This is a genomic window from Stutzerimonas sp. LR2 (genome assembly GCF_055755175.1).
The window spans coordinates 1,236,309-1,292,200 of the sequence record NZ_JBVTRR010000001.1 but is presented as its reverse complement, the minus strand read 5'-3'; the positions used below and the strand labels follow the sequence as shown (position 1 = coordinate 1,292,200).

Genomic DNA, 55,892 nt, shown 5'->3' with positions numbered 1-55,892 from the left:
AGGCATCGCCTATGTGCCGCAGGGGCGCGAGATCTTCGGCCGCCTGACCGTCGAGGAAAACCTGCTGATGGGCCTGTCCCGTTTCAGCGCCAGGGAAGCCAAGGAAGTACCCGAGTTCATCTACGAGCTGTTCCCGGTTTTGCAGGAAATGAAGCACCGCCGCGGCGGCGACCTCTCCGGCGGCCAGCAACAGCAGCTCGCCATCGGCCGCGCGCTGGCGAGCAAGCCGCGCCTGTTGATCCTCGACGAACCCACCGAAGGCATCCAGCCCTCGGTGATCAAGGAGATCGGCGCGGTGATCAAGAAGCTCGCGGCCCGCGGCGACATGGCGATCCTCCTGGTGGAGCAGTTCTACGACTTCGCCGCCGAACTGGCCGACCAGTACCTGGTGATGAGCCGCGGCGAGATCATCCAGCAGGGTCGCGGCGAAAACATGGCCGCCGAGGGTGTGCAACGCCTGGTGGCGATCTAGCCTTGCTGCAGCGCCCCCACGGGGGCGCCTGATCGGTGTCAATGTCCGGCTCTCCCGCCGGGCCGATGATTGACAGCGTTGGCTCCAGCAGGGGGTGCACGGCATGCACGATGCGTTCGACTCTTCCGCCCCGACCGAACATGCCAGGCCGCTGATCTGGCTGTCCTGGCTGTTGGGCGCGGCTATGCTCGGCGCGCTGGTGGTCGGCGTCCTGCAGCTGGCCGACGCCAGCCACTTCGCCCTGGTTCTCAGCCAGGCCGAGCCGGCCTGGCTGCTGGTCGCCATCGCGCTGCAGGGGCTGACTTACGTCGTCCAGGGTCAACTGTATCGCCAGGTACTGACGGCCGCGGGCACGTCGCTGCCGTTGTGGGACGCCACCAAACTCAGCCTGACCAAGCTGTTCATCGACCAGGCCCTGCCTTCCTCCGGATTCAGCGGCGCGGTGGCAGTGGTCGCCCTGCTGCAACGCCGCGGCATCGCTGCGTCTCAGGTTTCCAGCTGCTTCATCGTCAGCGTGTCGGCCTATTTCGTGGCCTACCTGCTGGCGCTCGGCGCCGCCCTCTTCATCGCAATCGACAGCGGCCATGGCAGTCTCGCCGTGATCGCCACCAGCGCAGCCTTCATGCTGTTCTGCGGCCTCATGGCGATCGCCGCGCCGCTGATCGCCGGGCTGCCGCAGGGCGCCCTGGCCAGGCGTCTGCAACACGTGCGCTGGATGCAGCGCCTGCTGGCGATGGTGTTCGCGGCCGAGCCCCGACTGACGCGCAATCCGCGCCTGCTGAGCTGGGCCAGCGGCTATTCCCTGCTGATCGTCCTGCTTGACGCCCTGACCCTCTGGGCGCTGCTTCACGCAGTCGGCCACGCGGCGCCCTTCGCCGGCATCTTCGCCAGCTTCATGCTGGCCAGCGTGTTGCGCAGTGTCGGCATCGTGCCGGGTGGGCTCGGTGCGTTCGAGGCCGCCGCGGTGGCGACCCTCAGCTGGGCCGGCGTGCCGCTGGCGGCCGGCCTGTCGGCAACGCTGCTGTTTCGCGTGTTGAGCTTCTGGCTGCCGATGCTGCCCGGCTTCTGGCTCTCCCGGGACGCCTTGCGGGCCGGGGCCGCAAACCACCACGAGACGGTCACGCCGGACTACTGGAGCCAGCCGCTGGATGAGCTCTATGCCAGCCTGAAGAGCGGCCCGAACGGGCTCGCCAGCGACGCTGCCGCCGCGCGACAGCCGTCGGTCAGGCGTACGTACCGGCCGAACCTGGCGCGGCAGGTCGGCGCCTCGCTGCTGCGCCAGCTGTCCAGCCCGCTGGTGCTGATCCTGTTGATCGGCGCGCTGGTGGCGCTGATCGCCCATGACTGGCTGGATGCCCTGATCGTGCTGGCCATCGTCATCGCCAGCGCGCTGGTCGGCAGCCTGCACGAGGTCCGTTCCAACCGCGCGATTGCACGCCTGCGCGAACAGGTGGCCAGCCGCGCCGATGTCTGGCGCGACGGGCGCCTGCAGAGCCTGGCCGCAGATGAAGTGGTGCCCGGCGATATCGTCGAGCTCTCGGCCGGCAGCCTGATTCCGGCCGATGGCCGGCTGGTCGAGGCGCGCGACTGCTTCGTCAACCAGGCCCTGCTGACCGGCGAGACCTTTCCGGTGCAGAAGCAGGCGAGCCGGATCGCCAGCGACGCCGCCCTGGCGCAGCGCGACAACTGCCTGTTCCGCGGCACCTCGCTGCGCAGCGGCACGGCGCGCCTGCTGGCCGTGCGCTGCGGCCTGCATACCGAGCTCGGCCATATCGAGCGCTCGCTGGTGCTGCGCCCGCCGGAAACCGAGTTCGAGCGCGGCCTGCGCCAGTTCGGCGGTCTGCTGCTGCGGGTGATGCTGGTGATGGTCACCGCGGTGCTCGGGCTCAACCTGTTCCTCGACCGACCGCCGCTGGACACCCTGATGTTCGCCATCGCCCTGGCCGTCGGGCTGTCGCCGGAGCTGTTGCCGGCGATCCTCAGCGCGACCCTTTCGGCCGGCGCGCGACGCATGGCGGGGCGCGGCGTGATCGTGCGCCATCTCAACGCCATCGAGAATCTCGGCGCGATGGACACCCTCTGCACCGACAAGACCGGCACCCTGACCCGCGGCGTAGTGGCCCTCGACGGGGCGCTGGACGCCGACGGCCAGCCCAGCACCACGGTGCTGCGCATGGCCTGGCTCAACGCGTCGCTGCAGACCGGCCTGCGCAACCCGCTGGACGAGGCGATCGGCGACTACGCCCGCGACAAGGCGCCGGCCATGACTGGCGCCGACAAGCTCGATGAAATTCCCTACGACTTCGTCCGCAAGCGCCTGAGCGTGCTGCTGCGCGACGCTAGCGAGCCCACGCCACGGCTGATCTGCAAGGGTGCGCTGGATAACGTGCTGCAGGTGTCGGCGTTCGTGCAGCAGGGCGATGCCGTGTTGCCGTTGACCGCCGAGCGGCGTGAGGCGCTGGCGGCCCGCTTCGCTGCCTGGAGCGCCGCCGGCTATCGGGTGCTCGGCCTTGCCTGGCGCTCCATGGAAGGCGAGCGCTGCACCGTCGATGATGAGCAGGCGCTGGTCTTCACCGGCTTCCTGCTGTTCTTCGACCCACCCGAGCCCGGTGTGCGCGAGGAGCTGGCGGCGCTGCGCGAGCTGGGCGTGGCGGTGAAGATCATCAGCGGCGACAACCGCCTGATCGCGCGGCAGGTGGCCGAGAGCGTCGGCATCGATGTCGAGCGCGTCATCACGGGCGCCGAGATCGGGCAGATGCGCGACGAGGCGCTGATCAACCTGGCGCCGCGGGTCAGCCTGTTCGCCGAGGTCGATCCCAACCAGAAGGAGCGCATCATCCGCGCGCTGCAGAAGACCGGCCACGTGGTGGGCTTTCTCGGCGACGGCATCAACGACGCGCCGGCACTGCATGCCGCGGACGTCGGCATCTCGGTGGACAACGCGGTGGACGTGGCCAAGGAGGCGGCCGATTTCGTCCTGCTGCGCCACGAACTGGGCCTGGTCCGTCAGGGCATCGACGAAGGCCGGCGTACCTTCGCCAACACGCTGAAGTACATCTACCTGACCACCAGCGCCAACTTCGGCAACATGATCAGCATGGCCGTGGCCTCGTTCTTCCTGCCCTTCCTGCCGCTGCTGGCCAAGCAGATCCTGCTCAACAACTTCCTCTCCGACATTCCGGCCATCGGCATCGCCGGTGACCGCGTCGATGCCGACTGGTCACGCACGCCGCATCGCTGGGACATCGGCGAGGTGCGTCGCTTCATGATCCTGTTCGGCCTGATCAGCTCGGCCTTCGATCTGCTCACCTTCGGCGTGCTGCTGTACCTGGTGGGCGAGCAACCGGAGCTGTTTCGCAGCGGCTGGTTCGTCGAATCGCTGATCACCGAACTCGCCATCATCTTCGTGGTGCGCACGCACAAGCCGTTCTACCGCAGCCGGCCGGGGCGCTTCCTGCTGGTCAGTTCACTGCTCATCGCGCTGCTGACCGTGCTGCTGCCCTACACGCCGGTGGGCGGCTGGTTCGCCCTGCAGCCACTGCCGGCCACGGTGCTCGGGGCGGTTCTGCTGATCACACTGCTCTATGCGGCCTGTTCGGAATGGACCAAGCAACGCTTCTTTGCCCGGCTCGGCGCATCCCGTCAGCCCTGAGCAAGAGCGCAGCAGGCGCACCACGAAAGGGCGTAGCGAACCGGGCGGCAGCAGATCGCACCGTAACGGTGCATATCCCCACAGGTCTCGTCGTCGACGAGGCCTCGCACGCCCCGAAGCTGCGCATACCGTCGGGTGGAGGCACGACTATTGCTGTCTGCCCAGTCAACTACCACCGGCAGCCGCGCATGACCGTTCTGACTCACCCCTTCACCCCGCACTGGCAGGCCGAACTCGAGCTCGGCTATACCCGCATCGGCGACGCGACGCGCCCGGTGCTGCGCCGCCATAGCGGACCGTTACGGGTGCAGAAGCATCTGTATCCCGAAGGGCCGGAAGTCTGCCAGCACATCATTGTCCACCCCCCGGGCGGCATCGCCGGCGGGGATCGGCTGGACATCAGCGTCACGCTCGGCCCCGGCGCCTGGGCGCAGCTGACCAGCCCTGGTGCAGCCAAGTGGTATCGCGCCGCCAGCCCCGCCTTTCAGGACCTGCAGCTGCGCGTCGAGGCCGGTGCCACGCTGGAATGGCTGCCGCAGGAGACAATCGTCTATTCCGCGGCTCAGGCCGAGCTGAACACTCGCATCGAGCTGCACGGCGACGCCCGGCTGTTCTACTGGGACATCGTCGCCCTCGGCCGGCCGGCAGCAGGCGAGCGCTTCGACGCCGGGCATTTCCAGGCGCGCCTGGATATCCGTCGCGACGACCGGCTGATCTGGCACGAGCGCCAGCGCATCGCCGGCGCCGATGCGTTGCTCGACTCACCGATAGGCCTCGACGGGCGTTCGGTGTTCGCGACCCTCATCGCCAGCGGCGAGCTCGACGCGGACCTGCTGGAACGCTGCCGTGAACTGCCCAGCCGCGTGCGCGGTGACCTGACGCAACTGCCGGGGCTCATCGTGGCGCGCTGTCTGGCCGACGAGGCGCTGCACGCCCGCGCCTGGCTGATCGACCTGTGGCGGCTGTTGCGCCCCGAACTGCTGGGCCGCGAAGCGGTACCGCCGAGAATCTGGAGTACCTGAATGATCGGTGGGCACGGCTGCGCCGCTGCCCTCCCTACGCCGGCGCGCCTGCGTGCACGTCGCCCTGAACAACGCTGCGTGGTCTCGACCACCGGCCGGTGGATACGAAGAGCGACATCCACCCTACGACTGGAGCGGTTATGGATCTGTCACCAAGAGAGAAGGACAAGCTGCTGATCTTCACCGCCGGCCTGGTGGCCGAGCGCCGGCTGGCCCGCGGTGTGAAGCTCAACTACCCGGAGGCCATGGCCTACATCTCCGCCGCGCTGCTCGAAGGCGCGCGCGACGGCCAGACGGTCGCCGAGCTGATGCACTACGGCACCACCCTGCTCAGCCGCGAGCAGGTGATGGAAGGCGTGCCCGAGATGATTCCGGAAATCCAGGTCGAGGCGACCTTCCCGGACGGCACCAAGCTGGTCACGGTGCATCAACCAATCGCCTGAAATATCGGTCAATGTCTACTGCCCACGACCTTGAACCGTTCTTGAAGGAAACCAACGTGCAGATACGCGACGCCCTGGACACCGACCTCGAAGGCATCCTGCAGATCTACAACGACGCGGTGCAGAACAGCACGGCGATCTGGAACGACCACTGCGTCGACCTCGCCAACCGCCAGGCCTGGCTGGCCGAGCGTCACGCGCAGGGCTACCCCGTGCTGGTCGCAATCGACGAGCTGGGCCGCGTGGCCGGCTATGCCTCCTTCGGCCCCTGGCGCCCCCACGACGGCTTTCGTCATACCGTGGAGAACTCGGTCTACGTCAGCCCCGACCATCGCGGCAGCGGCATCGGCCGCAGCCTGATGAAGGCACTGATCGAGCGCGCCCGCATGCTCGAGAAGCATGTGATGGTCGCCTTCATCGAAAGCGAGAACCGCGCCTCGGTGCATATGCACCAGCAACTGGGCTTCATCCATGTCGGCCAGATGCGCCAGGTCGGCTGCAAGTTCGGCCGCTGGCTGGACCTGACCATGATGCAACTGACCCTGAATAGGACCTCGAAACCATGATTCCCGGCGAATACCAGATCCAGGACGGCGACATCGAGCTCAACGCCGGCCGCCGCACCCTGACCCTCTGCGTGGCCAACAGCGGCGACCGGCCGATTCAGGTCGGTTCGCACTACCACTTTTTCGAAACCAACGACGCGCTCACCTTCGATCGCGCCGCCTCGCGCGGCATGCGCCTGAACATCCCGGCCGGCACCGCGGTGCGCTTCGAACCGGGCCAGAGCCGCGAGGTGGAGCTGGTCGAGCTGGCCGGCGAGCGCCGGGTGTTCGGCTTCGCCGGGCGGGTAATGGGCGCGCTCTAGGGCACAGCGCTTTTCGTAGGGTGGAGAACGCCGAAGGCTTTTCCACCGTGAACAGGATCGGTGGATGGCTTCGGCCATCCACCCTACGCGAGACGATACGGATGAAGATTTCCCGCCAAGCCTATGCCGACATGTTCGGCCCCACCGTTGGCGACAAGGTGCGCCTGGCCGACACCGACCTGTGGATCGAAATCGAAAAAGACTTCACCACCTATGGCGAAGAGGTGAAGTTCGGCGGCGGCAAGGTGATCCGCGACGGCATGGGCCAAAGCCAGCTGTGCGCCGCCGAGGTGGTCGATACCCTGATCACCAACGCGCTGATCCTCGACCACTGGGGCATCGTCAAGGCCGACGTGGGCCTCAAGGACGGCCGCATCGCCGCCATAGGCAAGGCCGGCAACCCGGACATTCAGCCCGACGTGACCATCGCCATCGGCGCCAGCACCGAAGTCATCGCTGGCGAAGGGATGATCCTCACCGCCGGCGGCATCGACTCGCACATCCACTTCATCTGCCCGCAGCAGATCGAAGAGGCGCTGATGAGCGGCGTGACCACCATGATCGGTGGCGGCACCGGGCCTGCTACCGGCACCAACGCCACCACGGTGACGCCCGGCCCCTGGCACATGGCGATGATGCTCAAGGCCGCCGACGCCTTCCCGATGAACATCGGTTTTACCGGCAAGGGCAACGCCTCGCTGCCCGAACCGCTGATCGAGCAGGTCAAAGCCGGTGCCATCGGCCTCAAGCTGCACGAGGACTGGGGCACCACCCCGGCGGCCATCGACAACTGCCTTTCCGTGGCCGACCAGTACGATGTGCAGGTGGCGATCCACACCGACACCCTGAACGAGTCCGGCTTCGTCGAGACAACCTTGGGCGCCTTCAAGGGCCGCACCATCCACACCTACCACACCGAGGGGGCCGGCGGCGGTCATGCGCCGGACATCATCAAGGCCTGCGGCTTCCCCAACGTGCTGCCCTCCTCGACCAACCCGACCCGGCCCTTCACCCGCAACACCATCGACGAGCACCTGGACATGCTCATGGTCTGCCATCACCTCGACCCGAGCATCGCCGAGGACGTGGCCTTCGCCGAAAGCCGTATTCGCCGCGAGACCATCGCCGCCGAGGACATCCTGCATGACCTCGGCGCCTTTTCCATGATCAGCTCCGACAGCCAGGCCATGGGCCGCGTCGGCGAGGTGATCACGCGCACCTGGCAGACCGCCGACAAGATGAAGAAACAGCGCGGCGCCCTGCCCGAGGACGCCCCCGGCAACGACAACTTCCGCGCCAAACGCTACATCGCCAAGTACACCATCAACCCGGCCATCACCCACGGCATCAGCCACGAGGTGGGCTCGATCGAAGTCGGCAAATGGGCGGATCTGGTGCTCTGGCGCCCGGCCTTCTTCGGCGTCAAACCAACGCTGATCCTCAAGGGCGGCGCGATTGCCGCCAGCCTGATGGGCGATGCCAACGCCTCCATCCCGACACCGCAGCCGGTGCACTACCGACCGATGTTCGCCAGTTACGGCGGTTCGCTGCACGCGTCGAGCTTCACCTTCATCAGCCAGGCCGCCTTCGAAGCCGGCGTGCCGGAACAGCTGGGGCTGAAGAAGAAAATCGGCGTGGTCCGGGGTTGCCGCCAGGTGCAGAAAAAGGACCTGATCCACAACGACTACACGCCGGACATCCAGGTCGACCCGCAGAACTATCAGGTGCGCGCCGATGGCCAGCTGCTCTGGTGCGAGCCGGCCGAAGTGCTGCCGATGGCGCAGCGCTACTTTCTGTTCTGATCTTCACGGAAAGCGCGGCAGCTGACAGGCCGCAGCGCCAACGAAAAGCCCAGGCTTGTCCGCAAGCCTGGGCTTTTCATATCCGTACCCCCGCTCCCGGCCGACACTGATGGCACCACCTTGGTGCGCTACATCTTTTGAGTGCATACCCGCGATGCATCCGCAAAGTCGAACGGCAATGAATTTCTGATCTGAAATTCGCATCAATCTTGTATACAAATTATCCTGCACGATGCCTCGGAGCGCCTAGACTCGAGGCATCGGGCGCAACCGCCTCAGTGATCGTCGCCTGATAATTCGCGAGCTCTGTCGTACGCGGAACAAGAACTGCATACAAAAATCCACAGTCTTGCTCAGAGCGCATCCCATGAATCACGACGACTTTCAGATCAAGCAGATCGACCCCAGTCTCTATAACGCGGATCTCGCGCCGCTCCCCCCGGCTGAACGCAAATGGGGCTGGTTCGAGATCTTCAACGTGTGGTCCAACGACATACAGAGTCTGTTCGGCTACACGCTGGCCGCCACGCTTTTCATCAGCTACGGGCTCAATGGCTGGGCGGTTCTGACGGGTATCGTCCTGGCCGGCTTTATCGTGATGGGGCTGGTGCACCTCACCGGAAAACCGAGTGTGAAGTACGGCATTCCGTTCCCCGTCATGGCGCGGGCGAGCATGGGCGTACGCGGTGCTAACTTCCCGGCGGTCGTCCGCGGCATCGTCGCGATCTTCTGGTATGGCGTGCAGACCTACTTTGCCTCGACTGCCGTTGCGCTGCTGCTCCGGGCCTTCATGGGCACCGATCCGCAGGCGGCGACGCTGCTCGGCCTGACTGCCATCGACTGGGCCGCCTACGTGATGGTCTGCGTGTTTCAGGTAGCGCTGTTCGTTCGCGGCGTCGACTGGGTAACGCGCTTTCTCAACTGGGCCGGCCCGCTGGTCTACCTGGTGATGATCGTGTTGATGATCGCCATCTGGTATCAGGCCGGCCCGAGCCTGCTGGGTGCCCTTGGCGACATTTTCAGCGGCAGCGGCGAACATGCCGGCGGTCCGATTGCAGCATTCGCGGCAGTGGTCGGCACCATGGTCGCCTACTTTGCCGCGGTGGTAATCAACTACGGCGATTTCGCCCGCTTCGTGAAAGACGAGCGGCAGATGCGCATCGGTAATTTCTTCGGCCTGCCTGTGAGCCTGGCGGTTTTCTCGATGATCGCGCTGGTGATCACCGCCGGCACCGTGGTCGTATTCGGAGAGACGCTGACCAACCCGACCGACATCGTGGCACGCATCGACAATGTCACCCTGACGGTGGTCGCCGCGATCACCTTCTTCGCCGCTACGGTGGGCATCAACCTGGTCGCCAACTTCATCCCTCCGGCCTACGACATCGCCAACCTGGCCCCCGCCAGGATCAGCGCCCGGACCGGTGGCTTCATCACTGCCGCCATCGCCTTTTTCATCGGCGCGCTGTGGGTGGCCTTCATCAGCGAAGTGGGCATCGCCGCCTTTGTCGATACGCTGGGCGCGGCGCTGGCGCCGCTGTACGGCATCATCGTGGCGGACTACTACCTGGTCTGGCGTCAGCGTCTGGATGTACAGCAGCTGTTCTGCGCCGAACGTACCGGCATTTACCACTTCAACGCTGGCTGGAACCGCAAGGCAATGATCGCGTTCGGCGTGAGCGCCGTGTTCTCCGTGGCCTCGGTATGGACGCCCGGACTGGAGAGCCTGTCCGGTTTCGCCTGGCTGCTGGGCGCACTGTTTGGCGGCACGCTGCACTATGTGCTGATGCGCAAGCAGCCCCTTCTTGTCACCCCGGTACAACCCGCGCCGCTGGGGTGAGCGTCGCTGCAAACGAGGCCGGGCATGCTAGAGTGTCCGGCCTTTTTCATCGCTCAGGGCCTTGCGATGGTGCGAACCCTCCTCGACGACCTGCTCACGGTGCAGCGTATCAGTGCCGTGCCGGCCATCCTGCAGGTCCTCAGCGAAACGACCGGCCTGCGCTTCGCTGCAGTTGCCCGCGTTACCGAGACGAACTGGACCGCCTGTGCCGTGTTCGATCGTATCGAGTTCGGTCTGAAGGTCGGCGGGGAACTCGACGTGACCACCACCCTGTGCAGCGAGATTCACGCCTCCCATCAGCCGATCATCATCAGCCAGGTCAGCGCCGATCCGGACTACTGCCACCATCACACGCCGCAGATCTATGGGTTCGAAAGCTACATCTCGGTCCCGGTGCTGCGCGCCGATGGCAGTTTCTTCGGCACGCTCTGCGCGCTGGACCCGCTACCCCGCGACCTGTCCAGCCCGGCGACGCGCGCAATGTTCGAATCCTTCGCCCGTCTGCTGACCCTGCAGCTCGATGCCGAGGAGCAGCAGCAGCGCACGCGCGCCGCGCTGGCCGACGAGCGCCTCACCGGCCACCAGCGCGAACAGTTCATCGCCCTGCTCGGCCACGACCTGCGTACCCCGCTGGCCTCGATCCAGGCGGCCAGCGACCTGCTGCTGCGACGCTCGACGGAAGTCGGCACCCAGCAACTGGCCGAGCACGTGCGCACCGCCAGCCAGCGTGCCTCGCGCATGGTGGATGACCTGCTGGATTTCGCCCGCGGTCAGCTGGGCAACGGCATTCCGCTGAACTGGACGACGCCACCGGAGCTCAATCGCACCCTGCGCCAGGTGACCGACGAGCTGCGCAATGCGCATCCGCGACGGGTTCTGCTCGAGCGGCTGTCGCCGCTGGAGATGTTCGAGTGCGATCCGGACCGCATCGCGCAGCTGCTCGCCAACCTGATCACCAACGCCCTGCATCACGGCGCCAGCACCGGCCCGGTGATCGTGACGGCGCAGACCGACGACGGGCATTTCGAACTCGCCGTACACAACCGCGGCACGCCGATTGCGGCCGAACACCTCGAGCGGCTGTTCCAGCCCTACTGGCAGGACCAGGGAGGCTCCAGCCGAGGAGGTCTGGGGCTCGGCCTGTACATCGTCGACCAGATCGCCCGTGCCCACGGCGGCAGCATGCGTGTCAGTTCCAGTGCCGAAGCGGGCACCACCTTCACCTTCTCGATGCCGATCCGCCGCGATTGATCAACGCAGCTGGCTGTCCTTGCTACCGCGACGGTTGTAGCCGCTGAACCTGGCATCTTCCTTGTCCTGCGCCGCCTGGCACTTGATGCACAGGCGTACACCCGGCACCGCCTGGCGGCGCGCCTCGGGAATCCTCTCTCCGCATTCTTCGCAGTGCTTCAGGCTTTCGCCCCGAGCGAGTCGGCTGCGGGCGCGCTGTACGGCATCTTCGACGGTGCTGTCGATCTGCTCCTGTACCGCGCCATCTCCTGCCCAACCGGTGGCCATCGCAACCTCCTCGGCCCGCCGGGCCAGTTCTTGGGTGTGCCTGCATTGGAACGGTATTCGCGCCGGGGGTTTCCAAAAAGCCGCGCCGTGAACCGCCGGATTTCCGTTAGGCCACGCACCGGCGCCGCCTGTCGATCCGCTGGCGCCAAATCGACGAGCGGGGCTCGCTGACCGACCAGCTTGACTATCCTCGGCCCGGTTCAGGCAAGCCGTGGCAGCCAGCAGCGCTCCGGTCCGGTCTTGCCGCAGGTGGTCGTCACCGGTCGGCCGTTCAGTCTTCTCACCAGTGAAGCAGCATATGCACAGACGATATCTGCTCGCGCTGACCATCGCGCTCGGCGGCTGCGCCAGCCAACCTGAAGTGGTGGAACGCGAGGTCGGCCAGTTCGACCTCAAGCTCGGCACCGCACCGACTCGCAGCATGGCCCAGGGGCTGGTGCAGCCCACCACGGCCGGCACCTTTCGTGGGGGCCTCGATCTGACCCACGCCAGTGGCGTCTACCTCGGCCAGTGGTCGCCCAGCGTCGGACTGCTCGACGGCAGTCAGCTGGAGCTCAACAGCTATGTCGGTTACGCCCAGCCACGGCTCGACGACTCGCTGGGTTACGAGCTCGGCGTGATCCGCTATAGCTTTCCCGAGCTGCAGGCCAAGAACCGCGAGGAGTACTACGCCGGCGTCAACCTGGGCAGCAGCCGGCTGGGTGGCGCGCTGAGCAGTTCGCTGGGGCGGACCGACAGCACGCTGTTTCTCGACCTGGGTGCGCTGCGGCCGTTCGATGTCGGGGTACGCCTGAAGTACGCCAGCCACACCCTGGACAGCCCGCTGTACTACCCCGGCGGCAGCGTGCGGGTGTTCAACGACTGGTCTCTGAACCTGTCGCGGCGCCTGCTCGGCATGCAGCTGGATCTGTCCTACACCGATACCAGCCTGCGCGGCGCGCAATGTGGCGTCTATTCGGGGCAGAACACCTATTGCGAAGGGTTCATGATGTTCAAGGCCGAACGCTCGTTCTTCTAGCGTCGCCGACGTCTGCCGGCGCTATCCCCATCGAAAACGCAGCTGCGCATTGCCGACCGCCAGCAGGAAGGCCGCTGCGGCGAAGCCGTAGAGCAGCCCGAGGTTGCCATCCTGAAACAGCCAGGAGCCCAGCACCGGCCCGGTGGCCATGCCCATGAAGCGGAAGAAGTTGTAGCTGCCCACAGCGGTGGCGCGGTTGTGCTGGTACAGGTCCATCAGCAGACTGGTCTGCACCGGCAGCGACAGCCCGAGAAACAGCCCGAACGCCGTTACCGCCACCACCAGCGCGACCAGCGACAGAGGCGCCACCGCCACAAACAGCAGCAGGCTGAGCGCATTGAGCAGCGCCGTGACCAGCAGCATCGGCCGCGGTCGCCAATGCCCGAGCAGCCGACCGCCGACGTAGCTGCCGATCACCACGGCCACCGACAGCGGCAGAAACACCAGCCCTTTTTCGCTGGCGCTCAGGCCGTAGACCGCATCCAGCACCCGCGGCATGAACACCAGGTAGTTGTAGAAGGCGTAGTACTGCACGAAGCTCAGCAGCATGATCGCCAGCCCCTGGCGGTTGCCCAGTACCTCCAGGTACTGCGCCGGATGAAAGGCGCGCGGCTCCCCGGCCGGCCGGATTTCCCGCAGCCAGATGGCGTTGCTCAGCAGCGCGGCCGCACCGACGATGGCCAGCAGCAGGAACACGTAGTGGAAGTCCAGATGCTCGCCGACGAAACCGCCCACCACCGGGCCGACCACCGGCCCCAGCGCCACCATCATCTGGAACGAACCCATCGCCCGGCCGCGCGCGGCGCCTTCGAAGCGATCGCCGATCACCGTGACCGCCACCACCGCTCCGGCGGCGATGCCGACCGCCTGCAGCGCGCGGAACGCCAGCAGTGTCTCGATGCGATCGGCCAGGAAACAGCCCAGCGAAGCGACGATATAGATTGCCAAGCCGGCCAGCAGGGTGCGCTTGCGCCCACTGCGATCCACCAGCGGCCCGTAGACGATCTGCATGAAGGCCAGCACCAGCGTGAAGATCGAGATGCTGAGGTTGATCAGAAACGGCGTGGTGTGCAGCGCACCACCGAGCTCCGGCAGGATCGGCGCATACACGGTCTGAGTGAACGGCCCGAGAAAGGCGGCGAAGGCGACCATGAAGGTCAACAGGGGTGGGCTCATCCAGGCTCCAGTGGCGGCGGTGTTGCCCACCCGGGCAGCGATGGCTGTCCGGGCGGGTCAGCGGCTTACTCCTTGACCTGCATGTACTCCTCGGCCCAGACGACATACTCGTCCGCGGTGGAATACTTGACCGACAACTGCGAGGCGTTGAGGTCCAGGGCGTCGACCTGACGCTGCTCGCGCAGGCAGTCGTAGGTCGCCTTGATCGCTGCGAAGTAGGCTGCGTGGCCGTTGACCACGATGCGCACGCCGAGCGCGGCCAGCCGCGCGTTGTCGCGCAGGTTGGGGTTGCCGTAGGTGACCAGCATCAGCGGCTTGCTGAGCTGGCTGGCAATGCTTTCCAGATGATCGAAATCCTCGATGCCGACCAGGCAGATGGCATCAGCACCGGCCTTTTCGTAGGCCTGGGCGCGTGCGATGACTTCCTCGAAGCCGATCACGCCGGCGTTGGTGCGACCGATGATGGCCATCTCCGGATCGACTCGCGCCTCCAGCGCCGCGCGGATCTTGCCGACGGCCTCGAACATGCCGATGAGGTCGGTGGAGCGGCGACCGAATTTGGGTGGCAGCAGGGTGTCCTCGATGGTCAGCGCGGAAATCCCGGCGCGCTCCAGTTCGGAAACGGTGCGCATCACGTTGAGCGCGTTGCCGTAACCGTGGTCGGCATCGGCCAGCACCGGCAACTGGGCGACGCGGCAGATGCGCGTGGCCTGCTCGACGAACTCGCTCAAGGTGATGAGGTTGAAGTCCGGCGCGGCCAGCACCTGCAGCGAGGCCACCGAGCCACCGAGAATGCCGACCTCGAAGCCGAGATCGGCGGCGATGCGTGCCGACATCGGGTCGAACACCGACGCCGTGTGGAAGCAGCGGTCGGCGTTGAGCAGCTCGCGGAAGTTGCGTCGCAGGTCATGATGAGAGAGTCGCGGCATATAGGCTCCGTTTGTTGTATGCGTTGCACGCAAGGGTCGAATCGCCCTGTCTGTTCATTTCAATATCGATGCTGAGAAGCTGTTCGGCCATCCGAATGGCACATTTGCCGTTTATCCGCCGGCTGCGGGCTGGCGGCGCTGCACATAGGCCATGCACAGCCCGCTGGCGATGATCACCGCCATGCCGATCAGGGCGCCGGCATCCGGTGCGTGATCGAAGGCGAGGTAACCCACCACCCCGGCGAACACGATCTGGCTGTAGGTGAACGGCGCCAGTGTCGCCGCGCTGGCGAAGCGGAAGGCGTTGGTCAGCAGCAGATGGCCGAGCATGGCCATGCCACCGAGGGCGCCCATCAGCAGCGCGTCGTGCAGCGTCGGCGTGCGCCAGTTGAAGATCACCAGCACGCTCAGGGCCACGCAGCCGACCAGGCTGGTCAGGTAGTTGCTGGTCACCGGATGGTCGGTTCCGGCCAGGCGCCGCGTGATCAGCTGATAGACCGTGAACGACAGCGCCGCCCCCAGCGGCAGCAGCGCTGCCGGAGTGAACAATGCCGACCCCGGACGCACGATGATCAGCACGCCGAGCAGACCGAACCCCACCGCGATCCACTGGCTGGGATTGATTCGCTCACCGAGCAGCGCCGAGGCGACGGTCACCAGCACCGGCGTCAGGAAGATCACCGCGGTCGCCTCGGCCAGCGGGATGAAATGCAGGCCGTTGATGAACAGCAGGCTGACGCTGACCAGGCTCAATCCGCGCAGCAGCTGCGGCCAGGGCCGCAGGGTGCGAAACACGCGCTGCCCCATGCGCGGCACGAACAGCGCCGTCATCAGCACCGTCTGCGCCACGTAGCGGGCCCAGATGACCAGAAAGACGGGGTAGATCTCCGAAAGGTGTTTGGCCAACCCGTCATGGCTGGCCAGCAGCAGACCCGACAGCAGTATCAGCAGAACGCCATAGAGCGGGTGGTGATGATCGTTCAACGCTCGCCTCACTTGTTAGCAGACTAAGCATTATGCCTGCCAAGGCCTGCGGATGCTCCATCAATCGGCTGACTGGTGCTGCCACGGCGACGAGCCGGCTGGCCAGTTGACACCCTCTGACCGCGGACCTGTACACCCGCCCCCGCAAGCCGTCCGCTGGCGAGCAAAACACCGCCGTTTCGCGTATGATCGCCGGCTTTTTGCCGGGCCGCGTGGCGTTTCGCGGCGTTCGAGTGTAGTCGTGATGTACCAGTTGAGAGCGATGCAGGAGCGCGATATCCCTGCCGTCCTGGCGATCCAGGAAGAATCCTATGCTGCCGAGGTACTGGAAGACGAAGCGGTGATCCGCTCGCGCCTGGCGGCCTGCCCGCACCTGGCCTGGGTAGCCGAGGACGTCGAGGGGGTCTGCGGCTACCTGTTCGCCTACCCGTCGCGGCTGGGCAAGGTTACGCCGCTGGACGGTGAATTCCACAGTGACGGTGAAGCCGATTGTCTGTACCTGCATGATCTGGCCGTGGCCCGTCGCGCCGCCGGTCGCGGCATCGGTCCGGCGCTGGTACGCCACAACCTGAAGCAGGCCAGCAGCATCAGGCTGCGCTATTCGGCGCTGGTCTCGGTACAGGATTCGACCGGTTTCTGGTCGCGCCTGGGCTACCAGGCCCATGACGAACTCGAGCCGCCACAGGCCGGCAACCTGGCCAGCTATCAGATCCCGGCGGTATACATGGTGCGCAGCCTGCACCAGTAAGGCGCACGCTTGCGCCAGGACCGCACCACGCGCACCGCAACGGTGCGCGGCAGGCCCCAATATCTGGCACAAAGATCCCTGGAGCCGCCACCAGTCCTGTCCGAACGCCCGATTGGCAAGCCCCTTGCTCTGCTTCGGCAAACGATCCGACCGGAACATTGCAATGCTGGTGATTCGCCAACGCATCGCGGCCCGCCCTGAATGGCAGGCCGAACTCGAACTGACCTACGACGCGCGCAGCAAGAGTCGCCTGCGCTGCTTCAGCAGCAGCGGCGAAGACGTCGGCCTGTTTCTCGAGCGCGGCCAGCCGCCACTCGCCGACGGTGAGTGCCTGCTGGCAGCCGATGGCCGTGTGGTGCGCGTGCGCGCCCGCCCCGAACAGCTGTTGCACGTCACCTGCGCCAGCGCCTTCGAGCTGACCCGCGCGGCCTACCACCTGGGCAACCGCCATGTCGCCCTGCAGGTCGGCGACGGCTGGCTGCGCCTACTCGACGACTATGTACTCAAGGACATGCTCTTGCAGCTGGGCGCCCAGGTCGAACACATCGAGGCGCCCTTCCAGCCGGAGCATGGCGCCTACGGTGGCGGCCATCATCATTCCCACGCCGGCGAGGCGGAGTTCAGTTACGCACCGCGCCTGCACCAGTTCGGCGTACGCCCGTGAACGCGGCGGGCGCGCCCGTCCCGGCCTGGGCCCTGCTCCGGCTGGCCAGCCCGCAGCTGCCGATCGGCGGCTACAGCTATTCCCAGGGGCTGGAGATGGCGGTGGAGAACGGCCAGGTGAACGACCCGGACAGCGCCCGGCGTTGGCTGGAGGATCAACTGCTGCTCAACCTCGCCCGCTTTGAGGCGCCGCTGCTGCTCGCACACTGCGAAGCAGCGGCACAGGACGACTGGCCGCGCCTGTTGCATCTGGCTGCCGAACACCGCGCCAGCCGCGAAACCCGCGAGCTGCAGCTGGAAAGCCGGCAGATGGGCTATTCCCTCGCGCAGCTGCTCGACGGCCTGCCGGAACTCGACCAGCCGGGGCGTGACTGCCTGGCCGCCGCCGACGAGCCCGGCTTGACCCTGGCCTGGGCGCTGGCCGCCCGTGCCTGGCGGATCGAACCCGCCGATGCACTGGCCGCCTGGCTGTGGGGCTGGCTGGAAAATCAGCTGGCGGTGCTGATGAAGACCCTGCCGCTGGGGCAGCAGGCGGCGCAGCGGTTGACCTCGCAGCTGTTGCCGGTCCTGAGCCAGGCGCAGCGGGAAGCGAGTCAGCTGCCGGAAGCGGCCTGGGGCAGCGCGCCGTTTGGATTGGTGCTGACCAGCATGGCGCATGAGCGGCAGTACAGTCGGTTGTTTAGGTCATGAGGGTCACAAGCTTTCAGGCAACTCGGACCCCAACCCCCGTCAGGAAGCCGAGCGCAGTTGCCGTGGAGGGGGTTGAGCGGCATGGATGCCGCGAGAGCTGCGATGGACCAGGGATGGCCCTTCGCAGCGTGCCCCCGGAGCGGCGATGGAGTGAGGGCACCCTTCGCGCAGCGAAGGGCCGGATGTCGGCGTCGCCTTCTCTTTGGTTACTTTCTCTTGGCGAGACAAGAGAAAGTGACGCGCCGTGCAAGGCGCAACCTGCAGTCCCAGCCGAGAAAGCGCGGCGCCTGACAACACTGCGTACGCCACCATCGATCACCCAAGGATTTCTATTCCCCCTGCCCCAATCGGCAGCAGCACCCTTCGCATCAACCCCGAGGCACCCACACTGCCTCCCAGAGGAGACCACCCATGAGCACACAACCCCTGCGCGTCGGCATTGGCGGGCCGGTCGGTTCCGGCAAGACCGCCCTGACCCTCGCCCTGTGCCAGGCCCTGCGCGACCGTTACAACCTCGCCGTGGTGACCAACGACATCTACACCCAGGAAGACGCCCAGTTCCTCGTGCGTAACGAGGCCCTGGCGCCCGAGCGGATCATCGGCGTGGAAACCGGCGGCTGTCCGCACACGGCGATCCGCGAGGACGCCTCGATCAACCTCGAAGCCGTGGAGCAGCTCAACCGGCGCTTTCCCGGCCTGGATCTGATCATCGTCGAGTCCGGCGGCGACAACCTCTCGGCCACCTTCAGCCCGGAGCTGTCGGACCTGACCATCTACGTGATCGACGTGTCCGCCGGCGACAAGCTGCCGCGCAAGGGCGGCCCGGGCATCTGCAAGTCCGACCTGCTGGTGATCAACAAGATCGACCTCGCACCCATGGTCGGTGCCTCGCTGGAGGTGATGGACCGCGACGCCCGCAAGATGCGCGGCGAGCGCCCGTTCGTCTTCAGCAACCAGAAGGTCGGCCAGGGTCTCGAGGAGATCATCGCCTTCATCGAAAAACAGGGAATGCTCAGCGCCGCCTGACGTCCGCCCGATCATCCAAGGAGTCTCTATGAACCTGCGCAAACCACTGCTCGCCACCCTTCTGCTGCTCAGCCCGACCCTGGCACTGGCACACCCCGGCCACGATCACGCCGGCGTGCTGTCCGGTATCGCTCACCCCGTCTTCGGTCTCGATCACCTGCTGGCGATGGTCGCCGTCGGGCTATGGGCGGCCCAGCAGACCGGCAAGGCGCGCTGGGCGCTGCCGCTGATCTTCGTCGCCACCATGCTGCTGGGCGGCCTCGCCGGCTTTGCCGGTATCGAGATGCCGCTGATGGAAACCGGCATTGCCGGCTCGGTATTCGCACTGGGCTTGTTGGTGGCACTGGCGGTACGTCCGCCTCTGCCGATGGCCGCCCTGCTCACTGCGCTGTTCGCCATCAGCCACGGCGTCGCCCATGGCCTGGAACTGCCGGAGCTGTCCAGCCCGTGGGGTTATGCCACCGGCTTCGTGCTGGCCACGGCCGCCCTGCACGCGGCCGGTTACGCAGCGGTGCGCTACCTGCCGCAGGCCGCCGCGCCGCTGGTGCGCATCGCCGGTGCCGCCTCGGCGCTGACCGGCGCCTGGCTGCTGGCCAGCTGAGCGCGGCGATGCGTCAGTGATAGTGCCGTCGCAGCGCTACGTTGAGGCGATCGACCACCTCGGCCCAGTCGGCATCCTCGAGGATCTCCTCACGCAGGAAGCTCGCCTGGGCCGGCGTCCAGAAGGGCGCGTCCGCCAGGTAGATGTCGTCCGCCAGGGGTGAGTGGGTTTCGATGAAGCGCCTGATCGACACGTCGTCGTTGGGCAGCCCCAACTGTTCGAACAGGTTATGGAAGGCGTGGGTCGATGCGTCCATGTTGAGCCTCCGATGCTGACGCGGGGATGAACCTCTTGAGTATCGTCCATCCCCGCGAAAGCGCCGGCGCGAATCAGCGGAACGGCGGCTCGTCGAAGCTGCGCAGCTTGCGCGAGTGCAGCGAGTTCAGCTGGCTGCGCAACAGGTCGAGGGCGGCGATGCCGATCTTCAGGTGCTGGGTCACGGCGCGCTCGTAGAACGCATTGGCCGACCCGGGCAGCTTGATCTCGCTGTGCAGGGGCTTGTCCGACACGCACAGCAGCGTGCCATACGGCACGCGCAGGCGATACCCCTGGGCGGCGATGGTGCCGCTCTCCATGTCCACCGCCACCGCCCGCGACAGGTTGATCAGCGGCCGCTCCTGGGCCCAGCGCAATTCCCAGTTGCGATCGTCGTAGGTCAGCACGGTGCCGGTGCGCAGACGCTTCTTCAGTGCCTCGCCCTGCTCCCCGGTGATGCGTGCAGCCGCATCCTGCAGCGCCTGCTGCACCTCGGCCAGCGCCGGCAGCGGAATATGCGGCGGCAGCACGCGGTCGAGGATGCCGTCGCGCCGCATGTAGGCGTGCGCCAGCACGTAATCGCCGATGGACTGCGACTGCCGCAACCCGCCGCAGTGGCCGATCATCAGCCAGCAATGCGGTCGCAGCACCGCCAGGTGATCGGTGATGTTCTTGGCGTTGGACGGACCGACGCCGATGTTCACCAGGGTGATGCCGTGGCCGTCTTCGGCAATCAGGTGATAGGCCGGCATCTGGTAACGGTGCCAGAGCACACCGCCGATGATCGCCTGCGCCTCGCCCTCCTCCATGCCACGTTCGATGATCACGTTGCCCGGCAGCACCATGCGGGTGAAACGGGTGTCGTCACGCAGCATGTCCAGGCCGTGGCGGATGAACTGGTCGACGTAGCGGTGGTAGTTGGTCAGCAGGATCCACGGCTGCACATGGCGCCAGTCGCTGCCGGTGTAGTGCACCAGCCGGCGCAGCGAGAAATCCACCCGTGCGCCGTCGAACAGTGCCAGCGGATAGGGGTCGGCGTGCTCCCAGTCGTAGAGCCCGTCGGCGATGTCGTCGGTCGCGGCGGACAGGTCGGTGCTGGGAAATACCCGCGCCAGTTCGGCCGCAGTCACGCCGGTGCCGGCCAGCTCGTCGCCCTGTTCGATCACGTAGGGATAGGGAATGTTGCGGTCGCTCATGCCGACCTCAACGGTGACGTTGAAATCCTGGATCAGCGGCTTGAGCTGATCGAGCAGGTAGGCGCGAAACGCGGCCGGGTGGGTCACCGTAACGCTGTACACGCCGGGCGCCTGCACCTTGGCATAGGCGCGGGTCGAAGCCGGCACTTCGCCGTGGCATTCATAGGTCAGACGCAGCTGCGGATAGCGGAACAGGCTGCGCTCCTGCAGGCTCGGCTCGGTGCGGCTGGTCACGTAACGTTTGAGCGCCTGGTTGAGCGCCGTGGTGGCGCGCGCGTGCAGTTCGGCAAGGTAGTCCACTGCAGCTTCTGCGCTGGTGGCAATGCGGAAAGTATCACCGGCTGGATTCATGCTGGATTCCTTGTTCAGTCGTTGGAAACATCTTGCCTGCTCATCGATGACAGCGATAGCGCCGCAGACACCTCATCCGTTGCTCGCCTCACGCCAAGCCCCTCGGCCAATGCCTGCAGCGCCTGCTGCAATGGCACCAGCCCGGGCGCCGCACTCAGGCTGAGGCGAAGCGCATCCGGCGCATCGGGGCCGACGGCAAACACCTGTGCCGCCGCGCACTCGATGGAAGCGGCGTGGGCAATGCCGGCCAGGCCGACCTCGCCATCCGTGGCCGTCAACCAAAGGTGCGGCGAAACGGGCCCCGTCACCCTTGGTCCTAGCAGCTTGCGCGCCATCTTCCAGCGCCGCTCGATCTGGCGACGCTGCCAGGCCAGCCGACGCAGCGCCGTGCCGTCCTCGATCCACTCACTTGCCAGGCGCAGGCACAGCGGCGAGAGCGCCCAGCCGGTGGCCTGCGCTTCCGGATCGATGCGCCCCAGCCATGACCCGGGCGTGGCGATGAAACCGAAACGCAGCCCGGGCGCGACGGTCTTCGACAGGCTGCCGACCAACACGCTGCGCTCACCCAGCAACGTCGCCAGCGGTGGTTCGTCACCGAGGGCTCCGTAGACATCATCCTCGATGATCAGCAGATCGTGCCGACGCGCCAGCTCCGCGATCGCCTCGCGCCGCTCGCGGTCCATGCTGACGCCCGTGGGATTCTGCAGGCAGGGCGTCAGCACCGCGACCCGCGCACCGGTGGCCCGAGCCTGGCGATCGAACTCCTCGGGCACGATGCCGTGCTGATCGAGCGCCACACCATGCAGAGGCAGGCGCAGCTGACGCGCAGCGGCCTTGATGCCGGGCGAGGTCAACGCCTCGACCAACACCGGTTCGCCCGGCGCACACAGGCCCAGCATGGCGGCAAACACACCCTGCTGTGCACCGGCACAGAGCAGGACCTGCCCCGGCGGCAGCTCCAGCCCGCGACGCTGCAACCAGTGGCTGACCGCGACGCGCCCGCGCTGCAGCGCCGAGGCCGAGGGGTAGCCCTGCAACAGCGCAAGCTCTGACGATGCTCCCAGCGCCGCCAGGCTGCGGTGCAGATCCCGATCGTCCGCGTCCAGCACCGGCAAATTGGTCGACAGGTCCAGGCGCGCCGGCACGGCCTCCGGCTGCTTGAGCAGGAACAGGCTGGCCTCGCGGCTGCTTGCCAGCACAAAGGTGCCGCGGCCGACCTCACCGCCAACCAGATGCCGTCGCGCGGCCTCGCGATAGGCCTGCATGGCCGTGCTCGGATTGAGCCCCAGCGCCCAGGCCAGCCGGCGCTGCGGAGGCAGGCGATCGCCTGGCTTGAGTTCGCCGCGCTCGATTGCCGCGGAGATCGCATCCACCAGCGCCAGGTAGCGTGGTTGATCGTTATCGCTAAGCTTCGGAAGCCACATTGCCTGCCATGCAATATAAGGATTTACCCATACAATGATCCGACCTAGGCTCTCCGTCAAACCACTGAGGAGCCGCCATGTTCGATCTCACCGCACTGCGCCAGGCCGCCGAACTGATCGGCCGGCATGTTCCGCCGACCCCACAGTACAACTGGCCGCTACTGTCGCAACGCCTCGGCTGCGAAGTCTGGGTCAAGCACGAAAACCACACGCCGGCCGGTGCATTCAAGGTTCGCGGCGGCCTGCTCTACGTGCATGAGCTGCTCGGGCGCGAGCCACGACTGCCCGGCATGATCAGCGCCACCCGCGGCAATCACGGCATCAGCCTGGCGATGGCCGCGCGACAGGCCGGCGTGCCGCTGAAGATTCTGGTACCGCTGGGCAACTCGACGGAAAAGAATGCGGCGATGCGCGCCTGCGGCGCCGAAGTCATCGAACACGGTGAGGATTTCGACACGGCGCGCCAGCAAGCCGCCGAGCTGGCGAGACAGAGCGGCTGGCATTTCGTCCCCGCGCTGCATCCGGACCTGATTCGCGGGGTCGCCACCTATGCCCTGGAGCTCTTCGAGGCCGCGCCGCCGCTGCGCCGCGTCTACGTGCCCATCGGCATGGGCTCGGGGATCTGCGGCCTGATTCGCGTCCGCGACCTGCTGGGGCTGGACTGCGAAATCGTCGGCGTCGTTTCCAGCGCAGCGGACGCATACGCACAGAGCTTCGAGCAGGGGCGGATCGTCTGCACCAAGACCGCCGATACGTTCGCCGATGGCATGGCCTGCCGGATGCCTGCTGCCGAAGCACTGGAGATCATTGCCGAAGGTGCCGCACGCATCGTGCGAGTCGATGACGGCGAAATCCGCCGGGCGATCGTCGCGCTCCACGAAGACACCCACAACACCGCGGAGGGCGCCGGCGCCGCCGCACTGGCTGCCGCCATTCAGGAACGCGCGCTTAACACGGGGGAACGCGTTGCCGTCGTGCTCAGCGGCGCCAACATCGATCGCCGTGTGCTGGCGGGGATACTGGCGGGCCACGTGCGGTGTTCCGACTGACGTGTGCGATGCCAGCAAGGCAGAAGGCTGCCTGTTAAATCAGGAAACGAGTCCGTCGCCGCAGGCAATTCCCGTCTGGCCTGCGCAACGCCATACTCGCGCCCGCCCGGCTCAGCGCGCGCCTGCGAGGCGCCGGCCGGGGCATCGATCGACAGACAGGTAGACATCATGCAGGTAGCACATCCGGAAACGAGCCGCAGTCGTCTCGGCCAGTTCATCGAACGGCCAGCGTTCCAGCGCGGCATTCTGCTGCTCATCGTGATCAACGCGGCGATTCTCGGCATGCAGACCTCGGCCGCGCTGGTGGCGCGCTGGGGCGAGGCGCTGGTACTGCTGGATTCGCTGATCCTGGCGGTATTCGTTGCCGAGATCACCGCGCGCATCTATGTCCACCGTGCAGCGTTCTTCCGCGATCCCTGGAGTCTGTTCGACTTCAGCGTGGTCGCCATCGCCCTGGTGCCGGCCAGCGGTCCGTTCAGCATCCTGCGTGCCTTGCGCGTGTTGCGGGTGATGCGCATGGTGACCATGGTGCCGTCGATGCGCCGCGTGGTCGGCGCACTGTTGTCGGCAATTCCCGGGCTGGGCTCGATCGCCATGGTGCTGGCGCTGGTCTTCTACGTCTCGGCGGTGATCGCCACGGGCCTGTTCGCCGCCGACTTCCCCGAGTGGTTCGGCAGCCTTGGTCGTTCGGTGTACACCCTGTTTCAGGTCATGACCCTGGAAAGCTGGTCGATGGGCATCGTGCGCCCGGTGATGGAAATCTTCCCCTATGCCTGGGTGTTCTTCATCCCGTTCATCCTGATCGCCACCTTCACCATGCTCAACCTGTTCATCGCGATCATCGTCAATGCGATGCAGACGGTCACCGACGCAGACCGCGAAGCCACCCAGGCGAGCATCGAGGCGGCGCGCGAGCATATCGAAACAGACCTGCACGACGAGGTCCGTGCCCTGCGCGGGGAGATCGCCGAACTCAAGGAATTGCTGCGCCAGCAGCCTCGTCCCTGACGTAGCAGGCCCGACGGCAAGGGGCTGCCGCCGGACAAGGGCTCATAGATGCGGTGCGCTGCGCGCCAGCAGCGCGGCGATATCCAGCCCCCTCGGCAGGGTGCCGTGCACCCGCCCGTGGCCATCCAGCCGGCTGGCGATGAAGGCATCCGACACCGCGGCATCGCCCGCTTCGAGCAGCAGCTTGGCCTGCAGCGTCACGGCCACCTCTTCGGTCAGCTGGCGGGCGCGGTACTGGATGTCCTCGGTGTCGCCGAAGGCCGCCTTCAGTCGCTGGATATGCACTTTAAGACGCGCGTCACCGTGGCCATCGCCGAGTTCGGCGAACAGCACCTCCAGCACGCCGGGCTCTTTGGACAGCGCGCGCAGTACATCCAGGCATTGCACGTTGCCGGAGCCTTCCCAGATGGAATTCACCGGCGCCTCGCGATAAAGCCGCGGCAGGATGGTTTCCTCGACATAGCCGGCGCCGCCGAGGCATTCGCTGGCCTCGGCGATCATGGTCGGGGCGCGCTTGCAGATCCAGTACTTGCCGATGGCGGTGACCAGCCGGGCGAACTTGTCTTCGTGCTCGTCACGGCGATGGTCCTGGGCGCGGCCCATGCGCAGGGTCAGCGCCAGCGCTGCCTCGCTTTCCAGGGCAAGGTCGGCCAGCACGTTCTGCATCAGCGGCTGATCGAGCAGGGCACGCCCACCTACCCGGCGGTGCGCGCAATGATGCATGGCCTGTGTCAGCGCCTGACGCATCAGCGAGCTGGAGCCGATCATGCAGTCGAAACGGGTCGAGGCGACCATCTCGATGATGGTCGGCACGCCTCGGCCCTCTTCGCCAACCATCCAGGCCAGCGCGCCGCGGTACTCGACTTCGCTGGAGGCGTTGGCCCAGTTGCCCAGCTTGTTCTTCAGCCGCTGGATATAGAAGGCGTTGCGCGTGCCGTCCGGGCGATGGCGCGGCAGCAGGAAACAGGACAGCCCCTTGTCGGTCTGCGCCAGGGTAAGGAAGGCGTCGCACATGGGCGCCGAGCAGAACCACTTGTGGCCGATCAGCTCGTAGGCCTGCCCCGGCCCGCCAGCACCGACCGCAAAGGCACGGGTCGTGTTGGCACGCACGTCGGTGCCGCCCTGCTTTTCGGTCATGGCCATGCCGATGGTGACGCCCGCCTTCTGCTCCATCGGCACGTTGCGCGGGTCGTATTCGCGGGCGAGGATCTTCGGCAGCCAGCGTTCGGCAAGGTCAGGCTGCAGACGCAACGCCGGCACGCTGGCGTAGGTCATGGTCAGGGGGCAGCTGCTGCCGGCTTCGGCCTGGTTGTGCAGGTACATCAGCGCCGCACGCGCCACCTGCGCGCCGGGCTGGGGATCGGTCCAGGGCAGCGAGGGGATGCCATGCTCGACGGCGGTGCGCATCAGCTCGTGATAGGCCGGATGGAATTCCACCAGATCGATCCGATGACCGTAGCGATCATGGCTCTTGAACACCGGCCTGTTCTCGTTGGCGAGAAAGCCGGCCTGCATCAGTGGCCCACCGGCCAGCGCGCCATAGACATCCAGCCGCCCCTGGGCCCAGCCGGCATGATAGCGCTGCGTCCACTGTTGCAACGGCAGGTCGAGGCGGTAGAGGTTGGCGCCTTCGAGCGGCGGCACCTGGTTGATGACCTCATGGGTTTCGGCACAGGTCTGCGGAATCATCTGACGGCCCTCGTTTCGTTGCCGATGCGCGGCGGCTGTCAGCAAGCGTAGTCGGCGCATGCGAGCAACGGGCGGCGCGGTTGGATCAGCAGTGAAACACGCAGCGGCAGACCGCTTGAAGCGAGGTATCGGCCAAAAGGTCCGCGCCTCAGGCAATCGGCGCGGACGGCGGATTGCCGTTCGGTTGACTCGTGAGCATCTGTTCGGGGCCATGCAGCGGGAAGCGCACGCGGATGCAGAAGCGACTGCCCAGGCCGGGCCGCGACTGCTGGCTCAGCTGGCCGCCGAACACTTCGATCAGCCCGCGGCTGATCGCCAGGCCGATGCCGAGCCCGCCGTAGCGTCGGGTCATGGAGCCATCCACCTGGCGGAACTGGTGATAGAGGTAGGCCTGATCGGCGTCGCTGAAACCGATGCCACTGTCGATCACTTCTACCTCGAGCTGCACCTGGCGCTGTTCCACCGCGCCGCCGAAGCGCAACGTCACGGCGCCCCGCGAGGTGAACTTGACCGCGTTGTCGAGCAGATGACAGATGCTTTGCTCGAACTTCTCGCCGTCCCCGTACACGCGGTCCGGCAGCTTGCCGTCGAACTCCAGATCGAAGGCCAGCCCCTTGGCGCGCGCCTGGGGGCCGAACTGCTGCTCCAGCCGCACCGCCGTGTCGCGCAGGCTGAAGCGCTGGGCCTGCAGGCGCAGCTTGCCGGCGCGCAACTCGCTGAGCACGAGGATGTTGTTGACCAGGCGCATCATGTCCCGCGCCGAACCGGTGGCGATGTGCTGGTACTGCTGGAGTTCCTCCGGGGTTTCCGACGCCGGCAGCAGCTCGAGCGCGCCCATCACGCCCATCATCGGCGTGCGCAGCTCGTGGCTGATGTTGGAGAGAAACTCGTCCTTGAGCCGGTTGCTCTCGGCCAGCTCGCGGTTCAGCTGTTCCAGGTCGGAGCGGGCGTTCTCCAGGATCTTTGCCCGCTCGTCCTTCAGCGCGTTGATGCGATCGGCCAGCGCCATCGAAAGCAGCACCACCTCCAGCGCGGCCCCCAGCTGGCTGGCGTACATCGTCAGGAAGTTGTGCGGCAGGTGGCCGAGCACCATCAGGGTGTTGATCTGCCCTCCGACCAGCAACGCGCTCCAGGCAATGATGAAATAGCGCGCCACACGCATGCCGCGCAGCCAGGCCAGGATGCCGGCGGCGAACACCGCCAGGGTGAAGAGCAGCGCCAGCGCGGTGGCCAGGCGCAGCGACAGGCCATAGTCGGTGGTCAGCGCCAGCACCATGACCACCACCGAAAAACCGATGATCAGCCGCAACAGCCGGTCCATCCAGCGGCTGTGCTCGGCGGTGCGCAGGAAACTGCGGGTGAACAGGCAGCCGAACAACCCGGTGGCGCCGATCAGAAGGGGCGTCGCAGCGTTGGCCCACCAGGGCCGATCCGGCCAGAGAAACTGCACCCCGGCGCCGTTCACCGAGACCTGGTAGAGGCCAAACGCGGCGATATAGAGGATGTAGAACAGGTAGCTCTGGTCGCGGATGCTGATATAGATGAACAGGTTGTAGACCAGCATCGCCAGCAGCACGCCATAGATCATGCCCAGTACGTAGATGCGTCCCGGCTGCGCCTCCAGATAGGCGTGCTGCGACCAGAGGCTCAGCGGCACCTGAATCGAGCCTTCGCTCTCCACCCGCAGGTAGAGGCGCTGCGGCTGCTCGGGCTGGAGCTCGAGTTCGAACAGGTAGTTGCCCTGACGGATCTCGCGACTGGCCCAGGGCCGGGTGTCGCCGGTATCCCGGGCGAGGCGGTAGCCACCCTGCCCGTCGGACAGATAGAGCTGCAGGCTGTCCAGCGGCGGATACGCCACTTCCAGCAACCAGCGCCTCGCCCCCTGGGCGATCTGCGGCCGGTAGCTCAGATCGATGCGAACCCAGTGCACGGAGCGTGAATAGCCGGCGTTGAACACCGGCGTTCGATTGCGCTGGAAATGGCTTTCGAATGCGGGCGACGCGATGTCCTCTATGCCGATCTCTCCGCGCGGGTCCTCGAACACTTCCATCACCTGCCCGAGCGGCAAATGACGGGTGTGTTCGTCGAGCTCGACGGCGGCGGCCAAGGCAGGCAGAACAGCCAGGAAGAAGAGGAAGACGTACCGCATGATGCCTCGTGCAGGCCAGGCGACTACTGCGAACCCACCGTCGGTGAACTCTGTCGCCCGGTCCGAAAACCAAAGTGCCAGCAATCTACCACAGCGGCGTGCGCACCCGGAAAAAGCCGATTCGCCAGGATGACTTGGCCGATGACCGGTGCGCGCGGCGGTGGCGGATAGACGCACAACTGCCGCGTCCCGCCAGCGCGGTTTGGTGATAAGCTCGCACGCCATGAAAAACTTCACTTCCCGTCCCGTCGTCCTCTGCCTGTCCGGCCACGATCCCAGTGGCGGCGCCGGCCTGCAGGCGGACATCGAAGCCCTGCTGGCACAGGCCTGCCACGCTGCGCCGACCGTCACCGCGCTCACCGTGCAGGACACCGTCAACGTCTCCGACTTCCGCGTGCTCGACCGCGAGTGGGTACTCGCCCAGGCCAACGCAGTGATCGCCGACCTGCCCATCGCCGCCGTCAAGCTGGGCATGCTCGGCTCGGTTGAGATGGTCGAGACGGTGCTCGAGATCATGGCCCGGCTGCCGGGCGTGCCGCTGGTCTGCGACCCGGTGCTGCGCGCCGGCGGTGGCGGCGCGCTGGGCAAGGAGGATGTCGGCTACGCCATGCGCGAGCGGCTGTTCCCGGTTTCCACCATCGCCACGCCGAATCTGCCGGAAGCTCGGATCCTTGCCGAACTGCCGGAGGGCAGCGCCGACGAGTGTGCCGAGCGCCTGCTGCCGCATATCGGCCACCTGCTGATCACCGGCGGCCATGGCGACGAGAGCGAAGTGCACAACCGCCTGTATTGCCGCGACGGCAGTCGTCACGACTTCACTTGCGCGCGCCTGCCGGGCAGCTATCACGGCTCCGGCTGCACGCTTGCCAGCGCCCTGGCCGGTCGTCTGGCACTGGGCGAGGAGCTGACCAGCGCGGTCCGCTCGGCACTCGACTACACCTGGCGCACGCTGCGCGATGCCGAGGCCCCCGGCCACGGCCAGTACGTGCCGCGCCGCCTGCCCCTGGACCTGCCCTGACTGGAGACCAGCGCATGAAGGAATCGTCCCGCCTGCGCGGCCTGTACGCCATCACCGACAGCAAGTTGCTGGCCGATGGCCGCCTGCTGCCCTATGTCGAGGCGGCACTGAAGGGCGGCGCCCGCCTGCTGCAGTATCGAGACAAGACCAGCGACGAGGCGCGGCGGCTGCGCGAGGCCGATGCGCTGCAGGAGCTCTGCGCCCGCCACGGTGCTCAGCTGATCATCAACGATGATGCCGAGCTGGCCGCGCGCCTGGGCGTTGGCCTGCACCTGGGCCAGGAAGATGGTTCGCTGGCAGCCGCCCGGGCCCTGCTCGGCCGCCAGGCGATCATCGGTGCCACCTGTCATGCGCAACTGCCGCTGGCCGAGCAGGCGGCGCGTGACGGCGCCAGCTACGTCGCCTTCGGCCGTTTCTTCCAGTCCCACACCAAACCCGGCGCACCGGCAGCCAATCACGAATTGCTGCGTGAAGCCCGCGCCCGTATCGGCCTGCCCATCGTCGCCATCGGTGGCATCACGCTGGACACCGCGCCATCACTGATCGCCGAAGGCGTGCAGATGATCGCCGTGATCCACGCCCTGTTCGCCGCCGACAGCGCCGCCGAGGTCGAGCGCCGCGCCCAGGCCTTCAGCCAACTGTTCAACACGCCCTGATTCCGCCACGGCGGGTCGCTGATGCCGGCCCGCCCCTGTTTTGCGAGGCCCGCATGTCCCGTTCCGAAACCCTTTTCGCCAGCGCCCAGACCCACATCCCCGGCGGCGTCAACTCGCCGGTTCGCGCCTTCCGCAGCGTCGGCGGCACCCCGCTGTTCCTCAAGCACGCCGAAGGCGCCTATGTCATCGACGAGGACGACAAGCGCTACGTCGACTACGTTGGCTCCTGGGGCCCGATGATCCTCGGCCACAGCCACCCGCAGGTACTGGATGCCGTGCGTCGCCAGCTCGAGCACGGGCTGTCCTACGGCGCACCGACCGCGATGGAAACCGAGATGGCAGAGCTGGTCTGCCGTCTGGTGCCGTCCATGGAGATGGTCCGCATGGTCAGCTCCGGCACCGAGGCAACCATGAGCGCGATCCGCCTGGCCCGTGGTTACACTGGTCGCGACGCCATCATCAAATTCGAGGGCTGCTATCACGGCCACTCCGACAGCCTGCTGGTGAAAGCCGGCTCCGGCGCCCTGACCCAGGGCGTACCAAGCTCAGCGGGCGTGCCGGCAGACTTCGCCAAGCACACCCTGACCCTGGCCTACAACGACCTCGACGAAGTCGAAGCCACGCTGAAGGAGAAGGGCGAGCAGGTCGCCTGCATCATCGTCGAGCCGGTGGCCGGCAACATGAACTGCGTGCCGCCGGCGCCGGGCTTCCTCGAAGGCCTGCGCCGCCTGTGCGACGCGCACGGCGTGGTGCTGATCTTCGACGAGGTGATGACCGGTTTCCGCGTCGCCCTCGGCGGTGCCCAGGCCTACTACGGCGTGACGCCGGACCTTTCGACCTTCGGCAAGATCATTGGCGGCGGCATGCCGGTGGGCTGCTTCGGCGGCAAGCGCGCCATCATGGAACGCATCGCCCCGCTCGGCCCGGTCTACCAGGCTGGCACGCTGTCGGGCAATCCACTGGCCATGGCCGCTGGCCTGACCACCCTGGAGTTGATCAGCCGCCCAGGCTTCCATGACGAACTGGGTGCCTACACCAGCCGCATGCTGCAGGGCCTGCAGGATCGCGCCGATGCCGCCGGCATCCCCTTCGTCACCACCCAGGTGGGCGGCATGTTCGGTCTGTATTTCAGCGGCGCTGACGACATCGTGACCTTCGCCGACGTCATGGCCAGCGATGCCGACCGCTTCAAGCGCTTCTTCCACCTGATGCTCGAGGGCGGCGTTTACCTGGCGCCGAGCGCGTTCGAAGCCGGCTTCACCTCCATCGCCCACGGCGATAAAGAGCTGGCCATCACCCTCGACGCCGCCGAGCGCGCCTTCGCCAAGCTCAAGTGAACGCGCCGATGGAACTGCTGCAGTCCCTGCTGCTGACGCTTGCCGCTGCTGCCAGCGCGATCCTGATCGGTCGCGCCCGGCGCCGTTACGGCGAAGCGGATCAACCGGCGCTGTTCAGCGCGATGCTCGCCTTCATCCTTGCCGCGGCCAGCGGGGCGACCGGCCTCGCCGGCGGATTGGCCGAGGCCCAGCAGTGGCTGGAACGCGCCACCCTGCTGCTCGGTCTGCCGCTGCTCGCGCTGGCGGCGCTGACCCTGGCACGACGCTGGGCCTGGAGCCGGCCGAACTGGGGCCGGGTGGTGCTGGGCCTGTGCGTGTTCTTCGAACTGGCACGACAGCTGGGCTGGAGCGAGCCCTATGCGCTCGGCCTGCTGCTCGCCAGCGCGCTGCTGGTGATCTATGCGGCGGTGCTGCAATGGCCGGAACGCTTGTCGAGCGGTGCTGGCGTCGCGGCCGGCGTGCTGTTGCTGCTCATGCTGCCGATGCCCAGCGGCAGTACTATTGGCAATCCGCTGGCCGGGGTAGAGCCACTGCTGCTGGCCATCGCCAGTCCGCTGCTGGCGCTGCTGTTGCTGCGCTTACCGGGCAGCACAGGCGAACAACAGCCAACCGCGACATAAAAAGCCGATGGCAGGCGGTTAAAGGCTTTGTAAGCAGACTGCAGCTTATCCATAATGTGACGGCTGGCTCGTTCCAGCCTTTCATTATCGCCCTGCTCCTCGAGGCGCCAGATTTTCATGATCCGCACCGGCCGCATCCTGTCTTTGGGCTGTCTGCTGCTTCTCTCGCCTCTCACGGCCCTGGCCGGCGGGAACACCCTGCTGATCCCGGCGACCGCCCGTTGCGCGCTCAACACGCTCCCCGAAGAACTGCCCGAGGCGCTGCGCAGCTGCCAGCAGGCCGCCAGTGAAGGCGACGTGCAGGCCGCCTACGAACTGGGCGAATTCCACTACGATGGCCGCCGCGCACCGCGCGACCTGGCCAAGGCGCTGTACTGGTTCGAACAGGCATCGCTGCGCGGCCATGCGGCGGCGCAGCACCGCCTCGGCGTAATGTTCTTCCGGGGCGAAGGCGTCAAGGCGAACAACGTCCAGGCCTATATCGTGCTGAAGATGGCTGCGGTCAACGGCGAGGACGAGGCGCTGGACACCGCCGACCGCGTCTCCGCGCAGATGCGCCGCGACGAACTGGAGATCGCCACTCAAGTGCTCGGCCAGATCTTCCGCGACTATCTCATGCAGCTGCAGGCCGCCGACGCGCCGCTCATTCCCTGAAGCCTGGCGAGGCAGCCGCCCTGCGGCATCCGTCCGCGCTTTCCCCTGCCCGGCGGTGGGCATATAATCGCCGGTCATTTTTTGCACAACGCCGGCCCGTAACATGACCCGCAAGCTTTTCATCGAAACCCATGGCTGCCAGATGAACGAGTACGACAGCTCGCGCATGGTGGACCTGCTGGGCGAACACCAGGCCATGGAGATCACTGAGAATCCGGCAGAAGCCGACGTGATCCTGCTCAATACCTGCTCGATACGCGAAAAGGCCCAGGAAAAGGTCTTTTCCCAGCTGGGCCGCTGGCGCGAACTGAAACAGGACAATCCGCAGCTGGTGATCGGCGTCGGTGGCTGCGTCGCCAGCCAGGAAGGCGCGGCGATCCGCGACCGCGCGCCCTATGTCGATGTGGTGTTCGGCCCGCAGACACTGCACCGCCTGCCGGAAATGATCGATGCCGCGCGCACCACCAGGACGCCGCAGGTGGATATTTCCTTCCCCGAGATCGAGAAGTTCGACCGCCTGCCCGAGCCGCGCGTCGACGGCCCCAGCGCCTATGTTTCGGTCATGGAAGGCTGCAGCAAGTACTGCACCTTCTGTGTGGTGCCCTACACCCGCGGCGAAGAAGTCAGCCGGCCGCTGGCCGATGTGCTGGCGGAGATCGTTCACCTGGCCGAGAACGGCGTTAAGGAAGTCACCCTGCTGGGGCAGAACGTCAACGGCTATCGCCACGACGGCCACGACTTCGCCGACCTGCTGCATGCAGTGGCAGCGATCGATGGCATCGGACGCATCCGCTACACCACCAGTCATCCGCTGGAATTCTCCGACGCCATCATCCAGGCCCACGCGGACATCCCGCAGCTGGTGAAATACCTGCACCTGCCGGTGCAGGCCGGTTCCGACCGCATCCTCGCAGCGATGAAGCGCAACCACACCGCGCTGGAATACAAGTCGCGCATCCGCCGCCTGAAGGCCGCGGTCCCGGACATCCTGATCAGCTCGGACTTCATCGTCGGCTTCCCCGGCGAGACGGACAAGGACTTCGAACAGACCATGAAGCTGATCGAGGACGTCGGCTTCGACTTCTCCTACTCCTTCGTCTACAGCGCTCGTCCCGGCACCCCGGCGGCGGACCTCGCCGACGACACACCGGAGGAGGTCAAGAAACAGCGCCTGGCGATCCTGCAGCAGCGCATCAACCAGCAGGGCTTCGAGAACAGCCGACGAATGGTCGGCACCACGCAGCGCATCCTGGTCAGCGACTACTCGAAAAAGGACCCCGGCATGCTGCAGGGCCGTACCGAGCACAATCGCATCGTCAACTTCCGCTGCGACAACCCGCGACTGATCGGCCAGTTCGTCGACGTTCACATCGACGATGCGCTGCCACACTCGCTGCGTGGCAGCCTGCTATCTTGAGAGTGACGGTCGCGGGCCGGTGTGATTGCATCGGCGCTGCGACCGGCTGCCCGACTGTGCTTTCCGCATTGCGCCCGCAGCGCTATTCTTTCCCTCACCACTTCGCCGATCACGGCCACATATAAAAGCCCTTGAACGCACCCATAGAACCGCATCGTTTCACCCTCGAACCCTTTGAAGCCCGTCGCTTCGCCAACCTCTGCGGCCAGTTCGACGAGCATCTGCGCCTGATCGAACAACGCCTGGAGCTGGAAATCCGCAACCGCGGCAACCAGTTCGAACTGGTCGGCCCGAGCAACGTGGCCAAGTCCGCCGAGAACCTCCTGCGCCGCCTGTACCGCGAGACCAAGACCACCGAGCTGTCTCCGGACATGGTGCACCTGTACCTGCAGGAATCCGGCATGGAGGAACTGGCCAACCCGAACGCCCAGCAGGGCGTGGCGCTGCGCACCAAGAAGGGCATGATCCGCCCGCGTGGCGCCAACCAGCAGCGCTACGTCAAGGCCATCCTCGACAACGACATCAATTTCGGCGTGGGCCCGGCCGGTACCGGCAAGACCTACCTGGCGGTCGCCTGCGCGGTGGACGCGCTGGAACGCGAGCAGGTGCGCCGCATCCTGCTGGTGCGCCCGGCGGTGGAAGCCGGCGAGAAGCTCGGCTTCCTGCCGGGCGACCTGGCGCAGAAGATCGACCCCTACCTGCGCCCACTGTACGACGCGCTCTACGAAATGCTCGGCTTCGAGTACGTGGCGCGGCTGATCGAGAAGCAGGTGATCGAGATCGCTCCGCTGGCCTACATGCGCGGGCGTACGCTGAACAACAGCTTCATCATCCTCGATGAGAGCCAGAACACCACCCAGGAGCAGATGAAAATGTTCCTGACCCGGATCGGCTTCGGCTCCACCGCCGTGATCACCGGCGACATCACCCAGGTCGACCTGCCGCGTGGCACCAAGAGTGGCCTGGCGCACGTCATCGAGGTGCTCAAGGACGTCAACGGCATCAGCTTCACCCACTTCAAGCCCAAGGACGTGGTGCGCCACCCGCTGGTGCAGCGCATCGTCGAGGCGTACGAGTCGTTCGAGGATCGTCAGTCGCCGGGCAGCAAGCGCGCCGCGCAGGATGCCGCCGGTGATTGAACTCGATCTGCAGTGCGCCAGCACTGGCGCCGCGCCCGCTGCGGCGGACCTGCAGCGCTGGTGCGAACTGGCGCTGCGTCAGCGCAGTGGCGACTCCGAGCTGACCATTCGCCTGGTCGACGAGGAGGAAGGCCGCGAGCTCAACCGCACCTGGCGTCAGAAGGACTACGCCACCAACGTGCTGTCGTTCCCGGCCGATGTGCCGGACGAATTTCTCGACATTCCGCTGCTCGGCGACCTGGTCATCTGCGTGCCGGTGGTCGAGCGCGAGGCAGCGGAACAGGGCAAGGCCCTCGACGCGCACTGGGCGCATCTGGTCATCCATGGTTGCCTGCATCTGCTCGGCTACGATCACATCGAAGATGCCGAAGCCGAGGAGATGGAAGCGCTTGAGCGCCAGCTGCTGGCTGAACTGGGGCACCCCGACCCCTATGCTGAAGATTCGCCCGAAACGGGCATTTGCAAGGACTCTTGAGTCAACGACATGAGCGAAGATCGATCGATCAGCGGGCAGAAGACCTGGCTGGAAAGAATCACCCAGGCTTTTGCCCATGAACCCAAGAATCGCCAGGAGCTGCTGGAGATCCTGCGCGAGGCCCACCAGAACAAGCTGCTCGACAACGAGGCGCTGGCCATCGTCGAAGGCGCCATCCAGGTCGCCGACCTGCAGGTACGCGACATCATGGTGCCGCGGTCGCAGGTGATCAGCATCAAGGCCGACCAGTCTCCACGCGAATTCCTCCCCGCCATCATCGCTGCTGCGCATTCGCGCTATCCGGTCGTCGGCGAGAGCCTCGACGAGGTGATCGGCGTGCTGCTGGCCAAGGATCTGCTGCCGCTGATCCTCAAGGAGGACCAGCAGAACTTCGATATCAAGGACCTGCTGCGCCCGGCCACCTTCGTGCCCGAATCCAAGCGCCTCAATGTGCTGTTGCGCGAGTTCCGCGCCAACCACAACCACATGGCCATCGTCATTGACGAATACGGCGGCGTGGCCGGCCTGGTGACCATCGAAGACGTGCTCGAGCAGATCGTCGGCGATATCGAGGACGAGCACGACGTCGAGGAAGACAGTTATATCCGACCGCTGCCCAGCGGCGACTTTCTGGTCAAGGCGCTGACGCCGATCGACAGCTTCAACGAGTACTTCGGCAGCGCCTTCCCCGACGACGAGTTCGATACCGTTGCCGGCCTGGTGATGAGCACCTTTGGCCATCTGCCCAAGCGCAACGAGGTGACCGAGATCGACGGTTTCCGCGTTCGCGTATTGAACGCCGACAGCCGCCGCGTGCACATGCTGCGCCTGAGCCGTCTGGAAAGCGCTTGACCTGCGACTTGCCGCCCGCCCGCGGGCGGCAAGCGATCGGCCAGCTTGCCCGATCGCCTCGTTGCCCTTAGCCTGCGCCGCAATCCCCGCCCAAGGAAACCCCATGCACTGGTTCACCCGCCCCGGCTGGCCGGGCAATCTGCTGGCGCTACTGGCCGGCACGCTGACCACGCTTTCTCTGGCCCCCTTCGACATCTGGCCGCTGGCCCTGTTGTCGGTGGCACTGCTCTACCTCGGGCTGCGCGAAACCGGGCCTAAACAGGCGGCGCAACGCGGCTGGTGCTACGGCTTCGGCCTGTTCGCCTCGGGCGTCAGCTGGGTCTACGTCAGCATCCATGACTTCGGTGCGGCGTCGCCGCCATTGGCCGGGCTGCTGACGCTCGGCTTCGTCGCCGGCCTGGCGCTGTTCTTCGCCCTGCTCGGCTGGCTCTGGGTGCGGCTGCTGCGCAATCGCCATTCGGCGCTCGGTGACGCGCTGGCCTTCACCGCGCTCTGGCTGGCCTTCGACGCCCTGCGTGGCTGGCTGCTCACCGGCTTTCCCTGGCTCTATATCGGCTACAGTCAGCTCGACGGCCCGCTATCCGGTCTGGCGCCGGTGGGCGGCGTCTGGCTGCTGAGCTTCGCCATCGCCCTGAGCGCCACCCTGCTCGTCGCGCTGCCGCGGCTGCGTGCCGACAAGCCGCGTCTGGCGGCTGGCATCCTGTTGTTGATCGCCCCCTGGCTGACCGGCCTGGCGCTCAAGGATCGCGCCTGGACCCAGGACAAGGGCACCCCCCTGAGCGTGGTTGCGGTACAGGGCAACGTCGAGCAGAGCATGAAGTGGGACCCCAAGAAGCTGGAGATGCAGCTGCTGTTGTACCGCGACGTGACCTTTCGCAGCCGCCCGGCGGACTTGATCGTCTGGCCGGAAACCGCCGTGCCGATCCTCAAGGAACACGCCGAAGGTTACCTGGCGATGATGGCTGGCTTCGCCGAGCAGCGCGGATCGGCGCTGATCACCGGTGTGCCGGTCCGCCAGCCCAACGCCGATGGCGAGCTGCGCTACTACAACGGCCTGACCACCGCTGGCGAGGGTGCCGGCACCTACCTCAAGCAGAAGCTGGTGCCGTTCGGCGAGTACGTGCCGCTGCAGGAACTGTTGCGCGGGCTGATCGCCTTCTTCGACCTGCCAATGTCCGACTTCGCCCGCGGCGAACCCGGCCAGCCGCTGCTGCAAGCCAGAGGCCTGCAGATCGCGCCCTACATCTGCTATGAGGTGGTCTATCCGGAGTTCGCCGCGGGCCTCGCGGCGCAGAGCGACCTGCTGCTGACGGTGAGCAACGATGCCTGGTTCGGACGCTCCATCGGCCCGCTGCAGCACCTGCAGATGGCGCAGATGCGCGCGCTGGAGGCCGGACGCTGGATGATCCGCGCGACCAACAACGGCATCACCGTGCTGATCGACCCCTATGGGCGCATCACCGAGCAGATTCCGCAGTTCGAACAGGCCGTGCTGTATGGCGAGGTCACGCCGATGCAGGGGCTTACGCCCTACCTGCGCTGGCGCTCCTGGCCGCTGATCGCGGTATGCGCGTTGCTGCTCGGCTGGGCACTGGTCAGACGCAAGTCCGCATAGGGACACTCTGTGTCCCTGCGACTGGGAGAAAGCATGCCGCTCATTCGTTCGCCGAGCGATAAACCAGCGGGTACACCGCCATCCCCACCACTTCGTTGAGCAGCAGGCCGTTCTGCCAGAACGCCTTGGATTCCGGCAGCCAGCCATTGAGCGGACGCGCGTTGTGCCCGCCCATAAAGCCGACGGGCGCGGCGATCACCTCGATGCCGTTCTGCTCGAAGCACCAGCGCGAGCGCGGCATATGTGCGGCCGAGGTGACCAGCACCACCCGCTCGACGCCGGCGGCGCGCAGCATCTCGGCGCTGAACAGGGCATTCTCCCAGGTGGTCCGGCTGCGCTCCTCGAGCCAGCGCGTGGCCACGCCGAAGTCGCGCTGCAGCACCTCCGCACCGAGCATGGCCTCGCTGGGCGGCTGCCCGTAATGCAGACCGCCACTGGTGAGAATCGGCAGCCCGCTGGCCTTGGCCAGTCGTGCCGCATAGCGCAGGCGCTCCAGCGCGGTGTAGCCCGGCTGATCGCCGCCCCAGGCCGGATCGTTCTGCTCCCGGCCCGCGCCCAGCACCACAATGGCCCCGGCTTGCCCGCTCAGTTGCGACCAGCGTGCCTCCACCAGTGCCGGCTCGCGCTCCACCGCGCGCGCCGTCCATTCGACGACGATCGGCAAGCTCATCAACCAGAGCCCGGTGAAGCCGGTGACGAAACACAGCGCCGCCAGCCTTGGCGAGCGGCGGCGCAGCCACCAGCCCAGCAGCAACAGAAGCAACAGCACACCTGGTGGCAACAGCAGTTGCTTGAAGAAATAACGAATCGGCATCCCAGCTCTCCGGCAAAGGACGACACTCTAGCGGCTGTCAGCCGATTTGTCGGCGCAGGCTGAGCTCAATGACGCGGGTAGGTGTGCAGCCGTTGCCGGGCACGCAGCAACTGTGAACCGCATGCCGGGCATGCCGCAGGCCCGGCACCTTCCGGCCAGCTCACCTCGGCATTGCACAGGGCGCAGCTCAGAGTTTGCTGCAGATGCAAGGGGGCATGCCTGGGGCGCATGCCATGTCGCTGGCGACTACCCCCGCGTACGGCGGGTCGCATTGCCTGGCGCGTGAGATGGGCCTGTTCCTCGGCGGCGGCATGCCAGCCGGAAAGCCACTGGGAATCGCGCTGGAGATAGGCACGGATCAACTCGAACTCGGCGGGGGTCAGCCCGCGCACCTCGAGCTCGCCGGCGACATCCGCCTCACCGGACGCGCTTCGCTCCGCCTCCTGCAGCGCCGACGTCAAGCGCTGCAGCACCCGTGCATATAGACTGCTGTCCTCCGCTCGCGGCTCTCTGTCCATCTACCTCACCTCACGTTCGTCCCGCCCCTGGATCAAGCGTAGCTCAGCCTGGCCCGCTCAAGCCGGACACGACGGACGGAACCCAAGGCGCTGACGGCAAATCGGGTTTCCCTAGGCTGCGGGGGGTCATGTATGCTACGGCGCTTCCATGCCTCCGCCCGCCACCCGCCGGGTCGCGTTTGCACAGGGTCCTTCGGACCTGCCTGCCGCGCCTGCGCCAGCGCATTCGCGGAGAGCCAGCCCCTACCCAACGCCAGTAGCCATGCACGAACAGTATCAGCCCCGCGAGATCGAAGCCGCCGCGCAATCCCACTGGGATTCGCAGAAATCCTTTGAAGTGAGCGAACAGCCCGGCAAGGACACCTTCTATTGCCTGTCGATGTTCCCCTACCCCAGCGGCAAGCTGCACATGGGCCACGTGCGCAACTACACCATCGGCGACGTGATCGCCCGCTACCAGCGCATGCAGGGCAAGAACGTGCTGCAACCGATGGGCTGGGACGCCTTCGGCATGCCGGCCGAAAACGCCGCGATGAAGAACCAGGTGGCGCCGGCCAAATGGACTTACGAGAACATCGCCTACATGAAGGCCCAGCTGAAAAGCCTGGGCCTGGCCATCGACTGGTCGCGCGAAGTCACCACCTGCAAGCCGGACTACTACCGCTGGGAACAGTGGCTGTTCACCCGCCTGTTCGAGAAGGGCGTGATCTACCGCAAGAACGGCACGGTGAACTGGGACCCGGTCGACCAGACCGTGCTGGCCAACGAGCAGGTCATCGACGGCCGTGGCTGGCGTTCGGGCGCGCTGATCGAGAAGCGCGAAATCCCGATGTACTACTTCAAGATCACCGCCTACGCGGATGAGCTGCTGGAGAGTCTGGACGAGCTGGACGGCTGGCCCGAGCAGGTCAAGACCATGCAGCGCAACTGGATCGGCAAGTCGCGCGGCATGGAGATCAGCTTCCCCTACGACGTCGCCAGCATCGGCAACGAAGGTGTGATGAAAGTCTTCACCACCCGCCCCGATACGCTGATGGGTGCGACCTACGTGGCCGTCGCCGCCGAGCATCCGCTGGCCACCCTGGCGGCGCAGCACAACCCCGAGCTGCAGACCTTCATCGATGAGTGCAAGCGCGGCGGCGTTGCCGAAGCCGACATCGCCACCCAGGAGAAGAAGGGCCTGGCCACTTCCCTGCGCGTGCAGCACCCGCTGACCGGCGAACTGCTGCCGGTATGGGTCGCCAACTACGTGCTGATGAACTACGGCGAGGGCGCGGTCATGGCCGTGCCGGCGCATGACGAGCGCGACTTCGAATTCGCCAGCAAGTACGGCCTGCCGATCAAGCCGGTGGTACGCACCAGTGCCGGCGACGAGACACCCGCCCCCTGGCAGGACGCCTACGGCGAGCACGGCCAACTGATCAACTCCGGCATCTACGACGGCCTGGATTTCGAAGGCGCCTTCGATGCCATCGAAGTGGCGCTGCAGAAGAAGGGCCTCGGCCAGGCGCGTACCCAGTTCCGCCTGCGCGACTGGGGCATCAGCCGCCAGCGCTACTGGGGCTGCCCGATCCCGATCATCCATTGCGACAGCTGTGGCGATGTGCCAGTGCCGGAAGACCAGCTGCCGGTGGTGCTGCCCGAAGACGTGGTGCCGGATGGCGCCGGCTCGCCGCTGGCCAGGATGCCCGAGTTCTACGAATGCACCTGCCCGAAATGCGGCGCACCGGCCAAGCGCGAAACCGACACCATGGACACCTTCGTCGAGTCGTCCTGGTACTTCGCCCGCTACGCCAGCCCGAACTATGACAAGGGCATGGTCGACCCGCAGGCGGCCAACCACTGGCTGCCGGTGGATCAGTACATCGGCGGTATCGAACACGCCATCCTGCACCTGCTCTATGCGCGCTTCTTCCACAAGCTGATGCGCGACGAAGGGCTGGTGTCTTCGAATGAGCCGTTCAAGAACCTGCTGACCCAGGGCATGGTGGTCGCCGAGACCTACTACCGCACCCTGGAAAACGGCGGCAAGGACTGGTTCAACCCGGCCGACGTCGAGGTCGAGCGTGACGCCAAGGCCAAGGTCATCGGCGCCAGGCTCAAGACCGACGGCCTGCCGGTGGAAATCGGCGGCACCGAGAAGATGTCCAAGTCGAAGAACAACGGCGTCGACCCGCAGGCCATGATCGATGCCTATGGCGCCGACACCTGCCGCCTGTTCATGATGTTCGCCTCGCCGCCGGACATGAGCCTGGAGTGGTCCGACTCCGGCGTCGAGGGCGCGAGCCGCTTCCTGCGCCGGGTCTGGCGTCTGGCGCATGCACATGTCAGCGCAGGCGTCGCAGGCGCGCTGGACACCGCCAGTCTGAACGACGAGCAGAAGGCCGTGCGCCGGGCGATTCACCTTGCGATCAAACAGGCCAGTGTCGATGTCGGCCAGCACCACAAATTCAACACCGCCATTGCCCAGGTGATGACGCTGATGAACGTGCTGGAAAAGGCCCCGACCGCCAACGCACAGGACCGCGCGCTGCTGCAGGAAGGACTGGAAACCGTCGCCCTGCTGCTCGCGCCGATCACGCCGCATATTTCTCACGAACTCTGGCAGCAACTCGGCAAGCAGGGCGCGATCATCGATGCCTCATGGCCGAAGGTCGACGAATCCGCCCTGGTGCAGGACAGCCTGACCCTGGTGGTGCAGGTCAACGGCAAGCTGCGCGGTCAGATCGAAGTACCGGCCGCCGCCACTCGCGAGGAAGTCGAGGCCGCCGCCCGTGGCAACGAGAACGTGCTGCGCTTCACCGAAGGCCTGACCATTCGCAAGGTCATCGTGGTGCCGGGCAAACTGGTCAATATCGTCGCTAACTGATTCGGCCCCGGCGCATGCGCCGGGCCTGCAAGGGGATAACAAGATGAACACACGGAACCTGATGGTGCTGGGCCTGACGCTGCTGCTGAGCGCCTGCGGCTTCCAGCTGCGCGGCACCGGCGATGTCGAGTTCGGCCTCAAGGAAGTCAACCTGCAAGCGCGTAACAGCTACGGCGAAACGGTGCAGCAGCTCGAAGACCTGCTCAAGAGCAACGGCGTACGCGTCACTCCGGCTGCCAAGTACAGCCTCAACCTGGCCCGCGAGCAGACCCGCCAGCGCACCGCCAGCTACACCAGCTCGGCACGCAGCGCCGAGTACGAGCTGACCAGCACTCTCGATTACGAATTCCGCGGCCCGCAGAACCTGCTGTTGCTCGAAGACAGCATCGAGGTGCAGAAGGTCTACGTGCACGACAGCAACAACCTGATCGGCTCGTCCCAGGAAGGCGACCAGCTGCGCCAGGAAATGCGCCGCGAACTGCTGCAGCAGCTCGCCCTGCGTATCCAGCGCATCACGCCGTCACAGCTCGACCGCCTGCAGCAGGAAGCCGAAGCCAAGGCACGCGCCGAGGCGGAGGCCGTCGAAGCCGCCCGCCGCGCCCAGGACGCGCAACCGCAGCAGTCGCCCATCCAGCTACCCGTCCGCTGAGCCTGCACGGGGGCCGTAGCGCCCCCGTCTTCTGCCCATGAAGCTCTCCCCCGCCCAACTCGGCAAGCACCTGCAAGGCAGTCTCGCGCCCGTCTACGTGGTCTGTGGCGACGAGCATCTGCTGTGCCAGGAAGCCTGCGATGCGATTCGCGCGGCTACTCGCGCACAGGGGTTCAGTGAGCGCCAGGTCTTTCATGTCGAGACCGGCTTCGACTGGGGCCAGCTCATCGAGGCTGGCGCCAGCCTGTCGCTGTTCGCGGAAAAACGGCTGATCGAGTTGCGCATTCCCAACGGCAAGCCAGGGGACAAGGGCGCCGCGGCGCTACTGGACTACCTGGCGCGCCCGGCCGACGACACGGTGCTGTTGATCAGCCTGCCCAAGCTCGACGGCAGTACGCAGAAGACCAAGTGGGCCAAGGCGCTGATCGAAGGCAAGGACGTGCAGTTCCTGCAGATCTGGCCGGTGGATGCCGCGCAGCTACCGCAATGGATCCGCCAGCGATTGCCCCAGGTCGGCCTGTCCGCTGACCAGGAAGCCGTCGAGCTGATCGCCGCGAGAGTCGAAGGCAATCTGCTGGCCGCCGCCCAGGAAATCGAGAAGCTGAAACTGCTGGCCGACGCCGGTCAGATCAGCGCCGATACCGTGCAAGCCGCCGTCGCCGACAGCGCCCGCTACGACGTCTTCGGCCTCATCGACGCGGCGCTCCAGGGGCAGGCCGCTCATGCGCTGCACATGCTCGAGGGCTTGCACGGCGAGGGCGTGGAGGCACCAGTGATCCTCTGGGCATTGGCGCGCGAGCTGCGCCTGTTGGCCAACATCTCCCAGCAGTATGGCCAGGGCGTTCCGCTCGATCGCGCCTTCAGCCAGGCCCGCCCACCGGTCTGGGACAAACGACGCCCGCTGGTCTCCAAGGCACTGCAACGGCACGACGCCGCAGGCTGGAGCCGCTTGCTGATGGCTGCACAGCGCATCGACGAGCAGATCAAGGGCCAGGCCGAAGGCGACCCCTGGATCGGGCTGGCCAATATCTGCCTGCAGCTGAGCGGCCGCCGGCTGGGCGCGGGCTGACATCGCCGCCTGCTGGACATTTTTTGTACAAGCCCTATGATGCCCTCGCCCGATGCCGGGCTACCTGAGGGATACATCATGAGCACACGCAAGAAGCGGCCGAACAAGGCCAAACGGCTGGTCGCGCAACCGCTGTTCCGCCAGCGCCAGGAAACGCCCAAGAAAGGCAAAGGCAGCTACCGCCGCGAAGCCTCCCAGTCCACCAACTGGGAGGCTTCGGTCCTTCTGACGGCCTGAAAACCCAACACCCCGAAAGCGTGATAATGTCAGCGGCCGACGACACCTTTCGAGAGTGGTGCATGTATTACACCTTCGTTCCCGTTCTGCTGCTGCGAACGCTGGTCGCCGCCTCGGCGATGAGCCTGGTGGTCGCCTGTGCCGCCGAACCCCTCGCGCAGTCTTCTCTTGTCGGCAACGCGGCCGCCCCCTCCGGTCAGCGTAGCGACAATGCCGTCGTCGACGCGCCAGCAGAAGCCACGCATCTCAGCTTCAGCCAGTGGCGCGAGCAGTTCCGTGCAGAGGCCCTGGCAGCGGGCATTTCCGCCGCCACCTTCGACCGCGCCTTCGCCGGGGTGCAGCCCGATCCGGCGGTAATCGAAGCCGATCGCAGCCAGCCGGAGTTCACGCGCCCGGTCTGGCAATATCTGGAAAGCGCGATTTCACCCCAGCGGGTCCGCAGCGGACAGCGCCTGTTGAACGAGCACGCCGCAACCCTGGACCGCATCGAGGCACGCTACGGCGTCGATCGTGAGACCCTGGTCGCCGTCTGGGGCCTTGAGAGCAGTTTCGGCCAGATCATGGGCGACAAGTCGGTGATCCGCTCGCTGGCCACCCTCGCCCATGAAGGGCGCCGCCCGGCCTTTGCCAAGAGCCAGCTGATCGCGGCGCTGGAGATCCTCCAGCACGGCGACGTGTCACCGCAGCAGATGCGCGGTTCCTGGGCTGGCGCCATGGGTCAGACGCAATTCATCCCGACCACCTATAACACCCATGCGGTGGACTTCGACGGTGACGGCAAGCGCGACATCTGGAACAGCTCGGCCGACGCCCTGGCGTCCGCCGCACACTACCTGCAGGCCTCTGGCTGGAAGCAAGGTCAGCCCTGGGGCTTCGAGGTGCAACTGCCCAGCGGCTTCGACTACGCCCTGGCCGACAACGAGATCCGCAAGCCACTGGCGGAATGGCGCCGCCTCGGCCTACGCGACCTGCCCAGCGGACGAGACGAAGCCAATGCCAGCCTGCTGCTGCCAGCCGGACACCGTGGTCCGGCATTCCTGATCATGGACAATTTCCGCGCGATCCTGCGTTACAACAACTCCTCGGCCTACGCGCTGGCCATCGGGCTGCTGTCCGAGAGCTTCCAGGGCAAGGGCCAGGTGGCGGGTAGTTGGCCGCGTGGCGAGCAGCCGCTCAGCCGTTCGGAGCGCCTGGAGCTGCAGGAGCGCCTTGTCGCTCAGGGCTTCGACCCCGGCACCCCGGACGGCATCATCGGTGCCAATACGCGCAAGGCCATCCGCGGCTTCCAGCAGCGCCTCGGCTGGCCCGCCGACGGTCATCCCACCCAGGAACTGCTCGGCCGCCTGCGCGCTCAGCCCTGACTAACCTTAGCCAACGAAAAAGCCCCGACAGGTTATGCCGGGGCTTTTTTTTGCGTTTAGCCTCTACGTGAGTGCCAGACGGCCTCAGTGCTTGATCGCGACTTCATAGAGGTAATCGGGAAGCGGATCGATCACCACCTGCTGCCCCTGGTAATGGGCCTTGACCGCTTCGCGCGGTACGACGCCATGGGGAACCCGCTGGTCGCCGCCCAGCCGCTGGCGAGCACGGTAGTCGATGACGCAGCCATCGGCTTCGACCCAGAAGTGTGGCGCAACCACCTTACCGTCCAGCTCGACCTGCCCCAACATCGCACGGTACGGAATACGCTGTTTGGCCAGACGCGTCACGACCAGGCGGCTCATCGCGTCGCACTCGACCTTTGCGGCATCCAGATCGTCAAGCAAGTCCTTCAACTGGGGTTCGTTCATCTGCAGTGGCCCTCGGTTGGCCTCATGGTGTAAACGAGCGCCACTATAGACCAAAGTCTAATGCGGCGTAATGCCGCAATTTTCTTGCCAACGCTTCGCTGGCAAACCGAACGGATTCCGCCACGCGGGCAACAAAAAAGCCGCGGAGGCGATTCGACGCCTGCGCGGCTTTCCTTGGAACGACCGGACCGCCGGTCCGATCAGTCGTGCTTGGCGCCGTGAGCCTGCTGGTCGGCGTGGTACGAGGAGCGCACCAGCGGGCCCGAGGCGACGTTCTTGAAGCCCATCTTCATGCCTTCCTCGGCGAACCAGGCGAAGGTGTCCGGGTGCACGAAACGCTGCACCGGCAGATGGTTGCGCGACGGCTGCAGATACTGGCCGAGGGTCAGCATGTCGATGTCGTGCTCGCGCATGCGCTGCATGACCTCGATGACTTCCTCGTCGGTCTCGCCAAGGCCGAGCATCAGCCCCGACTTGGTTGGCACGCCCGGCACGCGCTGCTTGAACTTCTCCAGCAGATCCAACGACCACTCGAAGTCCGACCCCGGGCGCGAGGACTTGTACAACCGCGGCACGGTTTCCAGGTTGTGGTTGAACACATCCGGCGGCTCAGTGGCGGTGATCTCCAGGGCGATCTCCATGCGTCCGCGATAATCCGGCACCAGGGTCTCCAGCTGAATGGACGGCGACAGCTTGCGAATCTCACGCAGGCAGTCAGCGAAATGCTGGGCGCCGCCGTCGCGCAGGTCATCCCGGTCCACCGACGTGATGACCACGTACTTCAGGCGCATGTCGGCGATAGCCTGGGCGAGGTTCTTCGGCTCATCCGGGTCCAGCGCGTTCGGCCGGCCGTGGCCGACGTCGCAGAACGGGCAGCGGCGCGTGCAGATGTCGCCCATGATCATGAAGGTGGCGGTGCCGCTGGAGAAGCACTCGCCCAGGTTCGGGCAGGAGGCCTCCTCGCAGACGCTGTGCAGCTTGTGCTTGCGCAGGGTCTGCTTGATCTGGTCCACCTCCGGCGATACCGGGATGCGCACGCGAATCCAGTCCGGCTTCTTCGGCAATTCATCGGTGGGGATGATCTTCACCGGAATCCGCGCGACCTTCTCGGCACCGCGCAGTTTGACGCCAGCCTCAACCTTGGCCGGGCGCTTGCCTGCCGTTTCTACACTACTCATAAGCTTCGATTCCGCCCGCGAGGGTCTTCTGTTGCGCGTATCCGAGCTGCCGGACCAGATGATCACGCAGCCGATCAGCCACTTCAGAGATGTCGATCGGCCCGATCAGGTCACGCAACTGGGTCATGGGCAACCCTGCATAACCGCAGGGGTTGATGCGCCGGAAAGGTTCGAGATCCATGTCCACGTTCAGCGCCAGGCCGTGGAAGGACCGGCCGTTGCGAATGCGCAGGCCCAGGGAAGCGATCTTCGCGCCGCCGACATAAACGCCCGGTGCATCGGGCTTGGCCACCGCCTCGACGTCGTACCCGGTCAGCAGATCGATCAGACTCCGCTCGATGCGGCTGACCAGCTCACGCACGCCGATGCCGAGCCGACGCACGTCCAGCAACAGGTAGCCGACCAGCTGACCCGGCCCGTGATAGGTGACCTGACCGCCGCGGTCCACCTGCACCACCGGAATCTCGCCCGGAAACAGCAGGTGCTCGGCCTTGCCGGCCTGGCCTTGCGTGAATACGGGCGGATGCTGCAGCAGCCAGATCTCGTCGCCACTGTCGGCATCGCGCGTATTGGTGAAATGCTGCATGGCCTGCCAGGCAGCCCGATACTCGATCAGCCCTAGCTCACGCACACCCACGTCGTGGGTCATCACAGCACCATGTGGACACGACCGGTGGCCCGCAGGTCGACATGGATGGCCTGCAGCTGCTCGACACCGGTGGCGGTGATCAGCACCTGCAGCGAAAGGAAGCGTCCGTTGCGGCTGTCACGGGTGACCACGGTGGTCTCGTCGAAGTCCGGCGCGTGGCGCTGAATGACTTCGATCACCACCTCGCGGAACCCCTCGCCGGCCTCGCCGATCACCTTGATCGGGTAGCGCTCGCAGGGGAAGTCGATCTTGGGTGCAGCGATATCGTCTTGGCTATCGGTCATGGCGTAACGGACTCGTGATCCGCACGTGCGCCGCGGCGGGGTCAGCCGAAGCGCACTCGAGCGTGGTCAGTTGAACAGGCTGTAGAAGAACAGGCGAATGCTATCCCAAAAACGGCGGAACAGCCCACCCTCTTCGACGGTTTCCAGCGCCACCAGATCGGTGCTGCGCACGACCTTGTCGTCCAGCTTGACCTCGACCTTGCCGACCACGTCGCCCTGCTGGATCGGCGCGGTCAGCGTGCCGTTGAAGCTCATGACAGCCTGCAGCTTCTCTACCTGGCCGCGTGGCAGAGTCATGGTCAGGTCCTGAGCCAGACCGGCCTTGAGCTTGCTCTGCTGCCCCTTCCAGACCTGGGCTTCGGCCAGCTCGGTGCCTTTCTGGTAGAAGGTGCGGGTCTCAAAGAAGCGGAAGCCGTAGGTCAGCAGCTTCTGGGTCTCCGCGGCACGGGCCTGCTCGCTGTCGGTACCGAACACTACGGAGATCAGGCGCATGTTGTCACGCACGGCGGACGCCACCAGGCAGTAGCCGGCCTCTTCGGTGTGGCCGGTCTTCAGGCCGTCGACGGTCTTGTCGCGCCACAGCAGCAGGTTGCGGTTGGGCTGCTTGATGTTGTTCCAGAAGAATTCCTTCTGCGCATAGATCGCGTAGTGCGCAGGGTCTTCGTAGATGATCGCCCGCGCCAGCTTGGCCATGTCATTGGCCGAGGAGTAGTGCTCCGGATGCGGCAGGCCGGTGGCGTTGACGAAGTGGGTGTTGCTCATCCCCAGGCGCTGCGCGGTGCTGTTCATCATGTCGGCGAAGGCTTCTTCGCTGCCGGCGATGTGCTCGGCCATCGCGACACTGGCGTCGTTGCCCGACTGGATGATGATGCCGTGCAGCAGGTCATCCACCGAAACCTGGGTGTTGACCTGGATGAACATGCGCGAGCCGCCGGTACGCCAGGCCTTCTCGCTGACGGTGACCATGTCGTTGTCGCTGATCTGCCCTTTCTGGATCTCCAGGGTGGCGATATAGGCGGTCATCAGCTTGGTCAGGCTGGCCGGTGGCAGGCGTTCGTCGCCGTTGTGCTCGACCAGCACCTCGCCGCTGGCGGCGTCCATCAGCATGTAGGACTTGGCCGCCAGCTGCGGAGCCGACGGCAGGATCTGGGCCGCCCAGACGGTCGGAGCGACCGTCAGCAGAGTCAGGACAATGAAGCGTTGCACGAGGCTGGTGATGTTCATCCGAATCTCAAGTTAGTCAGGTAAAACAAGGCAGGGATTGCAAAGGCTCAGTCGGCCGCGACCCGCCGCGGCTGCCCGAGGTTGGCCAGGCGAACGCTCTGCTCGAGCTGCACGGCCTCATCCGGCGTGTCGATGGGCCCCAGCCGCACCCGGTGCAGGGTCTGCTGGTTGTGTACCACCGAGCTGATGAACACCGGTGCAGACACCACGCCGCTCAGCTTGTCCTTGAGCAGCTGTGCCGCATCCGGATTGGCGAAGGCGCCAACCTGGAGAAACAGGCCAGAGGCTGCGGGCGAAGCGTTTTTTTTTGCGTCGATTTCCAGCGGCACCGTCGCCGCAGCGTGCTGCTGCGGCGGCGGGGTGTACTGTTCGATCGGCTGGGCGATGCTGGTGGCCGGCTTGCTCGCCGCCATCTGCGGCTGCGCCATCATCGCCGGAACGGGGCGCCCCTGTGCCGCCCACCACTGTTGCGGATCGATGCCCTCAACCTTGACCCGCGCCGTGCCGGTCTCGGCGAACCCCAGTTTCTTCGCCGCGGCGAAGGACAGGTCGATGATCCGGTCGGAATAGAACGGGCCGCGGTCGTTGACGCGCAACGTCACGGTGCGTCCGTTATCCAGGTTGGTGACCTTGACGTAGGTGGGCAGCGGCAGGGTCTTGTGCGCCGCGCTCATGCCGTAGAGGTCGTACTTCTCGCCATTGGCAGTGGGCTGCCCGTGGAACTTGGTGCCATACCAGGAAGCCGTCCCGGTGGCCGAGTAACGATGGCCATCGCTGATGGGGAAGTAGGTCTTGCCCAGCACCGTATAGGGGTTGGCCTTGTACGGTCCGTAATGCGGCATCGGCACGGCGTCCGGGATCTGCGAGACGTCCACGTCCCACCAGGGCGCGCCATCCTTGTGCGGCCGTGCGTAATCGCCAGGGCCGCTACTGGTGGTGCTCTTGCTCGGCGTGGAGCTCGGCGCCGGGGTCGAGGAGCAGCTTGCCAGCAGGGCTCCCGTCACGCCCAAGGCGACCAGTCTTGTCCAGAGAGGGCTCATTGTTCGCCTCGCGCGTCAGCCAGCAGCTGGGACAGCTGATGTACGGCCATGGCGTACATCACGCTGCGGTTATAGCGGGTGATCACATAGAAGTTGGGCAGGCCCAGCCAGTATTCGTCGCCCTCGGCGCCTTCCAGGCGGAAAGCGGTCACGGCGGTCTGGTCTGCCACCGACTTGTCGAACTGCCAGCCAAGGGCGCGCATTTCTCCGGCGTTCTTCTGCGACTCGAGGCCGACGGTCAGGCCTTCCTCGAAGCGCTCGCCAGAGACCTTCGCCCGTGCCACTACAGGTTCACCGGCGGCCCAGCCATGCTGCTTGAAATAGCTCGCGGCGCTGCCGATGGCGTCGGTGGGGTTGTTCCAGATGTCGATGTGGCCGTCACCATCGAAGTCCACGGCATAGGCGCGGAAGCTGCTCGGCATGAACTGCGGCAGGCCCATGGCCCCGGCGTAGGAACCCTTGAGAGTCAGCGGGTCGACCTGCTCCTCGCGGGTCAGCAGCAGGAATTCCTTGAGCTGCTGGCGGAAGAAGGGCTGACGCGGCGGGTAGTCGAAGCCCAGGGTCGACAACGCATCGATCACGCGATGGCTGCCGGTGTTGCGACCATAGAAGGTTTCCACGCCGATGATCGCCACGATGATTTCGGCCGGCACGCCGTACTCGGCTTCGGCACGGGACAGCGCCGCCTCGTTCTCGCGCCAGAAGTCGACACCCTGGGCGACGCGCGAGTCGGTGAGGAAGATCGGCCGATATTCCTTCCACGGCTTGACCCGTTCGGCCGGCCGCGAAATGGCGTCGAGAATGGCCTGCTTCCGCTCGGCCTGCTTGAACAGATCACGCAGCTGTTCGCTGGCGAAACCGTAGTCGCGGGTCATCTCCGCGATGAACTCGTCCACGTTGGCGCCGGTGTAATCCGCGGCCTGCAGCGGCACGCTCCCCAGCACAGCGCCGGCCAAGCCTACGCTACCCAGCATCCGTGCCACCCAGCCCCGCCGTAATGAAGTCAACAAAGTCACTCTCGTCAAACCTGTGCGATCCACTTGCGATGGGTGTGGATCGACATCAAAACCCCGAACCCTGACAGCAGGGTCACCAATGAAGTTCCACCGTAACTGATGAAGGGCAAAGGCACCCCCACCACCGGCAACAGCCCACTGACCATACCGATATTGACGAAAACGTAAACAAAGAAGGTCATCGTCAACGCACCGGCCAGCAGTTTTCCGAACAGCGTCTGGGCCTGCACCGTGATCACCAGGCCGCGGGTGATCAGCAGGATATACACCAGCAGGAGCAGGCAGACTCCGACCAGACCGAACTCTTCGGCGAGCACGGCGATGATAAAGTCAGTATGGCTTTCCGGCAAAAAATCCAGGTGCGACTGGGTGCCGGCCAACCAGCCCTTGCCGAACACCCCGCCCGAACCGATCGCCGCCTTCGACTGGATGATGTTCCAGCCGGTGCCCAGCGGATCGCTTTCCGGATCGAGGAAGGTCAGCACCCGCTGCTTCTGGTAGTCGCGCAACACGAAGTACCACATTGCCACAGCGATCGGCACCACCGCCGTCACCGCACCGATGATCCAGCGCCAGCGCAACCCGCCGATGAATAGCACAAAAGCGCCGGAAGCCAGGATCAACAACGCGGTACCCAGATCGGGCTGCTTCAGGATCAGCACGAAAGGCACCAGGATCAGCGACAGGCTGATCGCGGTGTGCTTGATGCTGGGCGGCAGGCTGCGCGAGGACAGGTACCAGGCGATGGTCATCGGCATGATGATCTTCATGAATTCCGACGGCTGGAAACGAATCACGCCGGGGATGTTGATCCAGCGCGTCGCCCCCATCGCCGTGTGTCCGGCCACCTCGACCGCGACCAGCAACGCCACGACGCCGAGATAGCCCAGCGGCACCCAGCGCGCCATGAACCGCGGCTCGAACTGGGCGATCACCAGCATGGCGCCGAGGCCAAGTCCGAAGGAGGTGGCCTGCTTGATGACCAGATCCCAGTTCTTGCCGCTGGCCGAATAGAGGATGAACAGGCTGCCGGCGGCCAGCACCAGCAGCAGCACCAGCAGCAGCCCGTCGATATGCAGGCGCTGCAACAGGCTGGCGCGGCGGCGCAGCACGTCCTCGCGGGACAGGGTACGGTCGAAATTGCCGCTCATGGCTTCTTCCCTTCGGCAGTCAGCGGCGGCGCGAACTCGGCCTTGAGCTTGCCCTCCTCGTCGAGCAGCCAGGCATCCATCACCTGCTTGGCCACCGGTGCGGCGACGCCGGAACCGGACTCGCCGTTCTCCACCATCACCGCCACCGCGATCTTCGGGTCATGCACCGGGGCAAAGGCAACAAACAGGGCATGGTCGCGATGGCGCTCGGCCAGCTTGGCACTGTCGTATTTCTCGCCCTGGCGGATCGCCACGACCTGCGCAGTACCGCTCTTGCCGGCGATGCGATAGACCGAGCTTTCGCCGACCTTCCGCGCCGTACCCCGGGCGCCGTGCAGTACCTGCTCCATGCCGTGGGTCGCGTAATCCCAGAAGCGCGGATCGCGCAGCTGGATATCCGGCAGCGGCTCCGGATCCACCGGCGGCTCGCCACCGATGCTGCGCGCCAGGTGCGGGCGAATCCACTTGCCGCGGGTCGCCATCAGCGCCGTGGCCTGAGCCAGCTGCAGTGGCGTGGCCTGCATGTAACCCTGACCGATGCCGAGAATGACCGTCTCGCCGGGATACCAGGGCTGGCGATAACGCGCCCGCTTCCAGTCACGCGACGGCATCAGCCCGGCGGTTTCCTCGTACATGTCCAGCGACACGCGCTGGCCAAGACCGAAGCGGGTCATGTAGTCGTACATGCGATCGACGCCCAGCTTGTGCGCCATGTCGTAGAAATAGGTGTCATTGGAACGGGCAATGGCCAGGTCGAGATCGACCCAGCCGTCGCCGCTGCGATTCCAGTTGCGGTACTTGTGCTGCACGTTGGGTAGCTGGAAGAAGCCCGGGTCGAAGACCCGGCTGGTGGGCGTGATCACCCCGGCATCGAGGCCGGCCACCGCCATCATCGGCTTGATGGTCGAGCCCGGCGGATACAGCCCGCGCAGCACGCGGTTGTACAGCGGCCGGTCGATGGAGTCGCGCAGCTCGCCATAGTCCTTGAAGCTGATACCGGTGACGAACAGGTTGGGGTTGAAGCTTGGCTGGCTGACCATCGCCACCACCTCGCCGGTGTCCGGCAGCAGCGCGACGATCGCACCACGGCGCCCGCCCAGCGCCTCCTCGGCGGCTTCCTGCAGATCCAGATCGAGGGACAGGGTGATGTCCTTGCCGGGTATCGGATCGGTCCGTTTGAGCACCCGCAGGACCCGTCCGCGGGCGTTGGTCTCGACTTCCTCGTAGCCGACCTGGCCGTGCAGCTCGTCCTCGTAGAACTTCTCGATGCCGGTCTTGCCGATGTGGTGCGTGCCGGCATAGTTGACCGGGTCGAGCTGCTTGACCTCCTGCTCGTTGATCCGCCCGACGTAGCCTACCGAATGGGCGAAATGCGGCCCCTGCGGATAATGACGAACCAGCTGCGCCGCCACCTCGATGCCCGGCAGACGGAACTGGTTCACCGCGATACGGGCGATCTGTTCCTCGGACAGCTCGTACATGATCGGTACCGGCTCGAACGGCCGCCGCCCCTGCAGCACGCGCTTCTCGAACAGCCCGCGCTCCTCCTCGCCCAGCTCCAGAATCTCCACCACCGCGTCGAGCACGACCCGCCAGTCGCCAGCGCGCTCGCGGGTGACGGTCAGACTGAAGCTCGGGCGGTTGTCGGCGATGACCCGTCCCTGGCGGTCGAAGATCAGCCCGCGGTTGGGCGGGATCGGCTGCACGTGAACGCGGTTGTTCTCCGACAGCGTCGAGTGGTGCTCGAACTGCACGACCTGCAGGTAGTACATGCGCGCCACCAGCACACCGATCAGCAGCAGCACGAAAACGAGGCCCACGATCACGCGTTGGCGCACCAGCACGGCGTCCTTTTCATGATCCTTGAGCTGAATCGGTTGCGGCATATCGAAGGCGTTCGCGTACTACTTGTGATAGGGGTGACCGGACAGCAACGTCCAGGCGCGATAGATCTGTTCGCCGATCAGGATTCGTACCAGCGGGTGCGGCAGGGTCAGCGGCGACAGCGACCAGCGCTGCTCGCTGCGTGCACAGACCTCAGGTGCCAGCCCTTCCGGGCCGCCCACCATGAGGTTGACGTTGCGAGCATCGAGCCGCCAGCGTTCGAGTTCCGCGGCCAGCTGCTCGGTGCTCCAGGGTTTGCCGTGCACCTCGAGCGTGACGATACGCTCGCCCGGCTGGACCTTGCCCAGCATGGCCTCGCCTTCCTGGCGAATCAACCGCGCCACGTCAGCGTTCTTGCCACGGGTGTTGAGCGGGATTTCGTGCAGCTCCAGCGGCAGCTCGGACGGCAGGCGTTTGACGTATTCCTGCCAGCCGTCCTCGACCCAGCGCGGCATCTTCGAGCCGACCGCGACCAGCTTGATCCGCACGGTTTACTCCGGGTCGTGGGCGTGCTGCGCGCGGCTCTGCTCGGCGCCCTGCCACAGACGCTCGAGGTCGTAGAACTGGCGAGTCGGCACCTGCATCACGTGAACGACCACATCGCCCAGGTCGAGCAGCGCCCACTCGCCGCCGTCCAGCCCTTCGCTGCCGAGCGGGCGTACACCCTGCTCCTTGGCCTTTTCCAGCACGTTCTCGGCCAGCGATTTGACGTGCCGGCTGGAGCTGCCGCTGGCGATGATCATGTAGTCGGTGACGCTGGTCTTGCCCTGGACATCGATGGTGGTGATGTCCTGGCCTTTCAGATCTTCCAGGGCGGCGACCGCCAGCTGGACCAAAGCTTCAGTTTGCATAACGTGAAAACAACCTCAGTTCGACGCCCGGTACAGTCCGTGCGCGTTGATATAAGCCAGTACGGCATCGGGAACCAGGAATCGGACCGACTTGCCGCTGGCCAGCAATTGGCGAATCTGCGTGGCGGACACTTCCAAGGGTGTCTGCCAGACGAAGGCGATCTGTCCGCTGCCGCCGCTGAGCGCCTGCGGGTCCGGCACGCTGCGCGCGGCCAGCAGATCACGCAGTTCCTGCGGTGCCTCGCTACCGGCATCCGGTCGCTGCAGCACGAGGATGTGGCAGTAATCGAGCAGCTCCTCCCAGCGATGCCAG

General features: G+C 65.9%; 55 protein-coding genes (2 of these 55 cut by a window edge). 32 read left to right on the top strand and 23 right to left on the bottom strand.

Annotated elements, in window-relative coordinates; genetic code table 11:
* From urtE to ACVRRC_RS05895, 9 genes are all read left to right on the top strand, one after another.
* On the top strand, positions 1-472 hold the 3' portion of the coding sequence (gene urtE / locus ACVRRC_RS05935; protein WP_017246506.1) for an urea ABC transporter ATP-binding subunit UrtE. 227 nt of this gene lie to the left of the window's left edge; 472 of the gene's 699 nt are visible here — the last part of the coding sequence; its start codon lies off the left edge, out of view; the stop codon is at positions 470-472.
* 103 nt (positions 473-575) lie between these two features.
* On the top strand, positions 576-4,124 hold the full coding sequence (gene mgtA, locus ACVRRC_RS05930) for a magnesium-translocating P-type ATPase (RefSeq protein WP_472996735.1): 3,549 nt from the start codon (positions 576-578) through the stop codon (positions 4,122-4,124).
* Positions 4,125-4,312: 188 nt separating this feature from the next.
* Positions 4,313-5,146, top strand: a complete 834-nt coding sequence (locus tag ACVRRC_RS05925) for an urease accessory protein UreD (protein WP_017246508.1) — start codon at positions 4,313-4,315, stop codon at positions 5,144-5,146.
* A gap of 140 nt (positions 5,147-5,286) precedes the next feature.
* Positions 5,287-5,589 carry an urease subunit gamma gene (gene ureA, locus ACVRRC_RS05920; RefSeq protein ID WP_003283033.1) on the top strand — a complete coding sequence of 101 codons (303 nt, stop codon included), beginning with the start codon at positions 5,287-5,289 and terminating at the stop codon, positions 5,587-5,589.
* An 11-nt stretch (positions 5,590-5,600) separates the two neighbouring features.
* Positions 5,601-6,155, top strand: coding sequence for a GNAT family N-acetyltransferase (locus ACVRRC_RS05915; protein ID WP_080977926.1), 555 nt, complete (start codon positions 5,601-5,603; stop codon positions 6,153-6,155).
* Positions 6,152-6,457: an urease subunit beta gene (locus ACVRRC_RS05910; RefSeq protein ID WP_011914741.1), complete on the top strand. Its 306-nt coding sequence runs from the start codon at positions 6,152-6,154 to the stop codon at positions 6,455-6,457. Before ACVRRC_RS05915 ends, ACVRRC_RS05910 begins: the two co-directional genes overlap by 4 nt.
* A 101-nt stretch (positions 6,458-6,558) precedes the next feature.
* Entirely contained in the window at positions 6,559-8,259 is a 1,701-nt protein-coding gene (gene ureC, locus ACVRRC_RS05905) for an urease subunit alpha (protein ID WP_472996734.1), read from the top strand.
* Positions 8,260-8,626: 367 nt separating this feature from the next.
* Positions 8,627-10,099 (top strand): NCS1 family nucleobase:cation symporter-1, encoded by a 1,473-nt coding sequence (locus ACVRRC_RS05900; RefSeq protein WP_472996733.1) that lies wholly within the window; start codon positions 8,627-8,629, stop codon positions 10,097-10,099.
* Between the two features lie 24 nt (positions 10,100-10,123).
* Positions 10,124-11,350 carry a GAF domain-containing sensor histidine kinase gene (locus tag ACVRRC_RS05895; RefSeq protein ID WP_472996732.1) on the top strand — a complete coding sequence of 409 codons (1,227 nt, stop codon included), beginning with the start codon at positions 10,124-10,126 and terminating at the stop codon, positions 11,348-11,350.
* Here ACVRRC_RS05895 and ACVRRC_RS05890 read toward each other — a convergent pair whose 3' ends face one another.
* The gene (locus ACVRRC_RS05890; RefSeq protein ID WP_068506157.1) at positions 11,351-11,617 is read right to left on the bottom strand and encodes a DksA/TraR family C4-type zinc finger protein; all 267 of its coding nucleotides are present in this window, start codon (positions 11,615-11,617) and stop codon (positions 11,351-11,353) included.
* A gap of 298 nt (positions 11,618-11,915) precedes the next feature.
* Between ACVRRC_RS05890 and ACVRRC_RS05885 the strand changes: the two genes are divergently transcribed.
* Entirely contained in the window at positions 11,916-12,635 is a 720-nt protein-coding gene (locus ACVRRC_RS05885) for a TorF family putative porin (protein WP_048329994.1), read from the top strand.
* Positions 12,636-12,656: 21 nt separating this feature from the next.
* Here ACVRRC_RS05885 and ACVRRC_RS05880 read toward each other — a convergent pair whose 3' ends face one another.
* The 3 genes from ACVRRC_RS05880 to ACVRRC_RS05870 all read right to left on the bottom strand — a co-directional run bounded on the left by ACVRRC_RS05880 (position 12,657) and on the right by ACVRRC_RS05870 (position 15,724).
* Positions 12,657-13,811: an MFS transporter gene (locus tag ACVRRC_RS05880; protein WP_236451353.1), complete on the bottom strand. Its 1,155-nt coding sequence runs from the start codon at positions 13,809-13,811 to the stop codon at positions 12,657-12,659.
* Between the two features lie 65 nt (positions 13,812-13,876).
* Positions 13,877-14,740 carry an isocitrate lyase/PEP mutase family protein gene (locus ACVRRC_RS05875; protein ID WP_003301755.1) on the bottom strand — a complete coding sequence of 288 codons (864 nt, stop codon included), beginning with the start codon at positions 14,738-14,740 and terminating at the stop codon, positions 13,877-13,879.
* 111 nt (positions 14,741-14,851) lie between these two features.
* Positions 14,852-15,724 (bottom strand): DMT family transporter, encoded by an 873-nt coding sequence (locus ACVRRC_RS05870; RefSeq protein WP_020305866.1) that lies wholly within the window; start codon positions 15,722-15,724, stop codon positions 14,852-14,854.
* A 262-nt stretch (positions 15,725-15,986) separates the two neighbouring features.
* Between ACVRRC_RS05870 and ACVRRC_RS05865 the strand changes: the two genes are divergently transcribed.
* The 5 genes from ACVRRC_RS05865 (at position 15,987) to ACVRRC_RS05845 (ending at position 19,452) form a co-directional block, all read left to right on the top strand.
* On the top strand, positions 15,987-16,472 hold the full coding sequence (locus ACVRRC_RS05865; protein ID WP_045633354.1) for a GNAT family N-acetyltransferase: 486 nt from the start codon (positions 15,987-15,989) through the stop codon (positions 16,470-16,472).
* A 163-nt stretch (positions 16,473-16,635) separates the two neighbouring features.
* Positions 16,636-17,136, top strand: coding sequence for an urease accessory protein UreE (gene ureE, locus ACVRRC_RS05860; protein WP_014597810.1), 501 nt, complete (start codon positions 16,636-16,638; stop codon positions 17,134-17,136).
* Positions 17,133-17,825 (top strand): urease accessory protein UreF, encoded by a 693-nt coding sequence (locus ACVRRC_RS05855; RefSeq protein WP_014597811.1) that lies wholly within the window; start codon positions 17,133-17,135, stop codon positions 17,823-17,825. Before ureE ends, ACVRRC_RS05855 begins: the two co-directional genes overlap by 4 nt.
* Positions 17,826-18,236: 411 nt before the next feature.
* Positions 18,237-18,851, top strand: a complete 615-nt coding sequence (ureG, locus tag ACVRRC_RS05850) for an urease accessory protein UreG (protein ID WP_013984147.1) — start codon at positions 18,237-18,239, stop codon at positions 18,849-18,851.
* Between the two features lie 28 nt (positions 18,852-18,879).
* Positions 18,880-19,452 (top strand): HupE/UreJ family protein, encoded by a 573-nt coding sequence (locus ACVRRC_RS05845; RefSeq protein ID WP_014597812.1) that lies wholly within the window; start codon positions 18,880-18,882, stop codon positions 19,450-19,452.
* Between the two features lie 13 nt (positions 19,453-19,465).
* Here the strand turns inward: ACVRRC_RS05845 and ACVRRC_RS05840 are convergent, their stop codons facing one another.
* From ACVRRC_RS05840 to ACVRRC_RS05830, 3 genes are all read right to left on the bottom strand, one after another.
* Positions 19,466-19,708: a DUF2789 domain-containing protein gene (locus tag ACVRRC_RS05840; protein ID WP_013984149.1), complete on the bottom strand. Its 243-nt coding sequence runs from the start codon at positions 19,706-19,708 to the stop codon at positions 19,466-19,468.
* A 73-nt stretch (positions 19,709-19,781) separates the two neighbouring features.
* Positions 19,782-21,254, bottom strand: coding sequence for an AMP nucleosidase (amn, locus tag ACVRRC_RS05835; RefSeq protein WP_014597813.1), 1,473 nt, complete (start codon positions 21,252-21,254; stop codon positions 19,782-19,784).
* A gap of 14 nt (positions 21,255-21,268) precedes the next feature.
* Complete coding sequence (locus ACVRRC_RS05830; RefSeq protein WP_279642163.1) at positions 21,269-22,678, bottom strand: aminotransferase-like domain-containing protein; 1,410 nt, start codon at positions 22,676-22,678, stop codon at positions 21,269-21,271.
* Positions 22,679-22,755: 77 nt separating this feature from the next.
* On the opposite strand from ACVRRC_RS05830, the gene ACVRRC_RS05825 reads away from it, so the two are divergent.
* Positions 22,756-23,727 carry a threonine dehydratase gene (locus tag ACVRRC_RS05825; RefSeq protein ID WP_242100312.1) on the top strand — a complete coding sequence of 324 codons (972 nt, stop codon included), beginning with the start codon at positions 22,756-22,758 and terminating at the stop codon, positions 23,725-23,727.
* Between the two features lie 168 nt (positions 23,728-23,895).
* The gene (locus tag ACVRRC_RS05820) at positions 23,896-24,735 is read left to right on the top strand and encodes an ion transporter (protein WP_017246524.1); all 840 of its coding nucleotides are present in this window, start codon (positions 23,896-23,898) and stop codon (positions 24,733-24,735) included.
* A gap of 42 nt (positions 24,736-24,777) precedes the next feature.
* Here ACVRRC_RS05820 and ACVRRC_RS05815 read toward each other — a convergent pair whose 3' ends face one another.
* Positions 24,778-26,424 (bottom strand): acyl-CoA dehydrogenase family protein, encoded by a 1,647-nt coding sequence (locus ACVRRC_RS05815; protein ID WP_048330007.1) that lies wholly within the window; start codon positions 26,422-26,424, stop codon positions 24,778-24,780.
* 148 nt (positions 26,425-26,572) lie between these two features.
* Positions 26,573-28,573, bottom strand: a complete 2,001-nt coding sequence (locus ACVRRC_RS05810) for a sensor histidine kinase (RefSeq protein ID WP_472996731.1) — start codon at positions 28,571-28,573, stop codon at positions 26,573-26,575.
* A gap of 223 nt (positions 28,574-28,796) precedes the next feature.
* Here ACVRRC_RS05810 and ACVRRC_RS05805 point away from each other — a divergent pair, with 223 nt between their 5' ends.
* The 10 genes from ACVRRC_RS05805 (at position 28,797) to lnt (ending at position 38,356) form a co-directional block, all read left to right on the top strand.
* Positions 28,797-29,591, top strand: coding sequence for a hydroxymethylpyrimidine/phosphomethylpyrimidine kinase (locus tag ACVRRC_RS05805; protein ID WP_472996730.1), 795 nt, complete (start codon positions 28,797-28,799; stop codon positions 29,589-29,591).
* Between the two features lie 14 nt (positions 29,592-29,605).
* Positions 29,606-30,247, top strand: a complete 642-nt coding sequence (gene thiE, locus ACVRRC_RS05800; protein WP_011914765.1) for a thiamine phosphate synthase — start codon at positions 29,606-29,608, stop codon at positions 30,245-30,247.
* Between the two features lie 53 nt (positions 30,248-30,300).
* Positions 30,301-31,584 (top strand): glutamate-1-semialdehyde 2,1-aminomutase, encoded by a 1,284-nt coding sequence (gene hemL, locus ACVRRC_RS05795; protein WP_011914766.1) that lies wholly within the window; start codon positions 30,301-30,303, stop codon positions 31,582-31,584.
* Positions 31,585-31,592: 8 nt separating this feature from the next.
* Complete coding sequence (locus ACVRRC_RS05790) at positions 31,593-32,204, top strand: hypothetical protein (RefSeq protein WP_437197756.1); 612 nt, start codon at positions 31,593-31,595, stop codon at positions 32,202-32,204.
* A gap of 117 nt (positions 32,205-32,321) precedes the next feature.
* Entirely contained in the window at positions 32,322-32,858 is a 537-nt protein-coding gene (locus ACVRRC_RS05785) for a tetratricopeptide repeat protein (RefSeq protein ID WP_011914768.1), read from the top strand.
* Between the two features lie 103 nt (positions 32,859-32,961).
* On the top strand, positions 32,962-34,275 hold the full coding sequence (gene miaB, locus ACVRRC_RS05780) for a tRNA (N6-isopentenyl adenosine(37)-C2)-methylthiotransferase MiaB (RefSeq protein WP_013984158.1): 1,314 nt from the start codon (positions 32,962-32,964) through the stop codon (positions 34,273-34,275).
* A gap of 131 nt (positions 34,276-34,406) precedes the next feature.
* Positions 34,407-35,414, top strand: coding sequence for a PhoH family protein (locus ACVRRC_RS05775; RefSeq protein WP_017246529.1), 1,008 nt, complete (start codon positions 34,407-34,409; stop codon positions 35,412-35,414).
* Positions 35,407-35,889 carry an rRNA maturation RNase YbeY gene (gene ybeY, locus ACVRRC_RS05770; protein ID WP_045633641.1) on the top strand — a complete coding sequence of 161 codons (483 nt, stop codon included), beginning with the start codon at positions 35,407-35,409 and terminating at the stop codon, positions 35,887-35,889. Before ACVRRC_RS05775 ends, ybeY begins: the two co-directional genes overlap by 8 nt.
* Positions 35,890-35,898: 9 nt before the next feature.
* Positions 35,899-36,741, top strand: coding sequence for an HlyC/CorC family transporter (locus ACVRRC_RS05765; protein WP_011914772.1), 843 nt, complete (start codon positions 35,899-35,901; stop codon positions 36,739-36,741).
* A 103-nt stretch (positions 36,742-36,844) separates the two neighbouring features.
* Positions 36,845-38,356: an apolipoprotein N-acyltransferase gene (lnt, locus tag ACVRRC_RS05760; RefSeq protein WP_186416236.1), complete on the top strand. Its 1,512-nt coding sequence runs from the start codon at positions 36,845-36,847 to the stop codon at positions 38,354-38,356.
* A gap of 40 nt (positions 38,357-38,396) precedes the next feature.
* On the opposite strand, the gene ACVRRC_RS05755 is transcribed toward lnt, so the two are convergent.
* Together ACVRRC_RS05755 and ACVRRC_RS05750 are read right to left on the bottom strand one after the other, a co-directional pair.
* Positions 38,397-39,170 (bottom strand): YdcF family protein, encoded by a 774-nt coding sequence (locus tag ACVRRC_RS05755; RefSeq protein ID WP_014597823.1) that lies wholly within the window; start codon positions 39,168-39,170, stop codon positions 38,397-38,399.
* Between the two features lie 65 nt (positions 39,171-39,235).
* On the bottom strand, positions 39,236-39,688 hold the full coding sequence (locus ACVRRC_RS05750; RefSeq protein WP_011914775.1) for a TFIIB-type zinc ribbon-containing protein: 453 nt from the start codon (positions 39,686-39,688) through the stop codon (positions 39,236-39,238).
* Between the two features lie 262 nt (positions 39,689-39,950).
* Between ACVRRC_RS05750 and leuS the strand changes: the two genes are divergently transcribed.
* The 5 genes from leuS (at position 39,951) to ACVRRC_RS05725 (ending at position 45,873) form a co-directional block, all read left to right on the top strand.
* The gene (gene leuS / locus ACVRRC_RS05745) at positions 39,951-42,557 is read left to right on the top strand and encodes a leucine--tRNA ligase (RefSeq protein WP_045633634.1); all 2,607 of its coding nucleotides are present in this window, start codon (positions 39,951-39,953) and stop codon (positions 42,555-42,557) included.
* Positions 42,558-42,600: 43 nt separating this feature from the next.
* Positions 42,601-43,206, top strand: a complete 606-nt coding sequence (locus ACVRRC_RS05740; RefSeq protein WP_045633635.1) for an LPS-assembly lipoprotein LptE — start codon at positions 42,601-42,603, stop codon at positions 43,204-43,206.
* A gap of 37 nt (positions 43,207-43,243) precedes the next feature.
* Complete coding sequence (holA, locus tag ACVRRC_RS05735) at positions 43,244-44,275, top strand: DNA polymerase III subunit delta (RefSeq protein ID WP_472996729.1); 1,032 nt, start codon at positions 43,244-43,246, stop codon at positions 44,273-44,275.
* Positions 44,276-44,353: 78 nt separating this feature from the next.
* Positions 44,354-44,512: an alternative ribosome rescue factor ArfA gene (arfA, locus tag ACVRRC_RS05730; RefSeq protein ID WP_013984167.1), complete on the top strand. Its 159-nt coding sequence runs from the start codon at positions 44,354-44,356 to the stop codon at positions 44,510-44,512.
* Positions 44,513-44,574: 62 nt separating this feature from the next.
* A complete protein-coding gene (locus ACVRRC_RS05725; protein ID WP_043942270.1) occupies positions 44,575-45,873 on the top strand; it encodes a lytic murein transglycosylase in 1,299 nt (432 codons plus the stop codon).
* Between the two features lie 84 nt (positions 45,874-45,957).
* Here ACVRRC_RS05725 and ACVRRC_RS05720 read toward each other — a convergent pair whose 3' ends face one another.
* The 12 genes from ACVRRC_RS05720 to nadD form a co-directional block, all read right to left on the bottom strand.
* Positions 45,958-46,302 carry a hypothetical protein gene (locus ACVRRC_RS05720; protein ID WP_013984169.1) on the bottom strand — a complete coding sequence of 115 codons (345 nt, stop codon included), beginning with the start codon at positions 46,300-46,302 and terminating at the stop codon, positions 45,958-45,960.
* 200 nt (positions 46,303-46,502) lie between these two features.
* Positions 46,503-47,480: a lipoyl synthase gene (gene lipA / locus ACVRRC_RS05715; RefSeq protein ID WP_020305844.1), complete on the bottom strand. Its 978-nt coding sequence runs from the start codon at positions 47,478-47,480 to the stop codon at positions 46,503-46,505.
* Entirely contained in the window at positions 47,473-48,129 is a 657-nt protein-coding gene (gene lipB, locus ACVRRC_RS05710; protein WP_084899935.1) for a lipoyl(octanoyl) transferase LipB, read from the bottom strand. Before lipB ends, lipA begins: the two co-directional genes overlap by 8 nt.
* On the bottom strand, positions 48,129-48,413 hold the full coding sequence (locus tag ACVRRC_RS05705; RefSeq protein ID WP_014597830.1) for a DUF493 domain-containing protein: 285 nt from the start codon (positions 48,411-48,413) through the stop codon (positions 48,129-48,131). The genes lipB and ACVRRC_RS05705 overlap by 1 nt, the downstream gene beginning before the upstream one ends.
* Before the next feature lie 66 nt (positions 48,414-48,479).
* A complete protein-coding gene (locus ACVRRC_RS05700) occupies positions 48,480-49,637 on the bottom strand; it encodes a D-alanyl-D-alanine carboxypeptidase family protein (protein WP_045633638.1) in 1,158 nt (385 codons plus the stop codon).
* Positions 49,638-49,684: 47 nt separating this feature from the next.
* The gene (locus ACVRRC_RS05695; RefSeq protein WP_048330017.1) at positions 49,685-50,677 is read right to left on the bottom strand and encodes a septal ring lytic transglycosylase RlpA family protein; all 993 of its coding nucleotides are present in this window, start codon (positions 50,675-50,677) and stop codon (positions 49,685-49,687) included.
* Positions 50,674-51,651 carry a lytic murein transglycosylase B gene (mltB, locus tag ACVRRC_RS05690; protein ID WP_011914787.1) on the bottom strand — a complete coding sequence of 326 codons (978 nt, stop codon included), beginning with the start codon at positions 51,649-51,651 and terminating at the stop codon, positions 50,674-50,676. Before mltB ends, ACVRRC_RS05695 begins: the two co-directional genes overlap by 4 nt.
* A gap of 47 nt (positions 51,652-51,698) precedes the next feature.
* Positions 51,699-52,844 (bottom strand): rod shape-determining protein RodA, encoded by a 1,146-nt coding sequence (gene rodA, locus ACVRRC_RS05685; RefSeq protein ID WP_011914788.1) that lies wholly within the window; start codon positions 52,842-52,844, stop codon positions 51,699-51,701.
* A complete protein-coding gene (gene mrdA / locus ACVRRC_RS05680) occupies positions 52,841-54,730 on the bottom strand; it encodes a penicillin-binding protein 2 (RefSeq protein ID WP_011914789.1) in 1,890 nt (629 codons plus the stop codon). The genes rodA and mrdA overlap by 4 nt, the downstream gene beginning before the upstream one ends.
* A gap of 18 nt (positions 54,731-54,748) precedes the next feature.
* Positions 54,749-55,216: a 23S rRNA (pseudouridine(1915)-N(3))-methyltransferase RlmH gene (rlmH, locus tag ACVRRC_RS05675; protein ID WP_011914790.1), complete on the bottom strand. Its 468-nt coding sequence runs from the start codon at positions 55,214-55,216 to the stop codon at positions 54,749-54,751.
* A 3-nt stretch (positions 55,217-55,219) separates the two neighbouring features.
* Positions 55,220-55,579, bottom strand: coding sequence for a ribosome silencing factor (gene rsfS, locus ACVRRC_RS05670; protein ID WP_011914791.1), 360 nt, complete (start codon positions 55,577-55,579; stop codon positions 55,220-55,222).
* A 15-nt stretch (positions 55,580-55,594) separates the two neighbouring features.
* On the bottom strand, positions 55,595-55,892 hold the final stretch of the coding sequence (nadD, locus tag ACVRRC_RS05665; protein WP_013984174.1) for a nicotinate-nucleotide adenylyltransferase. Its footprint extends 362 nt past the window's final position; the window shows 298 of its 660 coding nt (coding positions 363-660); its start codon lies beyond the right edge, outside the window — the gene reads right to left on this strand; it ends in the stop codon at positions 55,595-55,597.

Bases quoted from the DNA above. Each gene is read 5' to 3' on its own strand.
- mgtA (WP_472996735.1), top strand. From the start codon at position 576: ATGCACGATGCGTTCGACTCTTCCGCCCCGACCGAACATGCCAGGCCG.
- ACVRRC_RS05925 (WP_017246508.1), top strand. From the start codon at position 4,313: ATGACCGTTCTGACTCACCCCTTCACCCCGCACTGGCAGGCCGAACTC.
- ureA (WP_003283033.1), top strand. From the start codon at position 5,287: ATGGATCTGTCACCAAGAGAGAAGGACAAGCTGCTGATCTTCACCGCC.
- ACVRRC_RS05915 (WP_080977926.1), top strand. From the start codon at position 5,601: ATGTCTACTGCCCACGACCTTGAACCGTTCTTGAAGGAAACCAACGTG.
- ACVRRC_RS05910 (WP_011914741.1), top strand. From the start codon at position 6,152: ATGATTCCCGGCGAATACCAGATCCAGGACGGCGACATCGAGCTCAAC.
- ureC (WP_472996734.1), top strand. From the start codon at position 6,559: ATGAAGATTTCCCGCCAAGCCTATGCCGACATGTTCGGCCCCACCGTT.
- ACVRRC_RS05900 (WP_472996733.1), top strand. From the start codon at position 8,627: ATGAATCACGACGACTTTCAGATCAAGCAGATCGACCCCAGTCTCTAT.
- ACVRRC_RS05895 (WP_472996732.1), top strand. From the start codon at position 10,124: ATGCTAGAGTGTCCGGCCTTTTTCATCGCTCAGGGCCTTGCGATGGTG.
- ACVRRC_RS05890 (WP_068506157.1), bottom strand. From the start codon at position 11,617: ATGGCCACCGGTTGGGCAGGAGATGGCGCGGTACAGGAGCAGATCGAC.
- ACVRRC_RS05885 (WP_048329994.1), top strand. From the start codon at position 11,916: ATGCACAGACGATATCTGCTCGCGCTGACCATCGCGCTCGGCGGCTGC.
- ACVRRC_RS05880 (WP_236451353.1), bottom strand. From the start codon at position 13,811: ATGAGCCCACCCCTGTTGACCTTCATGGTCGCCTTCGCCGCCTTTCTC.
- ACVRRC_RS05875 (WP_003301755.1), bottom strand. From the start codon at position 14,740: ATGCCGCGACTCTCTCATCATGACCTGCGACGCAACTTCCGCGAGCTG.
- ACVRRC_RS05865 (WP_045633354.1), top strand. From the start codon at position 15,987: ATGCAGGAGCGCGATATCCCTGCCGTCCTGGCGATCCAGGAAGAATCC.
- ureE (WP_014597810.1), top strand. From the start codon at position 16,636: ATGCTGGTGATTCGCCAACGCATCGCGGCCCGCCCTGAATGGCAGGCC.
- ureG (WP_013984147.1), top strand. From the start codon at position 18,237: ATGAGCACACAACCCCTGCGCGTCGGCATTGGCGGGCCGGTCGGTTCC.
- ACVRRC_RS05845 (WP_014597812.1), top strand. From the start codon at position 18,880: ATGAACCTGCGCAAACCACTGCTCGCCACCCTTCTGCTGCTCAGCCCG.
- ACVRRC_RS05840 (WP_013984149.1), bottom strand. From the start codon at position 19,708: ATGGACGCATCGACCCACGCCTTCCATAACCTGTTCGAACAGTTGGGG.
- amn (WP_014597813.1), bottom strand. From the start codon at position 21,254: ATGAATCCAGCCGGTGATACTTTCCGCATTGCCACCAGCGCAGAAGCT.
- ACVRRC_RS05830 (WP_279642163.1), bottom strand. From the start codon at position 22,678: ATGTGGCTTCCGAAGCTTAGCGATAACGATCAACCACGCTACCTGGCG.
- ACVRRC_RS05825 (WP_242100312.1), top strand. From the start codon at position 22,756: ATGTTCGATCTCACCGCACTGCGCCAGGCCGCCGAACTGATCGGCCGG.
- ACVRRC_RS05820 (WP_017246524.1), top strand. From the start codon at position 23,896: ATGCAGGTAGCACATCCGGAAACGAGCCGCAGTCGTCTCGGCCAGTTC.
- ACVRRC_RS05815 (WP_048330007.1), bottom strand. From the start codon at position 26,424: ATGATTCCGCAGACCTGTGCCGAAACCCATGAGGTCATCAACCAGGTG.
- ACVRRC_RS05810 (WP_472996731.1), bottom strand. From the start codon at position 28,573: ATGCGGTACGTCTTCCTCTTCTTCCTGGCTGTTCTGCCTGCCTTGGCC.
- ACVRRC_RS05805 (WP_472996730.1), top strand. From the start codon at position 28,797: ATGAAAAACTTCACTTCCCGTCCCGTCGTCCTCTGCCTGTCCGGCCAC.
- thiE (WP_011914765.1), top strand. From the start codon at position 29,606: ATGAAGGAATCGTCCCGCCTGCGCGGCCTGTACGCCATCACCGACAGC.
- hemL (WP_011914766.1), top strand. From the start codon at position 30,301: ATGTCCCGTTCCGAAACCCTTTTCGCCAGCGCCCAGACCCACATCCCC.
- ACVRRC_RS05790 (WP_437197756.1), top strand. From the start codon at position 31,593: ATGGAACTGCTGCAGTCCCTGCTGCTGACGCTTGCCGCTGCTGCCAGC.
- ACVRRC_RS05785 (WP_011914768.1), top strand. From the start codon at position 32,322: ATGATCCGCACCGGCCGCATCCTGTCTTTGGGCTGTCTGCTGCTTCTC.
- miaB (WP_013984158.1), top strand. From the start codon at position 32,962: ATGACCCGCAAGCTTTTCATCGAAACCCATGGCTGCCAGATGAACGAG.
- ACVRRC_RS05765 (WP_011914772.1), top strand. From the start codon at position 35,899: ATGAGCGAAGATCGATCGATCAGCGGGCAGAAGACCTGGCTGGAAAGA.
- lnt (WP_186416236.1), top strand. From the start codon at position 36,845: ATGCACTGGTTCACCCGCCCCGGCTGGCCGGGCAATCTGCTGGCGCTA.
- ACVRRC_RS05755 (WP_014597823.1), bottom strand. From the start codon at position 39,170: ATGCCGATTCGTTATTTCTTCAAGCAACTGCTGTTGCCACCAGGTGTG.
- ACVRRC_RS05750 (WP_011914775.1), bottom strand. From the start codon at position 39,688: ATGGACAGAGAGCCGCGAGCGGAGGACAGCAGTCTATATGCACGGGTG.
- leuS (WP_045633634.1), top strand. From the start codon at position 39,951: ATGCACGAACAGTATCAGCCCCGCGAGATCGAAGCCGCCGCGCAATCC.
- ACVRRC_RS05740 (WP_045633635.1), top strand. From the start codon at position 42,601: ATGAACACACGGAACCTGATGGTGCTGGGCCTGACGCTGCTGCTGAGC.
- holA (WP_472996729.1), top strand. From the start codon at position 43,244: ATGAAGCTCTCCCCCGCCCAACTCGGCAAGCACCTGCAAGGCAGTCTC.
- arfA (WP_013984167.1), top strand. From the start codon at position 44,354: ATGAGCACACGCAAGAAGCGGCCGAACAAGGCCAAACGGCTGGTCGCG.
- ACVRRC_RS05725 (WP_043942270.1), top strand. From the start codon at position 44,575: ATGTATTACACCTTCGTTCCCGTTCTGCTGCTGCGAACGCTGGTCGCC.
- ACVRRC_RS05720 (WP_013984169.1), bottom strand. From the start codon at position 46,302: ATGAACGAACCCCAGTTGAAGGACTTGCTTGACGATCTGGATGCCGCA.
- lipA (WP_020305844.1), bottom strand. From the start codon at position 47,480: ATGAGTAGTGTAGAAACGGCAGGCAAGCGCCCGGCCAAGGTTGAGGCT.
- lipB (WP_084899935.1), bottom strand. From the start codon at position 48,129: ATGACCCACGACGTGGGTGTGCGTGAGCTAGGGCTGATCGAGTATCGG.
- ACVRRC_RS05705 (WP_014597830.1), bottom strand. From the start codon at position 48,413: ATGACCGATAGCCAAGACGATATCGCTGCACCCAAGATCGACTTCCCC.
- ACVRRC_RS05700 (WP_045633638.1), bottom strand. From the start codon at position 49,637: ATGAACATCACCAGCCTCGTGCAACGCTTCATTGTCCTGACTCTGCTG.
- ACVRRC_RS05695 (WP_048330017.1), bottom strand. From the start codon at position 50,677: ATGAGCCCTCTCTGGACAAGACTGGTCGCCTTGGGCGTGACGGGAGCC.
- mltB (WP_011914787.1), bottom strand. From the start codon at position 51,651: ATGCTGGGTAGCGTAGGCTTGGCCGGCGCTGTGCTGGGGAGCGTGCCG.
- rodA (WP_011914788.1), bottom strand. From the start codon at position 52,844: ATGAGCGGCAATTTCGACCGTACCCTGTCCCGCGAGGACGTGCTGCGC.
- mrdA (WP_011914789.1), bottom strand. From the start codon at position 54,730: ATGCCGCAACCGATTCAGCTCAAGGATCATGAAAAGGACGCCGTGCTG.
- rsfS (WP_011914791.1), bottom strand. From the start codon at position 55,579: ATGCAAACTGAAGCTTTGGTCCAGCTGGCGGTCGCCGCCCTGGAAGAT.